The organism is Amycolatopsis speibonae, assembly GCF_042647925.1.
GTDB classification, from domain to species: domain Bacteria; phylum Actinomycetota; class Actinomycetes; order Mycobacteriales; family Pseudonocardiaceae; genus Amycolatopsis; species Amycolatopsis speibonae.
In genome coordinates this window covers 57,672-115,342 of record NZ_JBHRWK010000009.1, presented here as the reverse complement: position 1 = coordinate 115,342, position 57,671 = coordinate 57,672, and the positions used below count along the sequence as shown (strand labels likewise).

General features: G+C 68.9%; 45 protein-coding genes and 1 other annotated feature (2 of these 46 cut by a window edge). Of the genes, 23 read left to right on the top strand and 22 right to left on the bottom strand.

The features are described 5' to 3' along the window. The 3 genes in view from ACFOSH_RS04775 to ACFOSH_RS04765 are tightly spaced (at most 16 nt apart) and all read right to left on the bottom strand, a layout consistent with a single transcriptional unit that may run on beyond the window. Nucleotides 1-755, bottom strand: the 5' portion of a protein-coding gene (locus ACFOSH_RS04775; protein WP_378237420.1) for an iron ABC transporter permease. 1,285 nt of this gene lie to the left of the window's left edge; only the first 755 of its 2,040 coding nucleotides appear in the window; it begins with the start codon at nucleotides 753-755; its stop codon lies off the left edge, out of view. Next, the gene (locus ACFOSH_RS04770) at nucleotides 755-1,732 is read right to left on the bottom strand and encodes an ABC transporter substrate-binding protein (RefSeq protein ID WP_378237419.1); all 978 of its coding nucleotides are present in this window, start codon (nucleotides 1,730-1,732) and stop codon (nucleotides 755-757) included. Before ACFOSH_RS04770 ends, ACFOSH_RS04775 begins: the two co-directional genes overlap by 1 nt. Before the next feature lie 16 nt (nucleotides 1,733-1,748). Then, nucleotides 1,749-2,564, bottom strand: coding sequence for an ABC transporter ATP-binding protein (locus ACFOSH_RS04765; protein ID WP_378237418.1), 816 nt, complete (start codon nucleotides 2,562-2,564; stop codon nucleotides 1,749-1,751). Nucleotides 2,565-2,721: 157 nt separating this feature from the next. On the opposite strand from ACFOSH_RS04765, the gene ACFOSH_RS04760 reads away from it, so the two are divergent. Further along, nucleotides 2,722-3,888 (top strand): PucR family transcriptional regulator, encoded by a 1,167-nt coding sequence (locus ACFOSH_RS04760; protein ID WP_378237417.1) that lies wholly within the window; start codon nucleotides 2,722-2,724, stop codon nucleotides 3,886-3,888. Between the two features lie 3 nt (nucleotides 3,889-3,891). Here ACFOSH_RS04760 and ACFOSH_RS04755 read toward each other — a convergent pair whose 3' ends face one another. The 5 genes from ACFOSH_RS04755 to ACFOSH_RS04735 all read right to left on the bottom strand — a co-directional run bounded on the left by ACFOSH_RS04755 (nucleotide 3,892) and on the right by ACFOSH_RS04735 (nucleotide 9,196). Then, complete coding sequence (locus ACFOSH_RS04755) at nucleotides 3,892-4,761, bottom strand: metal ABC transporter permease (protein ID WP_378237416.1); 870 nt, start codon at nucleotides 4,759-4,761, stop codon at nucleotides 3,892-3,894. Then, nucleotides 4,758-5,501 (bottom strand): metal ABC transporter ATP-binding protein, encoded by a 744-nt coding sequence (locus ACFOSH_RS04750; protein ID WP_378237415.1) that lies wholly within the window; start codon nucleotides 5,499-5,501, stop codon nucleotides 4,758-4,760. Before ACFOSH_RS04750 ends, ACFOSH_RS04755 begins: the two co-directional genes overlap by 4 nt. Then, nucleotides 5,498-6,412: a metal ABC transporter substrate-binding protein gene (locus tag ACFOSH_RS04745; protein ID WP_378237414.1), complete on the bottom strand. Its 915-nt coding sequence runs from the start codon at nucleotides 6,410-6,412 to the stop codon at nucleotides 5,498-5,500. The genes ACFOSH_RS04750 and ACFOSH_RS04745 overlap by 4 nt, the downstream gene beginning before the upstream one ends. Before the next feature lie 223 nt (nucleotides 6,413-6,635). After that, nucleotides 6,636-8,735 carry a (Fe-S)-binding protein gene (locus ACFOSH_RS04740; RefSeq protein WP_378237412.1) on the bottom strand — a complete coding sequence of 700 codons (2,100 nt, stop codon included), beginning with the start codon at nucleotides 8,733-8,735 and terminating at the stop codon, nucleotides 6,636-6,638. A gap of 23 nt (nucleotides 8,736-8,758) precedes the next feature. After that, nucleotides 8,759-9,196 (bottom strand): hypothetical protein, encoded by a 438-nt coding sequence (locus ACFOSH_RS04735; protein WP_378237411.1) that lies wholly within the window; start codon nucleotides 9,194-9,196, stop codon nucleotides 8,759-8,761. A 407-nt stretch (nucleotides 9,197-9,603) separates the two neighbouring features. On the opposite strand from ACFOSH_RS04735, the gene ACFOSH_RS04730 reads away from it, so the two are divergent. The 5 genes from ACFOSH_RS04730 (at nucleotide 9,604) to ACFOSH_RS04710 (ending at nucleotide 20,032) form a co-directional block, all read left to right on the top strand. Continuing rightward, nucleotides 9,604-10,197, top strand: a complete 594-nt coding sequence (locus ACFOSH_RS04730) for a hypothetical protein (RefSeq protein WP_378237410.1) — start codon at nucleotides 9,604-9,606, stop codon at nucleotides 10,195-10,197. A gap of 80 nt (nucleotides 10,198-10,277) precedes the next feature. Then, on the top strand, nucleotides 10,278-12,224 hold the full coding sequence (locus ACFOSH_RS04725; protein ID WP_378237409.1) for a flotillin family protein: 1,947 nt from the start codon (nucleotides 10,278-10,280) through the stop codon (nucleotides 12,222-12,224). Next, nucleotides 12,221-17,104 (top strand): DNA repair ATPase, encoded by a 4,884-nt coding sequence (locus ACFOSH_RS04720; RefSeq protein WP_378237408.1) that lies wholly within the window; start codon nucleotides 12,221-12,223, stop codon nucleotides 17,102-17,104. Before ACFOSH_RS04725 ends, ACFOSH_RS04720 begins: the two co-directional genes overlap by 4 nt. Before the next feature lie 406 nt (nucleotides 17,105-17,510). Beyond that, nucleotides 17,511-18,719 carry an HNH endonuclease signature motif containing protein gene (locus ACFOSH_RS04715; protein WP_378237555.1) on the top strand — a complete coding sequence of 403 codons (1,209 nt, stop codon included), beginning with the start codon at nucleotides 17,511-17,513 and terminating at the stop codon, nucleotides 18,717-18,719. 84 nt (nucleotides 18,720-18,803) lie between these two features. Next, nucleotides 18,804-20,032, top strand: a protein-coding gene (locus ACFOSH_RS04710) for an IS3 family transposase (RefSeq protein WP_378237407.1) whose coding sequence is annotated in 2 segments (ribosomal slippage) — nucleotides 18,804-19,083 and nucleotides 19,083-20,032 — 1,230 coding nt in all. Because the reading frame shifts where the segments join, the coding sequence is not laid out codon by codon here. Then, nucleotides 19,082-19,210: a sequence feature (AL1L pseudoknot), on the top strand. It overlaps the preceding gene by 129 nt. Before the next feature lie 643 nt (nucleotides 20,033-20,675). Here ACFOSH_RS04710 and ACFOSH_RS04705 read toward each other — a convergent pair. Beyond that, nucleotides 20,676-21,596 carry a helix-turn-helix domain-containing protein gene (locus ACFOSH_RS04705; protein ID WP_378237406.1) on the bottom strand — a complete coding sequence of 307 codons (921 nt, stop codon included), beginning with the start codon at nucleotides 21,594-21,596 and terminating at the stop codon, nucleotides 20,676-20,678. A 182-nt stretch (nucleotides 21,597-21,778) separates the two neighbouring features. Here ACFOSH_RS04705 and ACFOSH_RS04700 point away from each other — a divergent pair, with 182 nt between their 5' ends. Continuing rightward, a complete protein-coding gene (locus tag ACFOSH_RS04700) occupies nucleotides 21,779-22,981 on the top strand; it encodes a cytochrome P450 (protein ID WP_378237405.1) in 1,203 nt (400 codons plus the stop codon). 129 nt (nucleotides 22,982-23,110) lie between these two features. On the opposite strand, the gene ACFOSH_RS04695 is transcribed toward ACFOSH_RS04700, so the two are convergent. Continuing rightward, the gene (locus ACFOSH_RS04695; RefSeq protein ID WP_378237404.1) at nucleotides 23,111-23,662 is read right to left on the bottom strand and encodes a snapalysin family zinc-dependent metalloprotease; all 552 of its coding nucleotides are present in this window, start codon (nucleotides 23,660-23,662) and stop codon (nucleotides 23,111-23,113) included. A gap of 192 nt (nucleotides 23,663-23,854) precedes the next feature. On the opposite strand from ACFOSH_RS04695, the gene ACFOSH_RS04690 reads away from it, so the two are divergent. The 6 genes from ACFOSH_RS04690 to ACFOSH_RS04665 all read left to right on the top strand — a co-directional run bounded on the left by ACFOSH_RS04690 (nucleotide 23,855) and on the right by ACFOSH_RS04665 (nucleotide 30,745). After that, nucleotides 23,855-26,479, top strand: coding sequence for a P-loop NTPase fold protein (locus ACFOSH_RS04690; RefSeq protein WP_378237403.1), 2,625 nt, complete (start codon nucleotides 23,855-23,857; stop codon nucleotides 26,477-26,479). A gap of 36 nt (nucleotides 26,480-26,515) precedes the next feature. After that, complete coding sequence (locus tag ACFOSH_RS04685; RefSeq protein WP_378237402.1) at nucleotides 26,516-28,273, top strand: vWA domain-containing protein; 1,758 nt, start codon at nucleotides 26,516-26,518, stop codon at nucleotides 28,271-28,273. A 1-nt stretch (nucleotide 28,274) separates the two neighbouring features. Further along, nucleotides 28,275-28,787 (top strand): hypothetical protein, encoded by a 513-nt coding sequence (locus tag ACFOSH_RS04680; RefSeq protein ID WP_378237401.1) that lies wholly within the window; start codon nucleotides 28,275-28,277, stop codon nucleotides 28,785-28,787. Nucleotides 28,788-28,837: 50 nt separating this feature from the next. Further along, on the top strand, nucleotides 28,838-29,203 hold the full coding sequence (locus ACFOSH_RS04675) for a hypothetical protein (RefSeq protein ID WP_029715552.1): 366 nt from the start codon (nucleotides 28,838-28,840) through the stop codon (nucleotides 29,201-29,203). A 29-nt stretch (nucleotides 29,204-29,232) separates the two neighbouring features. Further along, nucleotides 29,233-29,934, top strand: coding sequence for a Crp/Fnr family transcriptional regulator (locus ACFOSH_RS04670; RefSeq protein WP_378237400.1), 702 nt, complete (start codon nucleotides 29,233-29,235; stop codon nucleotides 29,932-29,934). 121 nt (nucleotides 29,935-30,055) lie between these two features. Beyond that, nucleotides 30,056-30,745 (top strand): hypothetical protein, encoded by a 690-nt coding sequence (locus ACFOSH_RS04665; protein ID WP_378237399.1) that lies wholly within the window; start codon nucleotides 30,056-30,058, stop codon nucleotides 30,743-30,745. A 154-nt stretch (nucleotides 30,746-30,899) separates the two neighbouring features. On the opposite strand, the gene ACFOSH_RS04660 is transcribed toward ACFOSH_RS04665, so the two are convergent. From ACFOSH_RS04660 to ACFOSH_RS04645, 4 genes are all read right to left on the bottom strand, one after another. Continuing rightward, nucleotides 30,900-32,351, bottom strand: a complete 1,452-nt coding sequence (locus tag ACFOSH_RS04660) for a DUF1996 domain-containing protein (RefSeq protein WP_378237398.1) — start codon at nucleotides 32,349-32,351, stop codon at nucleotides 30,900-30,902. Nucleotides 32,352-32,603: 252 nt separating this feature from the next. Then, on the bottom strand, nucleotides 32,604-34,121 hold the full coding sequence (locus ACFOSH_RS04655; RefSeq protein ID WP_378237397.1) for a tripartite tricarboxylate transporter permease: 1,518 nt from the start codon (nucleotides 34,119-34,121) through the stop codon (nucleotides 32,604-32,606). After that, nucleotides 34,121-34,618: a tripartite tricarboxylate transporter TctB family protein gene (locus ACFOSH_RS04650; protein ID WP_378237554.1), complete on the bottom strand. Its 498-nt coding sequence runs from the start codon at nucleotides 34,616-34,618 to the stop codon at nucleotides 34,121-34,123. The genes ACFOSH_RS04655 and ACFOSH_RS04650 overlap by 1 nt, the downstream gene beginning before the upstream one ends. 11 nt (nucleotides 34,619-34,629) lie before the next feature. Next, nucleotides 34,630-35,598, bottom strand: a complete 969-nt coding sequence (locus ACFOSH_RS04645; protein WP_378237553.1) for a Bug family tripartite tricarboxylate transporter substrate binding protein — start codon at nucleotides 35,596-35,598, stop codon at nucleotides 34,630-34,632. Between the two features lie 132 nt (nucleotides 35,599-35,730). Between ACFOSH_RS04645 and ACFOSH_RS04640 the strand changes: the two genes are divergently transcribed. Both ACFOSH_RS04640 and ACFOSH_RS04635 read left to right on the top strand, forming a co-directional pair. Continuing rightward, on the top strand, nucleotides 35,731-37,278 hold the full coding sequence (locus tag ACFOSH_RS04640) for a sensor histidine kinase (RefSeq protein WP_378237396.1): 1,548 nt from the start codon (nucleotides 35,731-35,733) through the stop codon (nucleotides 37,276-37,278). After that, nucleotides 37,275-37,937, top strand: a complete 663-nt coding sequence (locus ACFOSH_RS04635; protein ID WP_378237395.1) for a response regulator — start codon at nucleotides 37,275-37,277, stop codon at nucleotides 37,935-37,937. Before ACFOSH_RS04640 ends, ACFOSH_RS04635 begins: the two co-directional genes overlap by 4 nt. On the opposite strand, the gene ACFOSH_RS04630 is transcribed toward ACFOSH_RS04635, so the two are convergent. The 3 genes from ACFOSH_RS04630 to rfbH form a co-directional block, all read right to left on the bottom strand. After that, on the bottom strand, nucleotides 37,888-39,177 hold the full coding sequence (locus ACFOSH_RS04630; RefSeq protein ID WP_378237394.1) for a cation:proton antiporter: 1,290 nt from the start codon (nucleotides 39,175-39,177) through the stop codon (nucleotides 37,888-37,890). The genes ACFOSH_RS04635 and ACFOSH_RS04630 overlap by 50 nt on opposite strands. Nucleotides 39,178-39,399: 222 nt before the next feature. Next, a complete protein-coding gene (locus ACFOSH_RS04625; protein ID WP_378237393.1) occupies nucleotides 39,400-40,626 on the bottom strand; it encodes a ketosynthase chain-length factor in 1,227 nt (408 codons plus the stop codon). Nucleotides 40,627-40,660: 34 nt separating this feature from the next. Next, entirely contained in the window at nucleotides 40,661-41,962 is a 1,302-nt protein-coding gene (gene rfbH / locus ACFOSH_RS04620) for a lipopolysaccharide biosynthesis protein RfbH (protein WP_378237392.1), read from the bottom strand. Between the two features lie 151 nt (nucleotides 41,963-42,113). Here rfbH and ACFOSH_RS04615 point away from each other — a divergent pair, with 151 nt between their 5' ends. From ACFOSH_RS04615 to ACFOSH_RS04595, 5 genes are all read left to right on the top strand, one after another. Further along, nucleotides 42,114-43,190 (top strand): glucose-1-phosphate thymidylyltransferase, encoded by a 1,077-nt coding sequence (locus ACFOSH_RS04615; RefSeq protein WP_378237391.1) that lies wholly within the window; start codon nucleotides 42,114-42,116, stop codon nucleotides 43,188-43,190. Further along, on the top strand, nucleotides 43,187-44,557 hold the full coding sequence (locus ACFOSH_RS04610; RefSeq protein ID WP_378237390.1) for an NDP-hexose 2,3-dehydratase family protein: 1,371 nt from the start codon (nucleotides 43,187-43,189) through the stop codon (nucleotides 44,555-44,557). Before ACFOSH_RS04615 ends, ACFOSH_RS04610 begins: the two co-directional genes overlap by 4 nt. Before the next feature lie 11 nt (nucleotides 44,558-44,568). Then, on the top strand, nucleotides 44,569-44,967 hold the full coding sequence (locus ACFOSH_RS04605) for a PPOX class F420-dependent oxidoreductase (RefSeq protein WP_378237388.1): 399 nt from the start codon (nucleotides 44,569-44,571) through the stop codon (nucleotides 44,965-44,967). Further along, complete coding sequence (gene dapC, locus ACFOSH_RS04600) at nucleotides 44,964-46,049, top strand: succinyldiaminopimelate transaminase (protein WP_449224175.1); 1,086 nt, start codon at nucleotides 44,964-44,966, stop codon at nucleotides 46,047-46,049. The genes ACFOSH_RS04605 and dapC overlap by 4 nt, the downstream gene beginning before the upstream one ends. Before the next feature lie 64 nt (nucleotides 46,050-46,113). Further along, nucleotides 46,114-47,358, top strand: a complete 1,245-nt coding sequence (locus ACFOSH_RS04595) for an MFS transporter (RefSeq protein ID WP_378237387.1) — start codon at nucleotides 46,114-46,116, stop codon at nucleotides 47,356-47,358. A 53-nt stretch (nucleotides 47,359-47,411) separates the two neighbouring features. On the opposite strand, the gene ACFOSH_RS04590 is transcribed toward ACFOSH_RS04595, so the two are convergent. The 5 genes from ACFOSH_RS04590 to ACFOSH_RS04570 all read right to left on the bottom strand — a co-directional run bounded on the left by ACFOSH_RS04590 (nucleotide 47,412) and on the right by ACFOSH_RS04570 (nucleotide 53,435). After that, the gene (locus tag ACFOSH_RS04590) at nucleotides 47,412-48,065 is read right to left on the bottom strand and encodes a LuxR C-terminal-related transcriptional regulator (protein ID WP_378237385.1); all 654 of its coding nucleotides are present in this window, start codon (nucleotides 48,063-48,065) and stop codon (nucleotides 47,412-47,414) included. A gap of 583 nt (nucleotides 48,066-48,648) precedes the next feature. After that, nucleotides 48,649-49,293, bottom strand: a complete 645-nt coding sequence (locus ACFOSH_RS04585) for a LuxR C-terminal-related transcriptional regulator (protein WP_378237384.1) — start codon at nucleotides 49,291-49,293, stop codon at nucleotides 48,649-48,651. Between the two features lie 18 nt (nucleotides 49,294-49,311). Further along, nucleotides 49,312-51,150: an asparagine synthase (glutamine-hydrolyzing) gene (gene asnB / locus ACFOSH_RS04580; RefSeq protein WP_378237383.1), complete on the bottom strand. Its 1,839-nt coding sequence runs from the start codon at nucleotides 51,148-51,150 to the stop codon at nucleotides 49,312-49,314. Between the two features lie 28 nt (nucleotides 51,151-51,178). Beyond that, entirely contained in the window at nucleotides 51,179-51,439 is a 261-nt protein-coding gene (locus ACFOSH_RS04575) for an acyl carrier protein (RefSeq protein WP_378237382.1), read from the bottom strand. Between the two features lie 73 nt (nucleotides 51,440-51,512). After that, the gene (locus ACFOSH_RS04570) at nucleotides 51,513-53,435 is read right to left on the bottom strand and encodes a GTP-binding protein (RefSeq protein WP_378237381.1); all 1,923 of its coding nucleotides are present in this window, start codon (nucleotides 53,433-53,435) and stop codon (nucleotides 51,513-51,515) included. Between the two features lie 216 nt (nucleotides 53,436-53,651). Between ACFOSH_RS04570 and ACFOSH_RS04565 the strand changes: the two genes are divergently transcribed. The 3 genes from ACFOSH_RS04565 to ACFOSH_RS04555 form a co-directional block, all read left to right on the top strand. Further along, nucleotides 53,652-54,854 carry a nucleotide disphospho-sugar-binding domain-containing protein gene (locus tag ACFOSH_RS04565; RefSeq protein ID WP_378237379.1) on the top strand — a complete coding sequence of 401 codons (1,203 nt, stop codon included), beginning with the start codon at nucleotides 53,652-53,654 and terminating at the stop codon, nucleotides 54,852-54,854. Nucleotides 54,855-54,868: 14 nt separating this feature from the next. Beyond that, entirely contained in the window at nucleotides 54,869-56,488 is a 1,620-nt protein-coding gene (locus ACFOSH_RS04560) for an NAD(P)/FAD-dependent oxidoreductase (protein ID WP_378237377.1), read from the top strand. A gap of 85 nt (nucleotides 56,489-56,573) precedes the next feature. Beyond that, nucleotides 56,574-57,671, top strand: partial view of an FAD-dependent monooxygenase gene (locus ACFOSH_RS04555; RefSeq protein WP_378237376.1) — the 5' portion only. Its footprint extends 360 nt past the window's final position; only the first 1,098 of its 1,458 coding nucleotides appear in the window; it begins with the start codon at nucleotides 56,574-56,576; its stop codon lies off the right edge, out of view.

The window sequence follows — 57,671 nt, the reverse complement described above, 5'->3', positions numbered from 1 at the left end:
GCCGCGGTCAGCGCGACGGTCAGCACGATGGCGCCGACCCGCGTCCGGCGGACCCGGAGGCCGAGCACGGTCGCGTTGTCGTCGCCGAGGGCGAGGACGTCGAGTTTGCGGCCCATCGCGATGAGCGCCACGACGGCGATCACCACGATCGGCGTCATCTGGCCGGTTGCCCGCAGGTCGGACACCGTCAGCGAACCGCTGCCCCAGGCGAACAAACCGGACGTCTCCTGCTCGAACATGAGCAGCATCAGGATGGTCACCGACTGCAGCGCCAGCAGGACCGCCGAGCCGACGAGCACCAGCCTCGGACTCGCCGAGCCGCCGCCCGCCAGGCCCAGCACGATGACGGCCGCCGCGAGCCCGCCCACGAACGCCGCCCCGCCCACCGGGACGAGCGGCAGCGAAAGCCCGAACGCGGAGATGGCGACCACGGCGAAATGCGCGCCCGCGTTGACCGCGAGCGTGTCGGGCGAGGCGAGCGGATTCCGTGCCACGGACTGCATTCCCGCGCCCGCGACGCCGAGCGCGACCCCGAGCAGCAACGCGGCCAGCAGTCGCGGGACGCGCGAACCCTCCAGTACCGCGAGGGTTTGCGCGTCGCCGTGACCGAAGATCGCCTTCACCACGTCCAGGGGGCCGGACGTCGACGTGCCCTGGGTCAGGTGGATGCCGGCGAGGACGGCGATCAGTACCACCAGCCCCGCCGACACCACCGCCGTGCGCACCGCTTGAGGCGCACGTACTTCTTTCGTCATCAGGCGGTGGTGGCCTTCACGATCTGGTCGGCGGTCATGATGACCGACTTCGGCCCGCCGAAGGTCCACGTGCCGGATTCCAGCTTGTGGATCTTCTTCGACACCACGAACGGCAGCCGCTGGTAGACGGCGTTCCGCGCGAGCCCGGTGGTGAAGACGTCCTCTTCGGACGCGCTGTAGAACAGCACGGTCTTCGGGTCGGTGATCGCGGTCAGGCCTTCGACGTCGGTCTGGCCGAGACCCCACTGCGCGTCGACCTTGCCGGTCCAGACGTTCTTGAGGCCGACGGCCTCGGCGGTGTCGGACACCAGCGAGCCCTTGCCGAACGGGCGGACGCTGACGGTGCTGCCTTCGAGGTAGGCGTCGGCCATCAGGAACGGGGTGCCCGCGGCGCCCTTGCCCTCGACGGCCTTCTTGCCCTCGGCGAGTTTGGCGTCCATTTCGGACAGTTGCTTGTCCGCCTCGGTCTCCTTGCCGACCGTCTTGGCGATCAGCTTGAAGTCCTCGCGCAGGCGGTCGAAGTTGCGGCTCGCGTCGCTGGTCTTGGTGACCACGACCGGGACGTACTTCTCGATCTGCGGCACCAGGGGCGAGTCGCGCTCCTCGGCGATGATGACGACGTCGGGGTTCAGCCCGACGATCGCGTCGACGCTGGGCTCGTTGCGTTTGCCGACGTCCTTGACCTCCGCGGTCAGCGGGACGGCCTTGTCCCAGACGTTGTAGCCCGCGACGTCCGCGGCGCCGACAGGCATGACGCCGAGCGAAGCGACCATCTCGGCCTCGCCCCACTCGAGCGCGACGACCCGCTTCGCCGGGGCCTTGAGGGTGACGGCCTTGCCGCGCGCGTCGGTCACCGTGACCGGTCCGCTCGCGGCCGCGGCCTCACTCGGCGCGGCCGCGGTGTCCTCGGTGGTGCCGCAGGCGGACAGCAGCAACGCCGTCGCCGCGACGAGGGCGGCAGGGGTCAGCAAACGCATGGTTCTTCCTGGTTTCTCAGGCGGGCCTGGGCGAATGCCGCCCGAGTGGCCTGCAGTGGATCGCGCCCGTCACCGGGTCGTTCGCGACGTGGACGGTGACGCCGTAGGCCTGGGAGAGGTGCTCGGTGGTGAGCACCTGCCCGATGTCACCCGTGGCCACGATGGTTCCCTCGCACAGCAGCACGACCTCGTCGGCGATGATCGCCGCGTGGTCGAGGTCGTGCAGCACCACGCCGACCGCGACACCTTCATTGGCCAGATCGCGGACGACGTCGAGGATCTCGACCTGATAGCGCAGGTCGAGATGGTTGGTGGGCTCGTCCAGCAGCAGGACCGACGTCCGCTGGGCGAGACAGGACGCGAGCCAGACGCGCTGGAGCTCCCCGCCGGACAGTTCGTCGACGCCGCGTTCGGCCATCGGCGTCACGCCGGTCAGTTCCATCGCGCGGCGGATCGCGGCGGCGCCGTCGACGTCGACCCCGCGCCAGCCCGAGCGGTACGGGTACCGGCCGTAGGAGACGACGTCGCGCACGGAGACCCCGCTCGGCGTGGGCCGGTGCTGGGTCAGCAGCGTGACCTGGCGGGCGAATTCCTTGCCGGACAACGCGTTTCCGCCCCAGACGGTGCGTTCGCCGAGGTGGACGCTGCCCGCGCGAGGACGATGCAGCCGCGCCAGCGAACGCAGGAGCGTCGACTTGCCGGAGCCGTTCGGCCCGACCAGTGCGGTCACCGTGCCGGCACGCAGCGACAGGGACACGCCGTCCACCACGGCCCGCTCTTGGTGCGCGAGCACCAGGTCATGGCCGGTGAGCAGCGCGTCTTCCGTAGACATGAGGGGAGCCTAACCTAAGGATCGGATCATCCCCATGTCGCGAGAGACACAGAGCGCGGGGTGATTGTCCGGTTACCGCGGGCGGGTGGGCGGCCCTCGGTCCAGAAAACGTCCAGTCGCGCTGCTTAGTCTCGAACCGCGAGGATGCGGGGAGAAAATGGAAGGTCTTTACAAGCTGTTGTGGGATCGGGTGGATTTCAACGGGCGGCGGGCCGTCGACGTCTATCTCAGTGAGGTCCCCGATTTCCGTGCGGCGGCCAGGATGGCCGGGGTCCGCCCCTCGATGCTGGACTTCGCCGTCCTGCTCAGGCGCCGGGAGATCGAACTCGCCGCCGAGGGCGCGCCCTTCACCGGTGAGGACTTGGCGGTGTTGACCGCTTTCGGCGAGCAACGCGGTGGTCAGGGCGTTTCGCCGACTTCCGGGCGCCACGTGCTCGACCTGCACGACGTGCTCACCCTGCGGGAGATCCACGAGGCGGCGGGCCTGCGCGAGGTCGGGCACGTGACCGAGATGATCGGCTGGCTGCCCGCCAACGGCCTCGCCGGGCAGAACGCCTATCTCCGAGGATTCCTGGCCGGGCAGAAACGCGGCACGCCGTTCGTCAAACGGGCCCAGGAATTCGCCGCGACATTGCTCGACGACAAAGCGGTGATACCCGGACTCCCGGAAAGCCTCGAACTGGGTTTCACCGACCGGTACCTGATCACGGTCGTGCGGCTTTCCGGTTCTCCCTTGCCTTCGGAGGAGCGGCGCGAGGAGATCATCGGTGTGCTGCTGAAGCGCGATCGGGTGCCGATGATGTGGCGCGAGCCCGGCGAACTGGTGGTCCTGTTGCCCTGCGAAGACCCCGAAGAGGCACGAGAGCGCGGGCTGGGCCTCGCTCGCGAATGCGCGGCATCGACCGGACGGCTCTGCGCGGCGGGCGCGGCCTCCGGACGTGTCGGCGCGCTGCGGGACACCGCCACGCTGGCCCGGCGGATCAGCCGGGTCGCCCCCGTCGAGGCCAGGCCGAGCCGGCTGCCCGTGATGACCGACCTCTTCGTCGAACTCGGTGTCGCCCGGCTGCCACCTGTCGACGACTGGCTGCTCGGGATCGCGCGGCGACTGGAGTCCGGGCCCGATCTGGTGGCCACCCTCGACGCCTACTACCGGCACGACATGAACCGCCTGAACACCGCCGGGGCGCTGCACATCCACCCGCGGACGCTGGACTACCGGTTCCGCCGGGTCCGTGAACTCGTCGGGCTGGAACCCGGTTCCTTCCACGGCGTGCGGGTGCTCGGCGCGGTGATCGCCAGGGTCCTCGCCGGGCGCTGGGCCTGACCCCTAAACCGCCCGCGCGGCTTCCCGCCTGCGTTTGGCCAGCCGCTTCCCGACGATCCCGTGCCGCGGCCCGAACAGGTACACCAGCGTGAACCCGGCGCCCTGCACCAGCACGATCATCCCGCCGGACGCGGTGTCGAGGTGGTAGCTCAGGTACAGCCCGGTCACCGCCGCGAGCACCGAGAACGACGGCGCGATCACGAGCATGCGGCCGAACCGGTCGGTCAGCAGGTACGCCGTCGCGCCGGGGATGATCAGCATCGCGACCACCAGGATCACGCCGACCACCTGCAACGCCACCACCGCGGTCAGCGCGAGCAGCCCCAGCAGCGCGGCACCGAGCACCCGCGGGTTCAGCCCGATGGCGTGCGCGTGCGTGGGATCGAAGGCGTACAAGGTGAAATCGCGGCGTTTGAGCACCAGCACGGTGAGCGTGATCGCGCCGAGGACGCCGATCTGGATCAGATCCGAGGTGTCGACGCCGAGCAGGTTGCCGAAGATGATGTGGTTCAGGTCGGTCTGGCTCGGCGTCACCGAGATCAGCACGAGGCCGAGCGCGAACAGCGTGGTGAACACGATGCCGATCGCGGCGTCCTCCTTGACGCGGCTGGTGTCGCGGACGACGCCGATCAGCGCCACGGCGAGGAAACCGAAGACGACGGCGCCCAGCGCGAAGGGCGCGCCGAGGACGTACGCGAGCACGACGCCGGGCAGCACCGCGTGCGAGACCGCGTCGCCCATCAGCGACCAGCCGATCAGCACCAGCCAGCACGAGAGCACCGCGCAGACCGCGGACGCGATGACCGTGGAGGCCAGCGCCCGCACCATGAAGTCGTAGCTCAGCGGTTCGAGGAACAGGTCGTAGAGGCTCACGCGGGTTCCTCTTCCCGTTGCAGGACGTCGAGTCCGAAGGCCAGCGCGAGGTTCTCGGGCCGGAGTACCTCGCCGGGGGAGCCGTGCGCGAGCACCTTGCGCATCAGCAGGATCGCCTCGTCGGCGAGACCGGGCAGCGCGTGCAGGTCGTGGGTGGAGATCAGGACCGCGGCGCCGTCGGCCGCGAGTTCCTTGAGCAGCCGGGTGATCGTGGCTTCGGACCGCTTGTCGACGCCCGCGAACGGCTCGTCCAGCAGCAGGACACGGGCGCCCTGGGCGATGCCGCGCGCGACGAACGCGCGTTTGCGCTGCCCGCCGGACAGCTGGCCGATCTGCCGTCCGGCGAGTTCGGTGAGCTCCACCCGCTCCAGCGCGCTCTCGACGGCCTCGTGGTCGGCGCGGCGCGGCCTCCGGGTGAAGCCGAGGTGACCGTAGCGGCCTGTCATCACGACGTCCCGTACCGAAAGCGGGAACGACCAGTCGACGTCCTCGCTCTGCGGCACGTACCCGATCGCGCCGGTCTTGCGGGCCAGCGCGGGGGTGCCGCCGTCGACCGAGACCGTGCCGGTGTCCGGCCGGACCATGCCCATGACCGTCTTGAACAGCGTCGACTTGCCGGAGCCGTTCATCCCGACCAGACCGCAGACGTGGCCGTGTTCGAGCGTCAGGTCGACACCGTCGAGCGCGAGGACGTCGCCGTAGTGGACGGTGACGCCCTCGACGCGGATCGCGGCGGTCACGGCTTCGCTCCGGTGAGCGCGGCCACGATCGTCTTCGCGTCGTGGCGGATGAGGTCGAGGTACGTCGGCACCGGACCTTCGGGGCCGGACAGGGAATCGACGTAGAGGACGCCGCCGAACGCGGCACCGGTCGCGGAGACGACCTGGCGCATCGGGGCGTCGGAGACGGTCGACTCGCAGAACACCGCGGGGACCTTGTTCTCCTTGACGAAGCCGATCGCGCGGGTGATCTGCTGCGGGGTGGCCTGCTGTTCGGCGTTGACCGCCCAGATGTACCGCTCGGTGAGGCCGGAGTCGCGTGCGAGGTAGGAGAAGGCGCCTTCGCAGGTGACCAGCGCGCGCTCGTTCTTCGGCAGCCCGCTCAGCGCGCCGGTCATCTCGTCCTGCACCGCCTGCAGCTTCGCCTTGTAGGCGTCGCCGTTGGCCTTGAACACGGCGGCGTCACCGGCGGAGACCTCGCTGAACGCCTTGACCATGTTGTCCACGTAGATGCCGACGTTCTTCGGCGACATCCACGCGTGCGGGTTCGGCTTGCCCTGGTAGGAGTCCTCGCCGATGGCGATGGGCTGGACGCCTTCGCTGACCACCTTGTGCGGCGCGTCACTCTCCTTGACGAACCGGGCGAACCACGCCTCCAGGTTCAGCCCGTTGTCGAGGATCAGGTCGGCCTTCGCGGCCTTCTTGATGTCGTCCGGCGTGGGCTCGTAACCGTGGATCTCGGCGCCGGGTTTGGTGATCGACTCGACCTTGAGCTTGTCGCCCGCGACGTTCGCCGCGACGTCCGCCAAGACCGTGAACGTGGTCAGCACCACGGGCCGCTTGTCGTCCGCGCCGCCCGCCGGGCCGCCGCACGCGGTCAGGACGAGCGCCGACGCGGCCAGCCCGCAGACGGCCTTGAACAGATTCGCCATCCCGTGAGTCTAGAGTTCGGTGCGCCGAACTTCCAACTCCCGTGTGCCTTAAATCTCTGGGTGAACCCGCGTCCGCGATCGACGTCGGCAGGGCGCGGCATGGTCACACCGGTCAGGCCGAGCAGGAAGGGCGCCCTGCCACCGCGATAGCGGGGCCTGCGGCCGGGCGGGTTCACGCGTTGTGTCCGTCCCCGGCATGCATCTCAGCTCCGCCAACCGGTGCCTAAATCTCGGTAGCGGTCCGGTCTCGCTCCTTCACGGTCTCCAGCAGGAGCTGGGAGACGTCGCGCACGGTGACGCCTTCGCCACGCTGCTCGCTCTGCCGCTGGACAAGGCCGTCGTTCAGCATCACGCGGCAGAACGGGCAGCCGGTGACGATGGTTTCGGCGTCCGTGCCGAGCGCCTCGTCGACGCGTTCGAGGTTGATGCGCTTGCCGATCTGCTCCTCCATCCACATCCGCGCGCCACCGGCGCCGCAGCAGAGCGAGCGGTCGGCGTGCCGGGGCATCTCGCTGAGCGTGGCGCCGGTCGCGCCGACGAGTTCGCGCGGCGGCTCGTAGACCTTGTTGTGGCGGCCGAGGTAACACGGGTCGTGGTAGGTCACCGGGCCGGCGTCGACCGGCTTGACCGGCGTCAGCTTCTTGGCGCGGACCAGGCGGTTCAGCAGCTGCGTGTGGTGCAGGACCTCGTAGTGCCCGTCGAGTTGCGGGTACTCGCGGCCGAGCGTGTTCAGGCAGTGCGGACAGGTGGTGACGATCTTGCGCGTGCCCGGCTCGCGGCCCTCGAACACCGCGTTCAGCGTTTCGACGGTCTGCTGCGCGAGCATCTGGAAGAGGAACTCGTTGCCGGAGCGGCGGGCCGGGTCGCCCGTGCAGGACTCGTCGGTGCCGAGGATCGTGTACTTGACCCCGGCGAGGTGCAGGAGTTCCGCGGTGGCGCGGACGGTCTTGCGGGCGTTGTCGTCGAACGCGCCCGCGCAGCCGACCCAGTAGACGTACTCGACGTCTTCGGCCAGCTCGCCGTCGAAGATCGGGACCTCGAAGTCGAGGTCCTTCGTCCAGGCGAGCCGGTCGGAGTTGTTCTGGCCCCAGGGATTGCCCTTGGTTTCGAGGTTCTTGAACAGCACGCCGAGTTCGCTCGGGAAGGCCGACTCGATCATCACCTGGTAGCGGCGCATGTCCACGACGTGGTCGACGTGCTCGATGTCGACGGGACACTGCTCGACGCAGGCGCCGCAGGTGGTGCAGGACCAGAGGACGTCCGGGTCGATGACGCCGAAGGCCTCCTTGGTGCCGACCAGTGGACGCTCTTCGGGCGCCTCCTTGCCGTCGAGGATGTACGGGGCGCTCTCGAAGAGATGGTCGCGCAGGTCCATGATCATGAGCTTGGGGGACAAGGGTTTCCCGGTGTTCCACGCCGGGCACTGCGACTGGCAGCGGCCGCATTCGGTGCAGGTGGCGAAGTCGAGCATGCCCTTCCAGGTGAAGTCCTCGATCTTGCCGCGGCCGAAGGTGTCGTCCTCGCCCGGATCCTCGAAGTCGATCGGCTTGCCGCCGGACTCCATCGGCAGCAGCGGGCCGAGCGCGTCCGGGAGCCGTTTGGCGGTGACGTTGACCGGCGCCAGGAAGATGTGGAGGTGCTTGGAGTAGAGCACGATCGACAGGAACGCCAGCATGACGCCGATGTGCAGCAGCAGCCCGACGGTCTCCAGCGGTTCGGTGACGGAGAGCCCCAGCGGCTCCAGGAGTTCGCCCACGCCGAGCGAGACCCACGCGCCCGATTCGTACGGGAAGACGCCGACCGCCGCCGACGCGCCGCGGAAGAAGAACATCGTCCAGATCACGTTGAAGATCATGAACAGGATCAGCCAGGCGCCGCCGGTGTGCGAGCCGAAGAAGCGCGACGCGCGGTCTTTTCGTTCGGGCGCCTGCCGGATCCGGATGACCGCGAAGACGCCTAGCGAGGCGACGACGGCGACGGCGATGAAGTCCTGTAGGAAGCCCAGGACCGCCCAGTGCCCGATGAGCGGGATGTGGAAGTCGTGGTCGAACAGGGCGCCGTACGCCTCGAGGTAGACCGAGCCGAGGATCACGAAACCCCAGAACGTGAACAGATGCGCGAGCCCGGGGACGGACCACTTGAGCAGTTTGCGCTGCCCGAAGACCTCGGCCAGATGCGTCTTCGCGCGGACGGCCATGACGTCGGAGCGTTTCTCGTCCGGCTGGCCGGAGCGGATCAGTCTGGCGAGCCAGGCGGCGCGGCGAGCGGCGAAAGCGAGGCCGGCGACGGTGATGAGCAGGCCGAGGATGAGACGAACGAGCACGAGCCCTCCGGGGGAGAAGCGGCTCAGTGAGAGCCGGTGTAGTACCGGCACGCCTTGCAGGCGTACCGCATTTTGGCCACTCGCCACCGTTTTCGGTAGGCCTCGAGGTGCCCCGGCCGTGGCGGATGCACGCCGAGCCTGTGGTGACGGCGGATCCGCCGTCCCGTTTCGAAGAGTTCGGTCGCCAGGCCGAGATAGGCGCGCCTGAGCGCCATCCCGGCGTCCGTGCCGGTGTGGTCGCGGCAAAAGCGGTGCAGGAGGGCGAGATCCGGCAGGCCCGGACTGCTCACGCCGGGGAGATGTTCGACGACGCCGAGCCCGGGATGTCCCGCGGGAACGGCGAAGCGCGCAGGAAGTCCACAATGGACGCAGGTGAGCGTGCAGCTCAGACATCGGGTGACGTGGCGGATCCGCCGTTCGCGCTGATCCTCGTCGATCGTCTCGCGAACGTGCCAACCCAATGGAGCCTCCCAAGACCGTGGTGTGTCCTGTGTCACTCTCAATACTGGAGAGTAGGGCTCGCTCGTGTGGTGCGACAGGTCCAACTGGATGGCTTCCGCGCGGCCGGTCGGCGTAACGCTCCGCGCCCGCTTGCGCCTTCCGTGTCGCGCCCCTCCGCGACCCTGGTTGCCTGAAGTCCGTGAAGGCCTCCTTCCCTACCTTCAGGGTAGGCAAGGAGCCCTTCACGGACCTGCCGGTCTTCCAGCGGCCCCCACGACCCCGCCGCATTCAGAGGACGAAACGCGGCAGGTGGCCGGGCCCGCACGCTTCCGCACACCGTGACCCACTCGTAGCCGAAAACGGCCCGCCCGGCGTCACGCGCTGGTTATAGTCCTGACCCGGGGTAATGGGGGAGGGAACGACGGCGATGGGCGGGTTCGTCACCGCGGCTCTGGGGTTTCCGGCCGTGCTTTTCAGCTTCCTGCTGATCGTGGTGATCGGCTACTGGCTGCTGGCACTGTTCGGCGGTGTTGACGTCGATGACGCTGTTGGCTTCGACGGCGGCGATGGGCTCCTGGCGGGCTTCGGCGGCGTCCCACTGTCCATTTCGCTCTCTTTGCTGATCGCATTCACCTGGTTCGCCAGCCTGGCAGGAACGGTTCTTCTCGATGACTTGGAGCTTTCGACACCATCGAGGATCGGGTTCGGGGTCGGCGTGCTCGCCGTCGCGCTCGTCCTCGGCACACTCGGGACGAGGGTGATCGTGGTGCCACTGCGCCGGGTATTCGGTCCCGCGAAGGAGCCGAGCAGGCGGGACTTCGTCGGTCGCGCCGCCGTCATCCGCACTTCGTCGGTGACCCACGACTTCGGTCAGGCCGAAGTCGCCGCCGCCGACGGGTCGACGGCCATTGTGGACGTTCGGCAGGCGGGCCAAGGCAACCTGACGGCGGGCAGCCGCGTAGTTCTCTATGACTACGACTCCGAAGGCGAGTTCTTCTGGGTCGAGTCCTTGGACATCTGAAGCAGAAAAGGAACACTATGGGTGCCATCAGCGTGGGGGCCGGCGTTCTGATCGCCGTGATAGTTGTCATCCTCCTGGTCTTGCTCTTCACGATCACCAGGTTGTTCAAAAAGGTGCCGCAGGGGAAGGCGCTGATCATCTCGAAGGTCCGCCGCGTCGACGTGACGTTCACCGGCGCGATCGTCCTGCCGGTGCTGCACAAGGCCGAGATCATGGACACCTCGGTCAAGGCGATGGAGATCACCCGCACCGGCCGCGAAGGCCTGATCTGCCGGGACAACATCCGCGCCGACATCCGGATCTCGTTCTTCGTCCGGGTCAACAAGACCGTCGAGGACGTGATCAAGGTCGCGCAGGCGATCGGCACCGAACGCGCGAGCCACGAGGCGACGCTGCAGGAACTGTTCAACGCCAAGTTCTCCGAAGCGTTGAAGACCGTCGGCAAGCAGCTGGACTTCGTGGATCTCTACACCAAACGCCACGAATTCCGCGACCAGATCATCCGCGTCATCGGCACCGACCTCAACGGGTACAGCCTGGAGGACGCGGCCATCGACTACCTCGAGCAGACGCCGATGGCGCAGCTCGACTCCGCGAACATCCTCGACGCGCAGGGTATCCGCAAGATCACCGAGCTGACCGCGATCGAGCACGTGCGCACCAACGAGTTCCGCCGCGGTGAGGAAAAAGAGATCACCCGCCAGAACGTGGACGCCCGTGAGGCGATCCTCGAACTGGAGCGGCGGCAGGCGGACGCCGAGATCAAGCAGCGCCGCGAGGTCGAGACCATGCGGGCGCGCGAAGAGGCCGAGATCGCCAAGGTCCAGGCGGAGGAGCGGCTCAAGTCGCAGGCCGCCGACCTGCGCACGGACGAGCAGCTCGGTGTCCAGCACCAGAACCAGCAGCGTGAGATCGAGGTCGCGGGCAAGAACCGCGAGCGCGTCATCGCCATCGAGAGCGAGCGCATCGAGAAGGACAGGCTCCTGGAAGTCATCGGCCGCGAACGCGAGACCGAGCTGTCCCGGATCGCCAAGGACAAGGAAGTCGAGACCGAGAAGCGGTCCATCGCCGAGGTGATCCGCGAGCGCATCGCGGTCGAGAAGACCGTGGCGGAGCAGGAAGAGAACATCAAGAAGCTCCGCGTGGTCGAAGAGGCGGAGCGTCAGCGCTCGGCCATCATCATCCGGGCCGAGGCGGAGGCGCAGGAAAACCTCGTCAAGGACATCAAGGCCGCGGAGGCCGCCGAGGCCGCGTCGAAGCACAAGGCCCGCGAGGAACTGACGCTGGCCGAGGCCCGTCAGCAGACCGCCGAACTGGAGACCCGCGCGAAGATCCGTCTCGCGGAGGGCATCCAGGCCGAGGAGGCCGCCATCGGCCTGGCCGCGGCGCAGGTCAAGGAACGCGACGCCGACGCGCTGGAGAAGGTCGGCCGCGCCGAGGCGATCGTCGCCCGTGAGAAGGCGATCGTGCTCGCCGACGGGATGCGCGACAAGCTCAAGGGCGAGGCCGAAGGTCTCACCGAGAAGGCCGCCGCGATGGCCGCGCTCGACACCGCCAGCCGCGAGCACGAGGAGTACCGCCTGCGCCTGGAGGCGGAGAAGGAGATCCGGCTCGCCGCCCTCAACGTGCAGCGCGAGGTCGCCGAAGCGCAGGCCACGGTGCTCGGAATCGGACTGGAGAAGGCCGACATCGACATCGTCGGCGGCGAGACCATGTTCTTCGAGAAGGTCATCGGCTCGATCGGGCTCGGCAAGAGCGTGGACGGGTTCGTCGAGCACTCGGACGTCATCCAGACACTCGGGAAGTCGTGGCTCGACGGTTCGGGCAGCTTCACCGACGACCTGACCAAGCTGGTCGGCTCGGTGAGCACCGAGGACGTGAAGAACCTGACGCTGTCGGCCTTCCTGGCCAAGCAGCTGCAGGCGGGCGGCCCGGACAGCGGCAAGGTGCAGGAGCTGCTGGCCATGGCGCAGCGGCTCGGCCTGGCCGACAAGTCCGTCGCCGCCCTCGCCCCCGCGAAGCAGTGACGGCGACCGAACCGGCGGCAGGAACGGAGCAGCTGGACGCGGGCACCTATGAGGTGCTCCGCGCCCGGCTCGCCGCACAGGCCGCCGAACTGGCGAAACGCGCGGACGAGCTCAACACCGCGCGGCTCGGGGTCTTCGGCAGCGCGCAGCTGGCGCTGATCGGCACGGAACGGATCCGCACCGCGAACAACTGCGTGCCGCGGGACGTCGTGTCGGTCGGCGGGCGGATGTTGTTCGGCTACAACGTCTTCATCGGCCTCAAACCCGAGACGACGGCCGACGACGTCTTCTCGCTCCATGGCTTCAGTCATGACGACCAGGCCTTCCGCTTCGACGACGTGCCCGCCGAAGAGCTGCCGGGTCTGCTGCGCGACGAGCGGTTCGTCCGCGATTTCGCCGAGCTGTACCGGTACTACCGGCAGGCGAAACTGCTGCAGCTGCGGCGGGTCGAGGGCAAACTGCTCGCGGTGTTCCAGATCGGTCCCCGGACCGAGGACATCCGCGTGCTGCGCTGGGGGATCGCCCCCGACGGCAATCTGTCCTATGTGGACAGTCGGGGCGAACGCGACCACGTCTTCCCGCCGTCGCACGACTTCGAATGGATCGAGACCAGCCGCGAGCAGCACGTCCTCGGGCGGCATCCGCACATCTCGATCGAGGACGAGGTGTTCGTCGAGACCGTCGGCGGCAACCTGACGATCAAGGTCGAGAACAACACCGAGACCGGCGAGGGCGTCTACTCCGAACCGGTCGACGAGCCGCTGCAGAGCCTGGCCGACGCCGAGGTCTCCTACGCCAGGATCGGCCCGCTGATCCTGCTAAGGATGCTGCCGTACAAGGAGACCGTGCACCGGTACCTGGTGTTCAACACCCGTACCCGGGACGTGGTGCGCCTGGACGGGATCGGGCAGGCGTGCCAGCGGCTACCCGAGGACCACGGCATCATCTTCCCCGGCGGCTACTACCTCGACACGGGCATCAGCAAGACGTTCGACACCACGGTGGACGAGCTCGAATTCGAGCGCGTGATCCGCTCGCCCAACGGGGAGGACGTGCTCTACGTCTTCCACGCGCGGGCCGAGGGACGCTCGCTTCTCCTGCCGTACAACGTGATCCGCAAAGAGGTCTCGAACCCGATCCCGTGCCACGGGTACTCGCTGTTCGACGACGGCACGATGGTCCTGTTCCGCGCGTTGTCCGACGAGCCGAGCCGGGTGCACCCGATGCAGGTCTGGCGGACGCCGTTCCAGTCGGACACCTACGCCGCGTCGCAGCCGGCCGGGACGGGGCCGCTGGAGCGGATCGGCAACGCCGATCTGGTCCGCGGGATCTCCGACTGCCTTTCGATCGGCCGGATGGTCGGCGAGATGGCTCCGTCGGCGGCGGTGTTCGAGGCCCTGATCGCCGCGTGCGCCCGGGTCTTCGATCACTACCACTGGCTGGGCGAGGCCGCACTCGGTGATCTGCGGTCGCCGCTTTCGGACGTCCGGGTCACCGCGGAGCAGGTGCTCGACGAGTTCGAGACGGTCACCTCGCTCACCGCGCAGGCGGCCGACGCCGTCGAGGAAGCCGCGGCGGAAACCGCGTCGCTCGTGCGGAAGGTTCGCGGCGAGGCACTGAACGCGGCCGACGCGTGGGTGCGCAGGCTCGCCGAAATGCACCGCGCGCGAGGCCATCTCGTCACCGTGCGGGAACTGCGGTACGTCGACACTGCCCGCGTCGACAAGGTGATCGCCGACCTGGACACGGAATTCGGCGAGGCCGCGCAGCGAGCCGTCCGGTTCCTGCAGGGCGAGGAAGCCTTCACGAGCTACCACGCCGAGGTCGACAGGCTGATCGAGGCCGCGGGCGCGATCGCCACCGTCGCCGAGGCGGTCCCGGTCGCCGAGCAGCTGGACGAGCAGTCCGGCGGGCTCGAAGTCCTCACCGACGTCGTCGGCGGGCTGGAGATCGCGGACGCCGTGGTGCGGACCAAGATCCTGGAACGCGTCGGCGAGGTCATCGGCGGGGTCAACCGGGCTCGGGCCACCCTCGACGCTCGGCGCAAGGAACTGCTGGAGACCGAGGGCCGGGCGGAGTTCGCCGCCGAGTTCGCGCTGCTGGCGCAGGCCATCACCGGCGGGCTCGCGGTCGCGGACACCCCGGACCGCTGCGACGAGCAGCTCGGCAGGCTGCTGCTGCAGCTGGAAAACCTCGAATCGCGGTTCGGCGAGTTCGACGACTTCCTGGCGTCGCTCGGCGAGAAGCGTACCGACGTCTACGAGGCGTTCTCCTCGCGCAAGCAGGCGCTGCTCGACGAGCGGGCCCGCCGCGCGGACAGGCTGGTCGATTCGGCCGAACGCATCCTGACGAGTGTCACCCGCCGGGTCGGCACGCTCGGCTCGGTCGACGAGATCAACACCTACTTCGCCTCCGATCCGATGGTCGCGAAGCTGCGCAGTGTCGTCGCCGAACTGCGCGAACTCGGCGATCAGGTGCGTGCCGAAGAGCTCGAAGGCCGGGTCAAGGCCGCTCGCCAGGAGGCAGGCCGCGCGCTGCGCGACAGGCTCGACCTCTACGGCGAGGGCGGGGAGACGATCCGCTTGGGCCGCAACACCTTCGCGGTCAACACGCAGGACATCGACCTCACGCTGGTGCCGCACGACGGCGGGATGAAGTTCGCGATCACCGGCACCGACTACCGCTCGCCCGTGCGGGACGAGTCGTTCGAGGCGACGCGGCCGTACTGGGATCAGTTGCTGGTCTCGGAGTCGGCCGAGGTGTATCGCGCCGAGTACCTGGCCACGTCGATCCTGCTGGACAAGCCGGATCTGACGGAGGACGGCCTGCTGGAGGTCGTCCGGCGGGTCGCGGGGGACCGCTACGACGAGGGTTACGCGCGCGGCGTGCACGACCACGACGCCGCCGCGATCCTGTCCGCGCTGCTGCGCCTGCGGTCCGCCGCCGGGCTGCTGCGGTATCCGCCCGCCGCGCGGGCCGCGGCTCAGCTGTTCTGGGCTTTCGGCGCCGAAGAGGAACCGAAGGCCGCATGGACGACGCGCGCCGCGTCGCTCGCGCGGGTGCGGGAGGCGTTCGGGCACACCACGGCGATCGACTCGCTGGCGGGGGAGCTCGCCGAGGCGATGGCCGCGTTCGCCGCGTCGTCCGGGCTGGCGCTGGACCTCGAATCCGCCGGTGAGTACCTGTTCGAGGAACTGGCCGACGCGTCGCCGGGGTTCGTCACCAGCGGTGGCGCGCGGACGCTGCTCGACAAGTTCCGCCTCGACCGCCGGAGCTTCGCCGAAGACCTGCGGGCGCTCGAAGACCTCGCTGATCGCCACCAGCTCGCCGAAGCCTGGCTTTCGTCCTTTGTGGACTCGGCAGGTCTGCCGGGCGACGAACTGGCGGAGGCCGTCGCGATCGAACTGGCCGAGCTGCCCCGCTACGACTCGTCGGCGGAGCTTTCGGCCACTGTGGACGGTCTGCTCGGCTCGCATTCCCGGATCGTCAACCGATCCCTGACCCTGCGGCTCGACGAGACGCTGGCCAGGACGGGACGGTTCCGGCGTGACCGGGTGCCGGGTTTCCGGGCGTACCAGCGGCAGCGCAACGAACTGGTGGCCGCCGAACGGGACAGGCTGCGGCTGGGCGAGTACAAGCCGAAGGTGATGAGCGCCTTCGTGCGCAACAGGCTGCTCGACGAGGTCTACCTGCCGCTGATCGGCGACAACCTCGCCAAGCAACTCGGCGCGACAGGCGACGCCCGGCGCACCGACCAATCAGGTCTGCTGTTGTTGATTTCGCCGCCAGGATACGGCAAAACGACACTCATGGAGTACGTCGCGAGCCGCCTCGGGCTGGTGTTCGTCAAGGTGAACGGACCGGCACTCGGGCACGAGGTCACGTCGGTGGATCCGGCGGACGCGCCCAACGCGACCGCGCGGCAAGAGGTCGAGAAGATCTCGTTCGCGCTGGAGCAGGGTAACAACGTGCTGCTGTATCTGGACGACATCCAGCACACCTCGCCGGAATTGCTGCAGAAGTTCATCTCGCTGTGCGACGCGCAGCGGCGAATGGAAGGCGTGTGGGAAGGTCGCACGCGGACCTATGACCTGCGGGGCAAGCGGTTCGCTGTTTGTATGGCGGGCAACCCGTATACGGAGCAAGGAAAGCGGTTCCGGATCCCGGACATGCTCGCCAACCGCGCGGACGTGTGGAACCTCGGCGATGTGCTTTCGGGCAAGGAAGAACTGTTCGCGCTGAGCTACATCGAGAACTCGCTCACCGCGAACACCGTACTGGCACCGCTGGTCTCACGGGAACGGTCCGATGTGGACGTTCTCGTGCGGCTGGCCCGCGGCGACGGTTCGGTGCGGGCGGATCAGCTGAAGCACGCCTACTCGGCGACCGAACTGGAGCAGATCCTCGCTGTATTGAGGAAACTGAGCCAGGTGCAGCGGATCGTCCTGAAGAACAACCAGGCCTACATCGCTTCGGCGGCGCAGGCGGACGCGTCCCGGGTCGAACCGCCGTTCCAGCTGCAGGGTTCGTACCGGAACATGAACAAACTCGCCGGCCGGATCGTGCCCGCGATGAACGACGCCGAGCTGGAAGCCCTGATCGACGACCACTACGCCGGTGAGGCGCAGACGCTCACCTCGGGCGCGGAAGCGAACCTGCTCAAGCTGGCCGAGTTGCGGGGGCGGCTGAGCGCCTCGGAGGCGCAGCGGTGGGCGGACGTGAAGGCGGCTTACCTGCGTGCGCAGGCGCTGGGCGGGGACGACGAGGACCCGATGAGCCGGGCTGTCGGCGCCATGGGGCTGCTGGCGGACCGGGTCGGCGCGGTGGAAGCGGCTATCGAGCGGGCTTCGGAGCGGATGGTCGTTCGGGACGTGATGTAGGGCTTTCCCGGCAGCCGGATTTCGGCTGCCGGGAAAGGCTTTCGGGCGTTGCCGAGCCTTGTGGCGGGTTGGTCGCGCGTGATCCTTTGCGGAGTAGGGCTTGCCGGGTCTCGTTGCCGGAAGTCGGCGATGCCTTGCCTCGGAGCGGTTGTTCGGGCGTAATGCGAGTCGAAGAGAGACTTCCGGCCGTTGCCGAAAATTGGCAACGCTGTGCAGTAAGGCCGCATGGTTTCTCGGTCATCAGGCTGTTGGCTGGCTGGGATGGCCGTCGGGGGTTCGCTCGGGCTTCGTTTCCGGAAATCGGCGATGTCTTGGGGTGTCTGGGTGATCGGAAACTGTCGGTGGTCGACCGTATGTTCGATGGGTGGACACAGGTAAAGCCGCTGCGGTGGCGCAACTTGAGGATATTGTCGGCCCGGGTGTTTTGGGGTTGGTCAATGCTGGTGCCGGTTCTTGGTCTGACCAGGATTGTGTTGCTGTGGCGCAGGCGGTGTCGGTGGGGATCACGCGGTTGGAGGCGGTCCGGTTCCGGGCACTGGCGCAGCTGAACCGTCATCGTGACGGGGCGCGGAGCGTGACTCAGGAGGTCGCGTTCGCGTTGTCTCTTGGGGACAATCACGCGGGTGCGATGGTCGCCGCGGCGGAGGCGTTGACCACCCGGCTGCCCCGCACTCTGCATCTGATGGATCAGGGTGTGGTGAGTGGTTTCGGTGCGATGAAAGTGGCCGCGGCGACGGCGTGGCTGTCGGATGAGGACGCGCGGGCTGCTGACGCGTTGCTGGAGGACCGGTTACCGGGCAGGAACGCCGACCAGATCCGGAAAGCGGCGAGTCACGCGGCGATCACGGTCGATCGTGAGGGTGCCGAGGCTCGTGCCGAGCGTCATCGGGAGGGGCGTCGTGTCACCGTGCGGCAGGGGGAGACGGGGGTCGCGTCGATCGAGGTCGAGGACGGCCCGGTCGAGAAAGTCACCGCCGCCTATCGGCGGATCGATCGTGAGGCCCGGGCGCTCAGGGCCGGCGGTGAGACCCGCACCCTGGATCAGCTGCGTGCCGATGTCGCGCTCGATCTCCTGCTCGGCGGCACCGGTGGTGTGAGCGAGCGTGCGGAGGTGTTCCTGTACATGGACCTGGCTACGTATCTTGGTGTCAGCGATGATCCGGCGGAGTTGGCCGGGCATGGTTATCTGCCCGCCGGGGTGGCGCGGGAGATCGCGTCCGGGCCGGGCACGGTGTTGCGGCGGATCATCACCGATCCGCTGTCCGGGCAGGTCCTCGATCTGGGGCGGGAGCGGTATCGGCCCACCGCCGGTCTCGGTGAGTTCGTCCGGGTGCGGGATCGTGAGTGCCGAAGACCGGGCTGCCACCGTCCGGCGCAGGCCTGCGATCTCGATCATGCGGTGCCGTGGCAGCACGGCGGGCGCACCAGCGCCGACGGTCTCATCGACCTCTGCCGCCGCGACCACCGCCTCAAAGACGAACCCGGCTGGACCTACCGGCTCGACCACGACGGCACCCTCACCATCACCACCCCCACCGGACACACCCACCACAGCACCCCACCACCACTCCACGACCCCCGCCCGAGAGACAGCGAGGAGCCGCCGCCGTTCTGAGTGCTGTTGCCGGAAACCGGCGACGGTCGGATTGAACCGCCCCGGGTTTGATGGAGGCTCCATCGTGTGAGTGAGGATGGAGTTATGGGCCGGTCTTCGAGGCATCCGCGTGAGGTGCGTGAGCGTGCGGTTGCGTTGGTGTTTGAGCAGGTAGGGGCGTATTCGTCGCAGTGGGAGGCGATCACGTCGATCGCGGCGAAGGTGGGGGTGTCGGCCGAGTCGTTGCGCCGGTGGGTGCGGCAGGCCGAGACTGATGGGGGTGCGCGGCCGGGTGTTACGACCGCGGAGTCGGAGCGGGTGCGTGAGCTGGAGCGTGAGAATCGTGAGTTGCGTCGGGCGAATGAGATTCTGAAAGCGGCGTCGGTTTTCTTCGCGAGGGAGCTCGACCCTCGACCGCCGCGCTCGTAGCGTTCATCACGGAATATCGGGACCTGTTCGGAGTCGAGCCGATCTGTGCCGTGCTGACCGAGTTCGGGATCAAGATCGCTCCGTCCACCTATTATGCCGCGTTGTCCCGCCCTGCGTCGGCGAGGGAAGTTCGTGATGAGGAGTTGAAGGAGGAAATCGGCCGCGTGTACGACGTGAATTATCGGGTGTACGGTGCCCGGAAAGTATGGCGTCAGCTGAACAGGGAAGGCATTCGGGTGGGTCGGGGCCGGGTGGAACGGTTGATGCGCGTGATGGGCCTGGCCGGCGCGGTCCGCGGGAAGACAGTGCGCACCACCGTGTCCGACCCTGGCGGTGTCCGCGCCGCGGATCTGGTGAAACGCCAGTTCACGGCCGGTGCACCGAACCGGTTGTGGGTAGCGGACTTCACCTACGTCGCGACCTGGGCGGGTACGGTCTATGTCGCGTTCGCGATCGATGTGTTCTCCCGCAGGATTGTGGGCTGGCGCGCGAGCACCTCCAAGGAGACAGGCCTGGTGCTCGACGCGATCGAGCGGGGGCTGCGCCATCGGAATTACCGGTGGAGCGAGGGACAGGACAAGCTGATTCACCATTCCGACGCCGGAAGCCAGTATACGCCGTTCCGGTTTACGCAGCACCTTATCGATTCTGGTATCGACGCGTCAATCGGCACGGTCGGTGATGCCCTCGATAACGCGCTCGCGGAATCCACCATCGGACTTTACAAAACCGAGTTGATTAAGCCGAACGGGCCATGGCACAATAAGCAAGAAGTCGACGTCGCGACTGCCGCGTGGATCGAGTGGTACAACACCCAGCGACTCCACGGAGCATGTGGCGACCGGCCACCCGTCGAGTTCGAGACCCTGTACGAGGACGGCGACCTGATCAGCCTGGTCGCCTGACCCCAACAACGAGTCTCTACCGAACCCGGGGCGATTCACCACCGTTCTGAGTGCTGTTGCCGAAAACCGGCGACGGTCGGATGCCGCGCATCCCGTTGGCAGGCCTCGGCGAGCTCAGTCAGTGACGGGACGTGAGTGCTGAGGCCCCGGGGCGACCTACGGGCTACGGGCCTCGCACCCGACGGCGCCCTCACTGCCGCCGTTTTGAGCTTCGTTGCCGATAACCGGCGACGGGCGGACGCCTCGCATCCCGTTGGCAGGCCTCGGCGAGCTCAGTCAGTGACGGGACGTGAGTGCTGAGGCCCCGGGGCGACCTACGGGCTACGGGCCTCGCACCCGACGGCGCCCTCACTGCCGCCGTTTTGAGCTTCGTTGCCGAAAACTGGCGACGGTCGGATGCCGCGCACCCCGCTGGCAGTCCTCGGCAAGCTCGTCCAGAGACAGACCGCGAGTATCGAGGGTCCGGCTCGACCCAACGGCAACCTCATCGCCGAATAACGGCTACCGGTCGTGGGCGTGATCGGTTGCTTTCGACTGTCTGGGGCAGTCAGTGCAGAACGGCGACTAGCCGTTCGTATGGCCAGGGCCCGACTTCGGCTCCCCAAAGTCTGAGCCGGCCATCGCCGAAAAACGGCCACCGCGCTCAAGAGCCCAAAGCCGCCAACTGCGCCGCGGTCAGCCGTTCCACCAACGGAACCGCCCGATACCCGGAACCGCCGGAAACCACCCTCACCGGGCCGGCGATGTGCGGAGACTCCTCAGCCACCCGCAAAGCCCTCGCGACCCGTTCCGAAGGCCACTCCAGCGCGGACGCCAGCGCCGTGACGGAAAGCGCGCGTCCGGCATGCAATAGTGCGGCGAGAGCCGTCAGGGCGTCGGCGGCGTACACCTCGACGCGGTCGTCCAGCATGACTTCGTTGATCCGCGCGTGGAATCGGGAGAGGTCGTCCATGCGGGCACCGGCGGGTGTCGCGGTGCCGAGTACTTCGGCGCCCTGGCGGGATATCTTGACCCATTCCTGGTTCGCCCGGACGCTTTCGGCCCATACTCGCTGCGGCATTTCCTCGTCGATGACGTACTGTTCCCGCCGGCCGTCCCGGTCCCGCCGGAGCAACGCCTGGGTCTCCAGGTAGGCGACGGCGATCGAGATCGACGCCGGGCTGACCTGGAGGCGCCGGGCGAGTTCGGCCGCGGTGAGGACACCGTCGTCACTGACGGACAGGCACGAGAGCACCCGCGACATCATCCGGGGCAGCCCGGTCGCCACCATCATCTCGGCGAAGTCGGTCTCGAAGGCGCGCACGGCCTCCGGGTCCCGCCCGTACCCGTTCGCGACGGTGGGGGTGGCCCGTGGTTGTGGTCTGCGGCGCCGAGCCCGTTCCCCGGTCACCCGGTTCGCTTCTTCGGGGCGGTAGCCGGAGTGGCCGCTGTTGCGCGCGACTTCGCGGCTGATCGTCGACGTCGGGCGCCCGAGCCGTCGCGCGATTTCGGCGTATCCGAGACCGTCCCCGAGCCAGGCCGAGATCAAGCGGCGGTCTTCGAGCGTCAGTCTGCCGCCGGGCATCGGCGCCTCCTTTTGCGTTCAGCGTCATTTCATTGCAACGACGCGTTGCGTTCACGGGCAAAACCGTTGCAACGATTTCGGAACTCTACCAGCAAAGAACCATAAAATAGCCAGAAGTGACCTTTGGGTGATCAATGAACGCAACGTAGCCTTCAGTTATCACTAAACTGGGAGGAACAGTCATGACGTCTTCGGCACCCCATCTCGCGGAGCTACCCCTCGAACGGCCGAAGGGCTGCCCGTTCGACCCGCCCGCCGAGCTCGGCCCGCTGCGCGACGAACACCCGCTCGTCCGGATGACGTTTCCTGACGGGCACGAAGGCTGGCTCGCGACCGGTCATGCGATCGTCCGGGACATCACCGCGGATCAGCGGTTCAGCGCACGGCAGGAACTGTTGCACTCACCGTTGCCGGGACCGTCCGCGATGGTGGTGCCGCCGCCCGCGGTACCGGGGATGTTCATCAAGATGGACGACCCGGAACACGGCCGCTACCGCAAGCTGCTCACCGGCAAGTTCACCGTCCGCCGCATGCGGCTGCTCACCGAACGGGTCGAGCAGACGACCACCGAGCACCTCGACGCGATGGAACGACAGGGAACGACCGCCGATCTGGTGACGGCCTTCGCCCAGCCCATCCCGGCGCTGATGATCTGTGAACTGCTCGGCGTCCCTTATGCCGACCATGAGTTCTTCCGGCTCAGCGTCGCACCCCTGAACAGGCCGGACGCCTCGCTCGAAGAACAGAACACCGCCATCAACGCGCTGGGGGAGTACCTCTACAAGCTCGTCGTGGCCAAGCGGGCCGAGCCGACGGACGACATCCTCGGCGAGCTGGCCGCTACCGGGCTCACCGAAGAAGAACTCACCAGCATCGCGTTCCTCTTGCTGGGGGCCGGTTTGGACACCACGGCCAACATGCTGGCGCTGGGCACCTTCGCGCTGCTGCGGCATCCTGATCAGCTCGCGGCCCTGCGCGAAGACCCGGAGCGCATCGACGGCGCGATCGAGGAACTCCTGCGCTACCTGGCGATCGCGCACACCGGGGTGCGCACCGCGCTCGAAGACGTTGAAATCGGCGGGCGGCTCGTCAAGGCGGGGGAGGCTGTAGCGCTCTCGGTGCTGGCCGCCAACCGCGATCCGCTGAAGTACCCCGAGCCGGACCGGCTCGACGTCGGCCGGAAGACCGCCGGGCACCTGTCCTTCGGGCACGGGGTCCACCAGTGCCTCGGGCAGCAGCTCGCGCGGGTCCAGATGAAGGTCGCCTTCACCGGGCTGCTCGCCAGGTTCCCGGCGCTGCGCTTGGCCGTCCCGGCAGACGAGGTCCCGATGCGGTCGGATTCCGACATCTACGGGGTCTACGCGCTCCCGGTGGCCTGGGGCTGATCGCGATGAGGATCGAAGTCGACCGCGAACGCTGTGTGGGCGCGCGGGATGTGCGTGCCCGGCGGCGGCGATCACGGCGAAGGGCTGACGTGGCCAGGGGGTGCCGGGCGGGCACCCCCTGGCGCGTGATCAGCCGATCTCCGCGAGGACCTTGCCCGCGTCGGCGCTCCGCACGGCGGTGCCGGCGTAGTTCCGCTGGACCTGGGCCTTCTCCTGGGCGTTCGGGTTCACGCTGGCGCAGCTGACGCCACCGGTCGAACCGGACATCAGCGACGAGCACGGCCCGGGCTTCACGTCGGGCAGGCCGAGGCTGTGGCCCAGTTCGTGCGAGGCGATCCGGGTCTTGTTGTAGCCCTGCTGGACGGCCTGCCTGCCGTACCAGACGGTGACCGTGCCGCTCGGGCGGACCGGCCCGAGGGTGGCGCGCGGCCAGCCGTTGTCGGCGACGATCCGGATGTTGACCCGCTGCCCCGGCGTCGCCTTCACCAGGCGGACGTTGGTGACGTTGGTGTTCCAGACGTTGATGCCGGCGGCCACCGCGTCCTTGAACTCCGCGGCCTGGCTGTCGTCGTAGGTCAGGGTGGTCGCCAACATCTCGGCGGCACCGGCGGAGGGTGCCGAGAGCACCGAGATGGAGAGCGCGGCGCCGGTGAGCACCGCGGCGAAGGTACGTCGAAGCACGTTGAACTCCTCGCGTTAAGGCGTGCTGGAATTTCGGAGCAGTGTCGACACTTTTGTTCTGGCGGGAGGGATCTGTGCGTAATCCTCCGTTGCCTCCGCGTGATGTTAGGACCTGCCGAGGTCGTCGGGGTACCCGCCGATAGTCGCCTGTCGTTAACCATGATCTTGACTCGCCAGGAAGACTGTGCCGTTATGACGACGGCGCGTTTCACCGGCCACGAAGAACCGATCCTCGCGGTCGCGGTGAAGGGGAACAGGCTGGTCACCGGGGGTGCGGACCGGACGGTCCGGGTCTGGGACCTGGAGACCGGCAGCCAGCGGTTCGCGCTGAGCGGCCATGATCGGCCGGTGCTCGCGGTGGGTATCTCGGGGCAGCACGTGGTCGGTTGCGATGGGGCGACGGTGCGGCGCTGGCGGCTCGCCGGGCATGAGGCGCAGCCCCCAGAGGTCCAGACCACCAAGCGGACCGTCGTGGTCGCGGTGGCGCAGGACTTCGCCGTGTCCGGCGCGGGGAACACTGTCGAGGTCCGGCGGCTGGACGGGGTGACGGTGCGGGGACTGCGCACCGGCGGCCCGGAGATCGAATCGGTCGCGGTGACCCCGGACGGCCGGATCGTCGTCGCCGGCGACGACACCGGAGGAGTCCGGCTGTGGGACAGGGAAGTCGTTTCCCACTACCGGTTCGGCGGCGCGGGCGCGGTCCACGTGGTCGCGGTTTCGGCCGACGGCGAGCGGGTGCTGTCCGGTGAGGGCGAGACTGTCCGGTTGTGGGGGCGCAAGGGCGATCCGGCCCTCGTCTTCCCCGGGCACGCCGGGGTGGTGCGGACACTGGCCTTCAGTCCGGACGGCAAACTGGTGTTCTCGGGCGGTTCCGGCGGCGAGGTCTGTGTCCGCGACATCGACGACCCGGCCGGGTACACCCTCCTCAAGGGACATCGGGGGAACGTCCGCGCGATCGCCTGCACCGCGGGCAACGAGAAGATCGTCACGGTCGGAGACGACCGCACGATCCGGGTGTGGGACCGCTTCGGCAACCAGATCGACGGCACCGGTTTCGTCGAGCCCAAACCGGGGCGGGCGCGGCCGCGGATCACGCCCGACGTCGAAAGCCCGCTCGACCTGATCGGCTTCCAGGACGACGTGCGCACCCTCGCCGCGGTCATCGCCGACCGCGAGACCAGCCCGCCGCTGTGTGTCGCGCTGCTGGGCCCCTGGGGCTCCGGCAAGTCCAGTTTCGTGCGCCAGGTGACGGACCGGGTCGCCGAACTGGCCCGCCGGTCCCGCGGCGACGCCGCCAGCAGCGTGTTCGCCGGTGAGATCCGGCAGATCCGGTTCAACGCCTGGCAGTACCACGACGACCATCTGTGGGTCGGGCTGGTGGACCACCTGTTCCGGAACCTCGGCGCGCCCGAGGCGCACGCGGACGCCGGCGAAGTCCGTGCCGAACGCGAGGAACTGCGGACCCGGCTCGCGAGCCTCCGGGCTGTCAAAGGGGACTCCCCGCTCACCTGGCGCTGGCGGCTCCTGGTGTCCGGGGTGGACCAGGCGGAACGTCGTCGTCGGCGCCTCGCCGTCGCGGGCTACGCGGTGCTGTGGGTACTCGGCGTCGTCGCGGCGATCACCGGCTGGGCCTTGTGGCACAACGCGATCCTCGCCGCGGCGGGTGCCGTCGTCGCGCTCGGCGCCGTGCTGACCCCGGCGCTCACCACGGCCAAGGCGGCGCTCGCCCCGGTGAAGTCCACATTGGACAGATTGCGGCATGACGTCGACAAACGCGCCGAACGGTTCGAGACCGAGGTCCGCGAGACCGAGGAACGGCTCCGGCGGCTGGACGCGGCCACCCGGCTCGGTGACCTGATCGAAGAGGCGAAGACCGGCCGATACGGGGACTACCAAGGGGTTTTCGCCCGTGTCCGGGAAGATCTCGCGGGCCTGAGCGCCGATCTGGTGGACGCGCGGAAGGAATGGCAGCTGGCGGGCGGAAAGGGTGAGCCGCCACTGGAACGGATCGTGCTCTACATCGACGACCTCGACCGCTGCCCGCCGTCGAAGGTGATCGAGGTGCTCGCCGCGGTACACCTGCTGCTGGCCCTGCCCGCGTTCGTCGTGGTGGTGGCCGTCGATCCGAGGTGGCTGCGGCGATGCCTCGACCAGCACCACGAGGAGCTGTTCGGCGCCGGAGAGGAGAGGCGGACCGAGTACCTCGACAAGATCTTCCAGATCGTGTTCGCTCTGCGCCCCATGGGAGCCGCGGCGGACGAACTGATCGATGTCCTGATGCCGATCGAAGGACGGGAGCCGTCGGCGCGCGGGCACGAAGAATGGGCCGAGGACGGCTTCGAACGCGGGGAACGCGAGGAACCGGTGCGGGTCCTCGTCGAGGACACGGCCCCGCCGACGTTCTACAACATGCGGCCCGACCGGTTGCGGCTCACCGAGGTCGAACGCGATTTCGTCCACGTTCTCCGGAAAAGACTGAACACACCGCGCGAGATCCGGAAACTGGTCAACCTGTACCGGCTCGTGCGCATCGGCATTCCCGACGCGGAACTGGCGCGGTTCGTCGGCGGCCCGTATCGGGCGGTGCTCGTCCTGCTGGCGCTCTTGGTCGCCGATCCGGGCGCCGCGCGCTCGACCTTCGTCGCGCTTTCCGGCGGCGAATCGCCGCGGGAAGCCTTTCCACCTGAATGGCGGCTAGACGTCGAATCCTTCGATGATCTACAGGTCTATCGGAATTGGGTGGGTACCCTCGCCCGCTTCAGTTTCGAAACCTGTGATCTCGTGACCGAGGAAACGGAACCGGGAACCACGTTGTAGCTACACTTGCCCGCTATAACGGCAAGGGGGCGGCGTATGCGGAGATCAGGCTGGCTTTCGCTCGTCTTCGGCGCGCTCGTCGGGACGCTCGTGATCGTCCTGCTCGCGACCACGGTCACCGCGCCTTCGAACGCGGCCAGGGCCGACTGCGTCCGGCTGGTCACCAGTTCTTCCACGGAGAAGGGCGACCTGATCGCCGAACTGGCCGAGCGGTACAACAACACCGGCCGGACGTTCGACGGCGGCCGGTGCGCGAAGGTCGAAGCGTTCAAGAAGACCTCGGGGGCCACGCTCGACCTCATCGCCGACGGCTGGAACGACATCGACGATCACCAGCCCGAGCCCCAGGCCTGGCTGCCGAGTTCGTCGCTCTGGCTCGATCTGCTGCGCCAGCGCGGAAAGGGCGAGCGGATCAAGGTCGGGCCGAAGACCTCGCTCGCGACCAGCCCGATGGTGATGGCGATGCCGGAGCCGATGGCCGCGGCGATGGGCTGGCCGGAGAAGAACATCGGCTGGAGTGACGTGCTGGAGGTGAACCAGAACGGCGGCTGGGCTTCGAAAGGCGCGGCGAACGCCCCCTGGGGGAACTTCACGCTGGGCAAGGACAACCCGCGGCGGTCGACGTCCGGGCTCGCCGCGACCATCGCGACCTACTACGCGGCGACGGGCGGCGACTACGCCAAGATCGACACGACGGAGGCCGTCCGGTTCGTCCGCGGCATCGAGGCGTCGGTCGCCTACTACAGCGACGATTCGGTGTCCTTCTTGAAGACGCTGTACGAAGAGGACCGCAAGAAGCCCACGCCCTACATCAGCGCGATGGCGATGCAGGAACAGATGGTCTACCTCTACAACCGCGGCGTGCCGACCGGGGACCCCGCGCAGCTGAACGGGAACCCCGTCGCGCCGGTGCGCCCGCTGGTCGCGGTCCACCCCAAGGAAGGGACGATGCTGATCGACCATCCTTTCCTGACCACCGCGAGCGCTTCGCCGGAGCAACAGGCGGCGGCGAAGGACTTCTACGACTTCCTGCGGGAACCCGGCCAGCAGAACCGGTTCCGCGACCTCGGGTTCCGTGACCCCGACGGCAACGGGAACCCGGACCTGGCCAAGGTCGTGCGCACCCAGGGCGCCCGGGAAACCCCGAAGATCGAGACCCCCACCGGCGAGCAGATCCAGAAGATGCTGGACGGCTGGGAGTACACGCAACGGCGCGGCCGGATCCTGCTGGTGCTGGACCTGTCGGGATCGATGGGCGAGCCGTTCGACAAGAACCGCAAGGACAAACCGTACTCCGAGCGCCGGATCGACCTGCTGAAACCCGCGATCAAGAAACAACTCGAGTACCTGCATCCCGAAGACGAGGTCGGGCTGTGGACGTTCTCGAACAAGTACGAGGAGAAAGTGCCGATCGGCAAGGTGAAGGACGTCCGGGGCCCGATGATCGACCTGGTCGAGAACCTGACCCCCAAGGGGGACACGGCGCTCTACGACACCGTGGTGAAAGCCAACGACGAGATGCGGCGGACGTTCGACCCGAACGTCATCAACGCCATCGTCTTCCTGACCGACGGCGAGAACACCGGTGTCGGGACCACCAAGGAGCAGGCGCTCCAGGCCGTCGACGCCGAACGGCTGGACAACTCCGTCCGGATCTTCACCATGGCCTACGGCGCGCAGGCGGACAGTCGCGTTCTCGACGAGATCGCGCAGAAGTCCAAGGCCCGCAGCTATCAGGCCGTCGACCCGCAGGGCATCGACAAGATGTTCGTCAACGTCTTCAGTAACTTCTGACATGGCCGAGCACGACAACCGCCCGTTCCACGTCGTCGCCTGCGTCCTCGCGCTGATCGCCGGGCTGATCGGCCGCGCGGTGACCTATCCGCATCCGGCGGCCTGGCTCTTCGGCGCCGTCGCCGTCTTCGCCGTGCTGCTTCCCGCCGAAGTCGCGTTCTTCGTGTTGAACGGCAAGCGATCGAAGCCGGCGAGGGAGGTCCGCGCGCCGGAACCCGCGGCCGTCTATGACCACTTCAGCCTGCTCGGGCGGGCGCTGACGGCCATCGAAACGGTGCAGCCAGGCGAATCGGAGCTTTCGGGGGCCCTCCGGAAGGCGGTCGCGAGGCTCGAAAGCCGTCGGAGTGAGAACGGGTCCGAGGTCCTCGAACTGCGGGTGACGGTGAAGCAGACCACCGAAAAGCTGGAGCGACACGCGCGAGATGAGAACCCGGATCCGGTGATGCTCGTCGAGCGGATGAGGGTGTATCGGGAAACACTCGAAGAGGCCATCGCAGTGGTCGAACCACGCTGAGTGTTCAGTGCCGAACAGACTACGGCCGTGCGTCATGCTGATCTGACAGTATGCCGTTGATCGGGCGCCGGGTTGTCGAGGGCGTGGAACATGTGGTCGTACCGGTGGAGCACCGGTTCAGCCTGGAGGAAGCCGTGCTGGCGGTGATGGCCGCCAAGAGCACCGTGCGGCCCGCTCCAGGAATCAAGGTCGCTCCGCTGAAGGTGTCAGAGGTACGGTCAGCGCTGCTCTATGCGGCGAAGCACGCCGATAGGCGACACCAGATCGTGGACAGCTATTTCGTCGAGGCCGAAGACGGACCGTTGCACCGGCTGGCCGAGTGGATCAGGTTGGAGCTGGTCCGGCTGGGCATCTTCACCACCCATGACGGTTCCGCCGCCGGATCGGGTGGCCGATTCGGTTACTCTCCGCGATAGGTGTTCACGACTGCCTGGGAGGGTGTTTCGTGGGTTTGGGCCCGGAGGCCGCCGAAGAGAGAGAACGTCCGTTCCTGGAGCGGCTGGACGAACCCGTCCGCGCCCGGTTGCTGGAGATGGGTACCCCGCAGACCTACGACAGCAGACAGGCGCTGATGCGGGCGGGCGAGCCCGGCGACTTCGTCATGCTCTTGAGGCACGGTTATGTGAAGGTGACCAGCGCCGACCGGATGGGTGCGACGGTCATCCTCGACGTCGGCGTGCCCGGCGATCTGCACGGCGAGATAGCGGTGATCGCGGGCGGCATCCGGATGGCCGACGTCGTCGCCATCGAGGAAGTGCACGTCCGGCGCATCGCGGCGAGCGAGTTCAACCGGTTCCTGCTGGATCATCCGGCGGCGATGCGGGAGGTGCTCGTCAGCGTCGCCCGCCGGTTCGTGCTCGCCCAGCGCCAGCGGACGCAGTCCTGGAAACCGCAGGCGGTGGCGCGGGTCGCGACGAGACTGGACTACCTCGTCGACGTCTGTGGCATCCGGACACCCGCCGGCTGGCGGATCGGGATCCCGCTGAGCCAGGACGAACTCGCCCAGTTCATCCCGATGGGCCGGACCATGGTCGCGCAGGCTCTGGACAAGCTCCGGAAGGCGGGAGTCGTGGCCAGTTCGCGCCGTGCGATCACCGTCATCGACCGCGAGGCATTGCGCGTGATCACGGAAAAAGGTGTGACTTAGCTCACTGGCGTTGACCAGCGCGGGGTCAGGTTTTGTTCGGTTCCGAACAGAACTTCCGGTGAGGAGTGGGAACACTGCTTCCTGCCGCCAGTTTTCACCGATCAGGGGAGGGGTCGCAGAGATGCAGGTGCTGACCTCAGGCCACTACAACGCGCACACCCACGCCGTACTTTCCGTCGACATCGTCGGTTCGTCCAAGGCCAGTGACGACCTGCTGGACCCGATGAAGACCGAGATGGAGACGCTGGTTTCCCGCTCTTTCAACGCGGTGGGACTCGCTCCGGGGGATGCGCGTCACTTCCGGGAGACCGGGGACGGGCTGATGGTCGCCTATCCGGACCACGCCGTCGGCCAGCTCTGCGAGGTCGCGTTCCATCTGGACCATCTGCTCCGGACCCGCAACCGCTACGCCCGCGTCCCGATGCGGGCGCGGGTGGCGGTCCACATGGGACCGATGGCGGACAACCACCGGTACCACCGCACCTACATCACGCTGACCAGGCTGTTGTGCGCCTCGACGTTCAACGACGCCGTCGGCTACTGGTGCCGTTCGGACCCGACGGGCGACAAGTTCGGCGCCGGGATGATCGTCTCGCAATCCGTGTGGCGCAACGTGGTCGAGCCGTTCGGGGTCGCGCTGGTCCCGCCCGCGCGCTGCGCCCGGATCAGCGTCACGACCCCGGACTTCGCGGACAGCGCGTGGATCCACTTGCCCGGCCTGGACGCCGAAGCGGTCCTCGCCGAACTGAACCCCGCTGTCGCGGTGCCGCTCGTGTTCAACCGGGTGAGCCGGTTGTCGACGACGGCCTGACCCACAGACCGGGCGGTCCGGTTTCCAGGGAGGGAAAGCCGTATCGCTCGCCGGTTTCTGGCCCGGTACCCCTACGCCGGGCCAGGAACCGGACCCCCGGCGCGGGGGTGGGGGCGCGGGTCATCCCCACCGCGCCCCCACGCAGCGCTTCCGCCTACTGGCGGCAGCGCTTACCGCTGTTGACGCACTTCACCAGCTGGTTCATCAGCCGCTGCGACATGACGTTCGCGAAGTCGTCGTGATCGGAGCGCGGGTTGTGTTTCTCCTGCGCGAAAGCGTCGACCGCGTACTGTCCGGCCGCCTGGATGTCCGGCGGGATGTTGTACACCAGCGTGATCCGCAGCTGCGGCACGTTCCTGAAGCCGCGCGGGCATTTCCCGTCGCGGTCGGAGAACACGATATGCGTGCGGTGGTTCGCGCTGTCGGTGTTCTTCCCGTCCCAGCAGTTCGGGAACGCGTGGATCCGGGCGATCTTGCTGCCCTGCGGGCAGATCGGGTAGAGCTCGGTGAGCCGGTCCTCGAAGCCGGTGCAGGTCCAGCTGGGCCGGGCGTTGGCCGGGCCGTTGGTGCTCTGCTTGGCGTCGCCGTAGAGCACGCGCAGGAACTTCGGCATCGCGACGACGCGGCGGGCGCCGCCGCTGGTGAAGGTCAGGTCCGCCTTCTCGGGGCGCTGGATCTCGCCCTCGTTGTCGCCGATCTCGTTGTTGCCGTCGACGCCGGGCAGGTCGGCGGCCTTGCCGTCGGACTTCTTCTTCTCGGCGTCGCCGGCACCGGCGGCGTTGACGTTGCTGTTCTGGCCGCCGTTGTCGAGGCCGCCTTCGCCGTTCTGCTTCACCGCGCAGCCGGCGAGCTGGTCTTCGTTCTTCTCGACCTGCTTGCCCGCCTGCTTCATCGTGTCGCTGATCTTCTTGATCGACGGCTTTCGCTTGTTCTTCAGCTCGTCGAGCACCTGGCCCGCTTGTTTTCCTTGCGCCAGCTGGTTGTTCGCGTTGTCGGAATCCTTGTCGAGCTTGTCGAGGTTCTCGTCGACCGCGGGCGTGGCCTGGTCGGGAACGTCACTGAGCTCACTGAGTTCGCTGGCGACGTCGGGGCAGTCGACCTGGGCGCCCGCCTCGTCCTTGGCCGCGTCGACGCGGTCGGCGGCGAGTTTCTCGTCGTTCGCCGCCGCGTTCTCTTCCTCTTCCTCGGTGTCGATCCGGATGACCGGCCAGAAGTAGGCCGACTTGTCCCCGTTCTTGCAGGTGGTGCCCGCGCGCAGCAGGCTCTTGTTGTTCGAGTCGGCGTTGGTCGAGAGATTCCCGACGTAGTCGTGGAGGTGCTCGGCTCCATTGCGGACGCCGGGCTGCGCGATGAAGTTGTCGCCGTTGAAATGGCCGTTCTCGTTGCGGCCGCAGTCCACGGTGAACGTCCCTCGGGCGCCTCGTTTCGCGAGGTCGAGGTTGACGTTGTTGCCGCGGGGGACCTTCTTGATGTCGATGAAGAACGACTTGTCCGCGCCGTCCGCCCTTGCCGAGTCGGGGGTTCCGGTCGTGTTGACCACGACGATCCCGCCGACGGCGAGGGAGAGCGCGATGGCGCCGGTGGCGATCTTGGTGCGACGCGCCATGCGGTGGCGTCCGGCGGTTCTTTGGTTACGGGGCATGAACTTGTTCACCTCGTTCGGTGTCGTTGCGCGAGGCCCGGGGGATGCGACGCCGGCAGCGCCGGCGTCACTGACTCCGCGTTGGCTGAAACGGCCCCGAAACAAGGTCGGTTCAAAAAGCGATCTTGCCGTTATCTTTTCGTTATATTAATCTTTCCTCTGGACGCGGGAAGGCCCGGCCTCGGGGCAGTCGAGGCCGGGCCGGATTCCCACTGGTCAGGCGTCCACCTTGTCCTTGGGCTCCGCCTCGGTGGCGGTGGGACGGGCAGGCAGGAAGCGCTTGATCAACGGGAAGAACAGGATCACCAGGATGATCACGTAGACCACGATCGCGAACGGGGTGTTGAACAAGCCGCCCAGGCTGCCGTCACTCAGTTGCAGCGCGCGCCGCATCTGCTGTTCGGCGGCCGGGCCGAGGATGACGCCGATGATCGCGGGCAGCACCGGGAGCCCGTAGCGGCGCATCGCGAACCCGATCAGGCCGATCACGAACATCACCAGCAGGTCGAAGATGTCCGCGTTGACCGCGTACGCGCCGACACTGGCGAAGAACAGGATGCCCGCGTAGAGGTACGGCCGCGGGATCCGCAGCAGCTTCGCCCACAGGGGCGCCAGTGGCAGGTTCAGCACCAGCAGCAGCGTCAGGCCGACGAACAGCGAGGCGATCAGGCCCCACACCAGCGAAGACTCCCGTTCGAACAGCAGCGGTCCCGGCTGGATGCCGTACTGCTGGAACGCCGCCAGCATCACGGCCGCGACCGCGGTGGTCGGCAGGCCGAGCGTCAGCATCGAGACCAGCGTCCCCGCGGCCGACGCGGACGCCGTCGCTTCCGGGCCCGCGACGCCTTCGATGGCGCCCTTGCCGAACTCGTCCTTGTGCTTCGAGAGCCGCTTTTCCGTGACGTACGAGAGGAACGTCGGGATCTCCGCACCACCCGCGGGCACCGCGCCGAACGGGAACCCGATGAGCGGTCCGCGCAGCCACGGCTTCCAGGTCCGCTTCAGATCGGCGCGCGAGAGCCACGGCCTGCCGACCGGGATCGGCTTGAACGCGTTGCGCCGCAGATGCGCGGCGACCCACAGCGACTCACCGACCGCGAACAGCGCGACCGCCACGATCACCACGTCGATGCCGTCGGCCAAGTGCAGTGAGCCGAAGGTCAGCCGCTGCTGGCCGGTCATCTCGTCCAGGCCGACCAGGCCGATGGTGAGCCCGATCAGCAGCGACGCGACGCCGCGGATGCGGGAACTGCCGAGCACCGAGGTGACCGCGATGAACGCCAGCACCATGATCGCGAACAGGTCCGGCGCGCCGATGTCGACGGCGTGCTTCGCGATCACCGGGGCCAGGATGACCAGCGCGATCGTGCCGAGGATGCCGCCGACGAAATGCCCGATCGCGGCCGCCGCAAGCGCTTGCGCGCCGCGACCCTTGCGGGCCATCGGGTTGCCGTCGATGGCCGCGACCACGGCCGCGCTCTCGCCCGGGGTGTTCAGCAGGATCGACGTCGTCGAGCCGCCGAACATCCCGCCGTAGTAGATGCCGGCGAACATGATGAACGCGCCGGTGGGCTCCAGGCCGTAGGTCACCGGGAGCAGCAGGGCCACCGCCATGGCCGGGCCGATGCCCGGCAGCACGCCGATCGCGGTGCCGAGCAGGACCCCGATCGCCGCCATCGCGATATGCGTCGGGGTCAGCGCGGTGCCGAAGCCGTCGATGAGTTGCTGGAACATCAGAACACCTCCATCAACGGGCCACCGGGGAGCGGGACACCGAGCAGGTTGTTGAAGACCAGGAAGGTCACGACGGACATGCCCGCCGCGATCAGCGGGTCACGCACCAGGTTGCGGCTGCCGAGCGCGTACGCCGCGCCCCAGAACAGGATCGCGCCCGAGATCGGGAACCCGACCAGGCCGATCAGCGCCGCGTTGGCGAGGAACGCGCCGCACAGCAACAGGACCGTGCGCAGGTCGGCGGGCTCGGTGAGGTCGATGTCCTCGCCGCCCTCGGCCTCGCCCTTGCCGCCGCGCAGCACGTCGCGCGCCAGCAGCACGGCGACGAGCAGCAGCAGGGAGCCGACCAGGATCGGCACAGCCTTCGGCCCCACCGGCCCGCGCTGGGCGAAGTCGGTGGGGATGCTCAGCGCGTCGGTGAGCACCAGTACGCCGAGCGCCAGGAGCCCGACGCTCACCCCGAGTTCGGAGCGCTCCTTCAGCCACGTGGTCGTCATGCGAGACCCAGTCATGCCAGACCCAGCTCTTTCAGCACCGTTGCCACTCGCGTGTTCTCCTCTTTGAGAAACGAACCGAACTGCTCGCCGGGGGCGAACGCCCCGGTCCATCCGTTGCGCTGCAAGGCTTCCTGCCACTGCGGTGTCTTCTGCAGCCGCTCGAACAGGCTGACCAGCTTCGCGCGGTCGGCCTCGGTGATGCCGGGCGGCGCGACGATGCCGCGCCAGTTGGTGAACTTGACGTCCACCCCGGACTCCGAAAGCGTCGGTGCGTCGATCCCGGGGATGCGCTTCTCGCTGGTCACCGCCAGCACCCGGAGCGTGCCCGCCGCGATCTGGTCGCGGTATTCGCCGACGCCCGAGACACCGAACGCGACCTTGCCGCCGAGGACCGACGCGAGCAGTTCGCCGCCGCCGTCGAACTGGACGTAGTTGACCGTCTTGGGCGCGAGCCCGACGGCCTTCGCCATCAGCATCGGCGCCAAATGGTCGGGGCCGCCAGGGGACGAACCGCCGCCGACCTGGACCGCGCCCGGGTCCCTCTTCCACGCTTCGACCAGCTGGCCGATCGTCTGGTAGGGCGAGTCCTTGCCGACCACGACGATGTCCGACTCTTCGATCAGCTTCGCCACCGGCGTGGTGTCGAGCAGCGAAGACGGCGACTTGTTCGTGAACACGCTGCCGACGACGCCGAGTCCCATCGACATGACGAGCTTGCCGTTGCCGCGTTCGGCCACCGTGCGGCCGAGGCCGACCGTGCCACCGGCGCCGGGGAGGTTGAACACCTCCGCGTTGCCGAGGAGGTCGGCGTCTTCCATCGCCTTGGTCGCCGTGCGGGCCGTGATGTCGTAACCGCCGCCGGGCGCGTTGGGCACGAGCACCCGCAGCGACCGGATCTGCGAGCCCTCGTCGGCCTCGCTGCCCGGGGTGAGCAACGGTGGCACCAGCAAAACGGCGACGAGCGCCGCCGCGATGGCCAACCAGTTACTGGGCTTCACTGTGATCCCCGCCTCTCTGCCGCGTGGTTGGACATGTTGCACTCGTGTAAACAGAGATGTCCCGCTTGCGGGCCCAATGGTTGTTGTGGTCGTTTTGGTCACGCGGAGGTGGCGATGGGTGCTCGGGGTTCCTTGGCCCGCCAGCTCCTCGCGTGGCAACTGGTAGTCGTCACTTGCCTACTGTGCGCGGTGGGCGTGCTGGCCGTCACCCAGGCGGGGAACAACTTCCGCACCACCGAGGGACGCCGGGTGCTCTCGGTCGCGGAGACCGTCGCCGCGCAGGGCGTCGTCGGCGACCTCGAAAACGGCCCGTTCGAACTCAACGCGCCCGCGGAGACCGCGCGGAGCCTCTCCGGGGTCGATTTCGTCGTCATCGCCGACGCCCAGCGCTCTGTGCTCGCTTCGCCGTATCCGGATCAGCTCCGGACCACGCTCGACATCGGCGAGAGCACCGTCCTTTCCGGACGGTCGTGGGTCGGCGAACTCGACGGTTCGATCGTGGCGCATGTCCCGGTGCTCGACGAAAAGGGCGGCACGGTGGTCCGCATGGTCGCGGCCGGCTCGAAGTCGCCCGGCTTCTTCGCCGGTTTCCTCGACTCGCCGGACAACGCGCTGCGCGTCCTGGGTGTCGCGCTGGTGATCGGCGTGAGCGGTTCGCTGCTGCTGGCGCGGCGGGTGAAGAACCAGACGCTCGGCCTGGAGCCGCACGAGATCACCGCGCTGGTGGAGAACCGGGAAGCGCTCCTTCACGGCATCAAGGAGGGCGTCGTCGGGCTGGATCCGCAGCACCGGATCACCCTGGTGAACGATCACGCCCGCGAACTGCTGGCCCTGCCCGACGACGCCGTCGGCCGGTCGGTCGAAGACCTCGACCTCAACGAGCGGATCCGCGACCTGCTCACCGGCCGCGCGACCGGCGCCGACCAGATCGTGCTGCGGCAAGGGAAGGTGCTGACCCTGAACCGGATGCCGATCGACGTGCGGGGCGCCGTCGTCACCTTGCGCGACCGCACCGATCTGATGACCCTGCGGGACGAACTCGACGCCAGCAGGCACGCCACCGATACGTTGCGGGCGCAGGCGCACGAGTTCAGCAACCGGCTGCACACCATCTCCGGGCTGCTGGAACTCGGGGAATACGACGAGGTGCGCGGCTACGTCAGCCGGATCAGCTCGGCGCAGGGCGAGTGGCGCGCGGAGGTCGGTTCGCGGATCGGCGATCCGGCGGTGGCGGCGCTGCTGATCGCGAAGGCGTCGCTGGCCGCGGAACGCGGGGTCGGGCTGCGCATGGCGCCGGACAGCGAACTGGACCGGGTCGAGGATGCCCTCTCCACGGATTTGGTGACCGTGCTGGGAAATCTGGTCGACAACGCGCTGGACGCCTTGAGCTCGACCAAACAGCGTGGCGAGCAGGGCTGGATCGAGGTCGGTGTATGGCAGGAGGAGGACGAAGTGCGGGTGGAGGTCCGCGATTCCGGTCCGGGAGTCGCTCCGGAGATCGCGGAAGAGGTGTTCAAGCACGGCTTCACCACGAAGGCCGCGGCGCACGGGCAGCGTGGTCTCGGGCTCGCGCTGATCCGGCAGGCGTGCGTCCGGCGGGGCGGCTCCGTCGAGGTGCACAACTCCGGTGGCGCGGTGTTCACGGCGAGGTTGCCGCGATGATCCGGGTGCTCGTCGTCGACGACGATTTCATGGTCGCGAAAGTCCACAGTGGATACGTCACGCGCACGGAGGGGTTCGCCGTGGTCGGGGTCGCGCACACCGGCGCCGACGCGATCCGCCTGGCGCGGGAGCTGAAGCCGGATCTGGTGCTGCTGGACGTCTACCTCCCCGATCTCGACGGGCTTTCCGTGCTGCGGGAGCTGCGCGCCACCGAGGACGTCGACGTCATCCTGATCACCGCCGCGACCGACGTGGAAACCGTGCGGCAGGCGATGCGGGGCGGGGTCCTGCACTACCTGATCAAGCCGTTCGAGTACGCGTCGCTGCGTGATCAGCTCACCCATTTCGCGTCGCTGCACCGGCGGCTGGACAGGCTGGCCGAAGCCGGGCAGGCCGACGTCGACCAGGTCTTCGGCGCACGGCCGAGCGCGAAACCCGTGCTGCCCAAGGGACTCACCGCCGAGACCGCGCGGCTGGTGGAGACCGCGCTGCGCGGCGCGCCGGGCGGGATGTCCGCGAGCGAATGCGCCGAGGCGACCGGCGTCGCCCGGGTGAGCGCGCGCCGGTACCTCGAGCATTTCGTGGCGACGGGGAAGGCCGAGGTGACCCTCAAGTACGGCGGGACCGGCCGGCCCGAACGGCGGTACGTGTGGAGCTGACGGGGGGCAGCAGGTCCTCGTCAGCGGCGCGGAGACGGGCCAGCGGGCCGGTGATCGCGGTGGTGACGACGGCGATCAGCACGATGATCGTGTAGCCGAGCGGGGTGATCAGGCCGTGCTGCAGGCCGACGTTGGCGATGACCAGTTCGGTGATCCCGCGGCAGTTCATCAGCGCGCCGAGCCGCAGCGCCTGGCGCCCGCCCTTGCCGGCCAGGGTCGCCGCCCCGGCGGTGCCGGCGAACTTCGAGAGCATGGCGACGGCCAGCCCCGCCACCAGCAGCGGCCAGCCCGCCTGGCCACCGAAGGCGGCGAAGTTCGCTTTCTGGCCCACACTGGCGAAGAACAGCGGCAGCAGGACCACCACCGCGAAGTCGTTCAGCTTCGCCCCGGCCCGGACGACGACGTCCCGGCCGCGGGGGAGGAGCACCCCGAACAGGAACGCGCCGATGACCGGGTGCAGGCCGATGGCGTCGGTGACGGCGGCGAACGCCACGGCCCCGGTGACCAGGAACGCCGCGATCGCCCGTTCGCCGGTGCCGCGCCTCGCCGCTCGCCGCAGTACGGCCGCCAGCGCGGGCCGGACGAGGGTGAACGAGACGATCAGCAGCACGACCGCGATCAGGCCGCGGACGACGACCGTGCCCGCGTCGCCCGCCCCCGCGGCGGCGAGGACGACAGCCAGGATCGCCCAGGCGAGTCCGTCCCCGATCGACGCGACCGCGAGCGCGAGGGTGCCGGTCGGCGACCCCTCGACACGGTGATCGGTCAGGATCCGCGCGAGGACCGGCATCGCGGTGATCGAGATCGCGAGCCCGAAGAACACCAGGTACGCCGCGAACGGGACGCCCGGTGGCGCGAACCACTCGCCCACCGAGGCGGCGAAACCGAAGCCCGCCGCGAACGGCACGGCGATCGTGCCCGCCACGATCAGGCCGATGCCGCGCCGGTCGCCGTCGAGCAGATCGGTCCGGAGTTCGCTGCCGAGCAGCAGCATGAACACGACGAGCCCGAGCTGCCCGGCGAGGTCGATCGTGGTGAGCAGGGCGGGGGTGAACAGCGCGTGGTGCGCGCCGGGGGCGACCGCGCCCAGCAGCGACGGGCCGAGGAGCAGCGCCCCGGCCAGTTCCCCGACCACCGGCGGCTGGCGCAGCCTGCCGCACAGCGCGCCTGCCAGGTGACAGACACAGAGCACGAGGGCCACCACGAGGAGGAACCGGGTGAGCTGCTCGAAGGCGGGCATGGTTCCTCTTTCCGTGCGATGGGCTGGGAGGGCAGGGCGTCGGGCAAGTCGCGGTGAGCGAAGACGGAACTCGCGTGATCAGAGAGGTAACTCGCGTGATCAGGCGGCGAACATGGTGAACGGCGTCCGATCACGCGAGTTACCTCTCTGATCACGCGTGATCGCCGCCTGATCACGCGTGATCGCCTGTCTCGCCCGAACACGCCCTGGTCTTCGGACGGGTCAGGCGGTGACGATCAGCGCGCTGTTGAAGCCGCCGTGCCCGCGGGCGAGCACCAGGGCCGTCCGCAGCGAGGCCTCCCGAGGCTGGTCCAGCACCAGGTCCAGCTCCGCGGCGTACGACGACTGTCCGATGTGGATGGTCGGGGGGATCGCCGAGTCGCGCAGCGAAAGCAGCGCCGCCGCGACGTCGAGTGGCGCACCGCCTGCCGAAAGGCGTCCGGTCATCGTCTTCGGCGCGGTCACCGGGACACCGCGGGCGCCGAACACGGCGGCGAGGACGGCGGCCTCTTCGGCGTCCTGGGCGGGGACGCCGCTCGCGTCCGCGAACACGACGTCGACGTCCGCCGCGGTGAGCCGGGCGTCGTCGAGGGCCAGTTCGATCGCGCGCCGCAGGGCCGGCGGGCGGCCGGAACCGGGCCGCGGATCGAACGTCGAGGCGTGGCCCGCGATGGCGCCGTACCGGTGTTCGGCACCGCGCTCTGCCGCCTGCGCCGGATCCTCCAGCACCAGCAGTGCCCCGCCTTCGCCGGGGACGCTGCCCGAAGCGGCCGCGTCGAACGGCAGGAACGCCCGCGCCGGATCCGGTTCCGGGCTCATCGTCCCGCTGCGGGTCAGGCACAGCCACGACCACGGGCACAGCGAGCCGTCGACCCCGCCGGACAGCATCACCGGGGTGCCGGAGCGGACGGTGCGCCGCGCCTTCGCGAGCGCGTCCAGGCCACCCGCCTGCTCGGCGACCAGCGCGGAGCCGGGCCCGCGCATCCCGTGCCGGATGGAGATCTGCCCGGTGTTCACCGGATAGAACCAGGCGAACGACTGGTACGCGCTGACGTGGGAGCCGCCCTTGCTCCACAACGCTTCCAGTTCGCGCTGGCCGAATTCGAAGCCACCGGCCGAGGCGGCGGTGACCACGCCGCAGGCGAACTCCGGCATGCCCGCCGGACTCACCCCGGCGTCGGCCAGCGCCTCCTCGGCGGCCACCAGCGCGAGCCTGGTCATGTGATCGGTCTGTGGCAGGAGACGGCTCGGCAGGTGGTCCTTGGGCTCGAAGTTCACCTCGCCCGCCACATGCGCCCGATAGCCCGACGTGTCGAACCGGCTCACCGGGGCCAGGCCGCTGCGGCCGGCGAGGGTCGCCGCCCAGAACTCCTTCACCCCCCAGCCGTTCGGCGCCACCACGCCGATTCCGGTCACCACAACGGGGTCACGTTCGTCCTCACCCGGCACCGGGGGCGTCCTTTCTCTCGTCCTGCACGGAAGTTCAGTGGTTCTTGACGAAGTCCCAGAGGGACTCGGCGAGGTAGGCGACCATCTCCGGGGTGAGGACCGGGTGCACGCCCACCCAGAAGGTCCGCTCGGTGACGATGTCCGAAGTGGACAGATCGCCGACCACCCGGTGCGGCTTGTCTTCGTACGCCGGATGCCGGGTCAGGTTCCCGGCGAAGAACTGGCGCGTGCCGATCCGGCGGGAATCGAGGAACCGCACCAGTTCGAGCCTGCTGAAGGGCGCGTCAGGCTGCACGGTGATCGCGAAGCCGAACCAGCTCGGGTCGCTGTCCGGCGTCGGGCTCGGCAGGAGCAGGTTCGGGATGTCTTCGAGCGCGTCACGCAGCAGACGCCAGTTGTGCCGCCGCGCCTCGGCGAACGCGGGCAGCTTCGGGAGCTGGGTCAGCCCGAGCGCGGCCTGGAGATCGGTCGACTTCAGGTTGTACCCCACGTGCGAGTAGGTGTACTTGTGGTCGTAGCCGAGCGGCAGGGTGCCGAGCTGGTAGGTGAACCGCTTGTGGCAGGTGTCGTCCTCGCCGGGCAGGCACCAGCAATCCCGCCCCCAGTCCCGCATCGACTCCACCACGCGGCCCAGCACCAGGTTGTCGGTGGCGACACCGCCGCCTTCGCCGGTGGTGATGTGGTGCGCGGGGTAGAAGCTGACCGTGGCCAGGTCGCCGAAGGTACCGGTGGCCTTGCCGCGATAGGTCGAACCGAACGCGTCGCAGTTGTCCTCGATGAGGAAGAGGTCGTTGTCTTCGGCGATCTTGGCGATTTCCTCGGCGGCGAAAGGGTTTCCGAGCGCGTGCGCGAGCATGATCGCCTTGGTGCGCGGGCCGATGGCTTCGGCGATCCGCTCCGGGGTGGGGTTGTAGGTCCCCAGTTCGGTGTCGACGAACACCGGGACGAGCCCGTTCTGCAGGATCGGGTTCACCGTGGTGGGGAACCCGGCCGCGGCGGTGATCACCTCGTCGCCGGGCCGCAGCGCGCGGTCGCCCAGCCGCGGTGAGGTCAGCGTCGACAGCGCGAGCAGGTTCGCCGAGGAACCGGAGTTCGTCAGATAAGCCTTGCGCCGCCCCATGGATCGCGCGAACTGACGCTCGAATCGCGTGGCGATGGCGCCGGAGGTGATCCGCAGATCCAGCGCCGCGGCCACCAGCGCGACCCGGTCCTCCTCGTCCAGCACCGCACCCGCCGGGTTGATCGGGGTGACCCCCGGCACGAACGTCGCGGCTTGGCGTTGTTCGGTGTGGTAGCTGCGGACCTGATCGAGGATCTGACGGCCTAGCTCGCTCATGCCATGCCCTTTCTCGCTCCGGGTGCGGGCTTCCCGGCAGACGATGCGGCGCCGGGTTCGAGCGTGGATCCAGCCGCCGCGCTCCATCCGCGCTCGACGCGGCGGGCCGAGCATTCATCGCGTCCCGAGCCGAATTCTGAGGAGTGGCGCCATGAAAGCACTCGTGCTGGCCGGCGGAACCGGAAGCCGCCTGCACCCGCTGACCTTCTCCCTGCCCAAACAGCTGATCCCGGTGGCGGGGCGGCCGGTGCTCGAACTCTGCCTGGAGAACGTCCGCGAGCTGGGCGTGCGGGAGGTCGGCCTGATCGTCGGCGAGCACGCCGGCCAGATCGCCGACGTGCTCGGGGACGGGTCACGGTTCGGTCTGCGGATCACCTACCTCCACCAGGATCGCCCGGCGGGTCTCGCGCACTGCGTGCTGCTGGCGAGCGATTTCCTCGGTGACGAAGACTTCGTGATGTACCTGGGCGACAACGTGCTCGTCGGTGACGTCACGGCGGCCGCCGAACGGTTCCGCGCCGAGCGCCCCGCGGCCCGGCTGATGGTGGCGAAGGTGAGCCAGCCCAGCTGTTACGGCGTCGCCGAACTCGACGCCGACGACGCGGTGCTTTCGGTGGCGGAGAAGGCCGAGAAACCGCCGAGTGATCTGGCCATCATCGGGGTCTACTTCTTCACCGCCGCGATCATCGAGGCGGCGCGCGGGATCGAGCCCAGCGCGCGGGGAGAACTCGAGATCACCGACGCGATCGCGGCGCTGATCGACGCCGGGCTGCCGGTGGTGGCGAGCCGGTTCTCCGGGATGTGGAAGGACACCGGCACCGTCGAAGAACTGCTGGAGTGCAACCGTTCCCTGCTTTCGGAGCTGCCCAGCCGGGTCGACGGCGAGGTCGACGCCGAGAGCGTGCTGCGCGGGACGGTGGTCGTCGAGGCGGGCGCCAGCGTGGTGCGGTCGACGATCCAGGGGCCCGCCCTCATCGGGGCCGGAAGCCGGGTCACCGACAGCCGGATCGGCCCGTCGGTCTCGATCGGTCAGGACTGCGTCCTGACCGGCGCGGGCGTGACGGACTCGATCGTCATGGCCGGCGCGACCGTCCGCGGGCTCGCCGAGGTGACCGGCTCGCTGATCGGCCGGGAGTCCGAATTGGACAGTACTTCGGCACCGTCGACACATCGGCTGCTGCTCGGCGACCGGTCCCGGCTCGGCCTGACCGCGGGACCGGCTCGATGACCGCGATCCGGAGCGAGACGATCGCCGAGCGGTTCACGCGGTCGGCCGAAGCCACCGACAGCCCGGTCTCGCCGAACGCCGATTTCGCGGCCTGGTTCGCGGCCCGGTCGGCCGCGCACTCCTATACCGTCGAGCGGGTGCCGCTGACGGAACTGCCCGGCTGGGGGTTCGAGCCGGGGACCGGCGACCTGCGGCACACCAGCGGCCGGTTCTTCGGGTTCACCGGCGTGCGGGTGCGGACCGGCCGCGGCGACTGGGAGCAGCCGATCATCGACCAGCCGGAGATCGGCATCCTCGGCCTGGTGACCCGGGATTTCGCCGGGATACCGCATTTTCTCGTGCAGGCGAAGATGGAACCGGGGAACACCAACCTCGTCCAGCTTTCGACGACGGTGCAGGCGACGCGCGGCAACTACCTGCGCGCTCATCAGGGACTGCCCACCCCGCATCTGGAGCACTTCCTGCCACCGCGGCCCGGCCGGGCGCTCGTGGACCGGATCCAGGCCGAGCATTCGCAGTGGTTCCTCGGCACGCACAACCGGAACATGGTGGTCGAAACCGGACAGGACGTGCCGATCGGGCCCGACCACCGGTGGCTCACCCTCGGGCAACTCTGGGGCCTTCTCGGCCACGACAACCTGCTCAACTCCGAGACCCGCACGGTGCTTTCGTGCGTTCCCGTCGCCCCTCCGGCCGCGGACACCGGTGACCCGTACCGGGACGCCCTGCGGCGTTCGCTGGCCGGTCCCGGCCTCGACGACGACCTGCTGAGCTGGTTCAACGACGGCAAGGGGGCGCTGGAGCCGGTCGCCAGGCCGTGCGGGCTGGCCGAGGTCGGCGGCTGGCGGCTGTCGGACGGCCGTATCGGCCACGAGAGCGGCCGCCATTTCGAGATCGTGGGGGTCCGGGTCGAGGCGCCGACGCGTGAGGTGACCCGGTGGAGCCAGCCGCTGATCGAGCCGGTCACACCCGGGCTGTACGGCTTGCTGGTCCAGCGGTTCGACGGCGTGCTCCGGGTTTTGACGCACGCCCGCGCCGACGCCGGGTCCTCACGGTTCACCGAATTCGGGCCCACCGTCCAGTGCTGCGACACCGGTGACCGGCCGGTGCCCTTCCGCGCCGAGGTCGCCGCCGAACCGGGGCCGGGCATCGTCCGGCACGACTCGCTGCAGTCCGAGAAGGGCGGCCGGTTCCTGAACGCGGTCAACCGCTACCGCGTCGTCGAACTGCCCGCGGACCGGCCGGTGCCCGTCCCCGACGGCTACCGCTGGCTGAGCCTGCGCCAGGCACTCGACCTGATGGCCCAGCCCGATCAGGTCAACATCCAGGCCCGAACCCTGCTCACCGCGCTGCTGAGCACCTGGTGAAAGGAGAAACGATGTCGTTCACCCCGGCCGAATCGGCCTATCTCGCCGGACAGACCTTCGCCCGGTTGGCGACCGTCGGGCCGGACGGCCCGCACGTCGTTCCCGTCGGGTTCCACCACGACCCCGAGCTCGGCACCATCGACATCACCGGCCGGGACCTCGCGGCGAGCCGCAAGTTCCGTGACGTGCTGCGGGAACCGAGGGTCGCGCTGGTCGTCGACGACGTCCCGCCGGGTTCCCCGCCGTCGCCGCGGGGCCTGGAGATCCGCGGCACGGCGGAGGCACTGGGCGCCGGGGACGACGCGCTGATCCGCGTCCGGCCCCGCCGGGTCGCGGCCTGGGGGATCGACGCCCACTGGAGCGAAGGCGTCCGAAGCCGTGACCTCACCACGAAGGAGCACAGCGCGTGATCGGCGAACTGCCCGCTTTCCCCTGGTCGGCCTTGATGCCCTTGCGCGCGCTCGCGGCGGGTCATCCCGGCGGCATCGTCAATCTGGCGCTCGGCACCCCTGTCGACCCGTCACCCGACGTGGCGCGCGCCGCGCTGGCGGCGGCGGCCGACGCGCCGGGGCACCCGGCGACCGAAGGCACCCCCGAATTCCGGGAGGCGGCCACCCGCTACCTCAAGCGGCGGCTCGGCGCGGAGGTCGCCGAGACGGCCGTGCTGCCCGCCGTCGGCACCAAGGAACTGATCGCCTGGCTGCCGGCCGCGCTCGGCCTCGGCCCCGGCGACACGGTGGCCTACCCGCGGTTGTCCTTCCCCACCTACGACGTCAGCGCCCGGCTCGCCGGGGCGACGCCGCAGGCGGTGGACCTGACCGCGGGGCCGCCCGCGTTCACGCCGAAACTGCTCTGGCTGAACTCGCCGTCCAATCCGGACGGCCGGATCCTCACCGTGGCGGAACTTCGCGAATACGTCGAATGGGGCAGAAAGCACGGCGTACTCGTGGTCAACGACGAGTGCTACATCGAGCACGGGTGGACTGCGGAGCCGGTTTCGATCCTGCACCCCGACGTCAGCGGCCCCGGCCACGAGGGCGTGCTCGCGGTGCACTCGCTGTCCAAGCGGTCGAACATGGCCGGGTACCGGGCCGGTTTCGTGGCGGGTGACGAACGGCTGGTGCGCACGCTGCTCGAAGTGCGACGGCACGCGGGCCTGATCGTGCCCGCGCCGATCGCCGCCGCGATGACCGCCGCGCTGAACGACGACGACCACGTGGCCGGACAACGGCTCCGCTACCTCCGTCGCCGGACACTGCTGCTGGAAGCCCTGCTCGGCCGGGGTTTCCGGGTCGACGGCTCGGCGGGTTCACTGTTCCTCTGGGCGACCGAGGGCAGGCCGTGCTGGGACACCACGCGGGACCTGGCCGAGCTGGGCATCCTGGTGGCGCCGGGGGAGATCTACGGCCCGGCGGGGGAGAAGCACGTCCGGCTGGCGCTCACCGCCACCGACGAACGGATCGAGACGGCGGTGACCCGGTTGCGCCGGTGATCTCCCGCCCGCGGCGGCGATGTTACGATTTTGGCTTCGCTGAGCCGAAATCCGGAGGCATCGAATGCTGCGTGGGCTGCTGCCCGGGACGAGACCGCTGCGCACCTCCAGGGATTTCCGCCTGCTCTGGCTGTCCGGTTTCGTGACGTCGTTCGGGACCGTGCTCACCCTGCTGGCGATCCCGGTGCAGATCAAGGAGCTCACCGGCTCCCCGCTCGCGGTCGGCCTGATGGGCACGGTCGAGCTGGTGCCGATGATCGTCTTCGGGCTCTACGGCGGCGCCCTCGCCGACGCGATCGACCGCCGGCTGATGGTGCTGTTCACCGAAATCGCCCTCGGTCTGCTTTCGGTCGGCCTGCTGCTGAACGTCCTGCTGGACCGGCCGCTGCTCTGGCCGCTCTACGTCGCCGTCGGCGCCGCGGCGGCGGTGGGCGGACTGCAGGGCCCGGCGATGACCGCGATCGTGCCCCGGCTGGTGCCGCCCGAGCAGATGACCGAAGCGCTGGCGCTCAACTCGTTGCGCGCCAACACCTCGGCGATCGGCGGGACCGCGGTGGCCGGCGTGCTGATCTCCGTACTCGGCCTGCGGGCGGCCTATCTGATCGACATTGTCACCTTCGCGCTGTCCGCGCTGCTGATCTTCTGGGTCCGGCCGCAGCCGGTGGGCAAGCACGCGACGCCGCCCTCGCTGCGCGCGATGGCCGAAGGGGTCCGTTACGCGCTCAGCCGTCCCCTGCTGGTCGGCAGCTACCTCGTGGACCTGGTGGCCACGGCGCTCGCGCTGCCGTTCGCGTTGTTCGCCTTCCTGGCCGCCGACATCGGCGCGCCGTGGGTGCTGGGCCTGATGTTCTCCGCGACCGCGGTCGGCGGCCTCGTCGCGGCGGCGACCAGCGGCTGGTCGTCGCGGATCCGGCGGCACGGCATCGCGATGCTCGTCGCGGCGGCCGCCTGGGGCGTGGCGATGATCGGCGTCGGACTGAGCCCGTGGTGGTGGCTGACCCTGGTGATGCTCGCGTTCGGTGGCGCGACCAACTTCGTCGCGGATCTCTTCCGGGGCACGCTGTGGAACCACGTCGTCCCGGACCGGTTGCGCGGCCGCCTCGCCGGCATCGAGATGCTGGTGGGCTCCGCCGGGCCGCAACTGGGCGACCTGCGGGCGGGCCTGTTCGGCAGCCTGTTCGGGATCCGCCGCGCGGTCTGGACCGGCGGGCTGGCCTGTGTGGCGGGCATCGGCCTGGTCGCCACGGGCGCGCGTTCGCTCGTCCGGTACGAGTACCGGCCGGAGGAGTCGACGGCGCCGGTGAACTGACCACAGGCGGAGAGGCCCGAGGGGCGGGCGGCGATCCACCCCCCGGGCGCGGCTCAGGCGGGGACGGGCAGCATGCCCGCGGCCCGCGCCTTGTTCACCGCGTCGATCCGCGAGACCGCGCTCAGCTTCACGAAGATGTTGCGGAGGTGGCGTTTCACCGTGCCGATGGTAATGAGGAGCCGGCTCGCGATCTCGGCGTTGCTCAGCGCCTCGGCGACCAGCAGGATGATCTCCCGCTCCCGGCTCGAAAGTCCCAGCTCACGGGGGCGCACGATGGACGCGATCCCGACCCGTGAGGTCACGATGAACACCAGTTCGTGGTCTCCGCTCACGCCGCGGACCACGGAGACCAGATGCTCTCCCGAAACGTCTTTCGGGAGGTACGCGCTGACGCCGGAGCCGAGGAAGGCTTCCGCGGAGCCGGGCTGTTCGCCCTGGCTGAGCACCACCACGCGATAGCCGGGGCGCTGGCGGAACAGCCGCGCGAGACCCGCCGCCGGCGTCCGCTTCGGGGCCGCCTCCTCCATTCCGTACAGCACGACGTCGACAGGCTGGCGGTGCAGCACTTCGATCGCCTGGTCCACGCTGCCCACGGCGGCGCAGACGGCGAAGTTCTCCTCGGCGGCGAGGAAGGATTGCAGACCCATCCGGAAGACTGGGTTCGGCTCGACGACCAGGATCCTCGTGGCGTTGTTTGCGTACGGCAAAACATCTCCTTCCGGTCAGGAACGAACACGCGGAGTCACTGTCGTGCCTGTCGGAAGGAATTCTTTCGGTGACGAAGCATTTCGCCCCGTACACCTTTTGTTCTGGTTGTTCGAAACCGGATCAACCATTCTCGGAAAATGGTGTGATCGCAATTTGTAACCCCCAAGCAATACCTTCGTCCCCAGGAACAACTCCCCGTGTACGCGTTTCTATCGAGCGCCTCGGGGGGCTCGTAGCTGAGGTTAACGACTCGCCGAAGCCTTGGAATCGTCCATTGAGGTGACCCGTCGGGCCGCCGCGAGTAATCGTCCTCAAGTGGACAAAGAGGACGAGTATCGCTATATGGTCGCCGTATTCCGGGTAGTAAATGACTGAGTAATGTAGCCTTTACCCGGCAGTGCGGACGCTGGGATTCATCCTCTTGCCCGACGATTAATCACGAATGTGATCCGGAGTCGAACGAGTGCCGAGAGTGATAGTCGAATGGGGTTTCGGCCGCTTTTCGCCCTACTTCGGCGAACGGTCTATCGGCGTCGCAAAGTATAGCACGCGAATTATCCTTGTCGATCGCCTCGGATTCCGCTAAGAGGGCCCGTCATTGCTCCGGGGCGGGATCAGCACCGAGCGGCGGACGGCGTCCATCCGCGAGGCCGCGCCCAGTTTGGCGACGATGTTGTGCACATGCCGTTTGACGGTGCCGTCGCTCAGCTGCAGCGTCCTGGCGATCTGCCGGTTCGTCAGCGAGCGGGCCATGAGCCGGACGACCTCCTGCTCACGCGGGGAGAGCACGGTGCGTTCGCTGGTGAGCAGTGCGGGGAGCGCCGACTGGGGTGCCGAGACGAAGATCCATTCGTCGTTCTGCCCGATCTCGCGGATCACCGAGACCAGATGGTCGTCGGTGACCTCCCTCGGCAGCCTGCCGCGCACCCCCGGCCGCAGCAGCAGCTGTGGCGCGGCGGCCCGGGAGTGCCTGCCGACCAGCAGCAGCACCTGCTGGTCGGCGCGGGCTTCCAGGATGCGGTCCAGACCGGCCTCGAGATCCGAGCCCGGGTCGTCGTCACCCAGCAGCACGAGATCCGGCAGCTCCCGCATGATCAGCGGCGCGGCGGACGGCGCGTCGGCGGCCGAGCCGACCACCCGGAGCCCGGCGGCGCCGAGCACGGACCCCAGCCCGCCACGGAAGACGGGGTTGCTCTCGACGATCAGGACGCGCGGACCGGTTCTCATCGGGCCTCCCGTGCCGTATCAGAGATCGAGCCGGATCCGGTAGCGGTCCAGCCAGGAGTTGAGCCACAGTGCCATCTCCAGGCCGCCGCGGTCATAGGACCGGCTCTGCTCCCGCAGGGGCTTGGCCAGCAGCGCGCGCACCCGTTCGCGGTCGAGCAGCGGCCGCACGGGCGCGTCCGGATCGGCGTCCACCCGGGCCAGTTCCGCCCGGAGCGCCTTCTCGTAGCCGGTGTCCAGCGTCGCCGGGTACGGCGTCTTGGGCCGCTCCAGCACCGAACGCGGCAGGAGGTCGGCGACGGCGGCGCGCAACAGGCTCTTTTCCCTGCCGTCGAACGACTTCCACGCCCAAGGCACGCCGAAGACGTACTGCACGAGCCGATGGTCGCAGAACGGGACGCGGACTTCGAGACCCGCGGCCATGCTCATCCGGTCCTTGCGGTCCAGCAGGGTCTGCACGAACCGGGTCAGGTTGAGGTAGGAGAGTTCCCGCATCCGCCGTTGCGTCCCGCTCTCCCCGGCGAGCCGCGGGACTTCGGCGAGCGCGTCGCGATAGGCGCTTTCCCGGCGCGAGGGCAGGTCGAGTTTGGCGACCAGGCCGCGGTCCAGCAGCGACGTCCCCCCGAAGTACCGCGCCGAACCCGACGTGAGCCAGGGGAAGGTGTCGGCGCCGATCGCGCTCGGGTTGTGGAACCACCGGTAGCCGCCGAACAGCTCGTCGGCGGATTCCCCGGACAGCGCCACCGTCGCGTGCTCACGGATCGCGCAGGAGAGCAGGTACAGCGAGGGCCACATGTCGCCCCAGTACGCCGGCGGGAGGTCGACGGCCCCCAGCACGGCGGCCCGGACGGCGGGGTCGGTCAGCCCGGCGCTGTCGAGGAGCACCTCGTGGTGGTCGGAGCCGACGTGCGCGGCGACCTCCCGCGCGAACGGCGCGTCGGCGCCGCCCCGGACCGCGTCCGGGGTGAACACCGTGGCGGCGTCGGCGAAGTCGACCGAGAACGAGCGGATCCGCCCGGGGCTGTGCCGCGCGGCGAGCGCGGTGATCGCCGAGGAATCCAGCCCGCCGGACAGGAGGGTGCACAGCGGCACGTCGGACACCAGTTGCGCCCGGACGGCATCGGAGAGCAGTTCGCGCACGGTGGAGATCGTGGTGTCGAGGTCGTCCGTGTGCTCCTCGGCCCGCAGCGCCCAGTAGCGCCGCTGGACCGTGCCGGAGGTGCTCACCCGGAGCGTATGGCCCGGCCGGAGTTCCGCCAGCGCCGAAAACACGGCGTGGCCGGGGGTCTTGACCATGTCCAGCGCCTCGGACAGCCCGTCGGCGTCGACGGTCCGCCGCACCGCCGGATGGGCGAGGACGGCCTTGGGCTCCGAACCGAACAGCACCCCGTCGGCGGTCCGGTGGTAGTACAGCGGTTTGACGCCCATCCGGTCGCGGACCAGCAGCAACTCGCGACTCCGGTGGTCCCACACCGCGAAGGCGAACATCCCGTCGAGCCGGTCCGCCAGGTCCTCGCCCCAGCGCAGATAGGCCTGGAGGACGACCTCGGTGTCGCCGCTGGTGCGGAACCGGTGGCCGTGGCCCGCCAGTTCCGTGCGGAGCGCGGCGAAGTTGTACACCTCGCCGCAGAAGGTGATCGTCGCCAGCGGCCGTCCGTCGCCGTACGCCGTCATCGGCTGCTTGCTTCCCACCGGGTCGAGCACCGCGAGCCGCCGGTGGCCGAGCGCCACCGGACCGTCGACGAACAGGCCCTCGTCGTCCGGCCCGCGGCAGGCCATGGTGGCGGTCATGGCCGCCAGCACGTCCCGGTGGCCCGCGAGATCCCGGTCGAAACTCGCCCAGCCGGCGATTCCGCACATGTCGTTCCTTTCGGTGGCGCGAACGGGGTCAGCTGGCCTCTCGGAGGCGTTCGTTGATCTCCGTGAGCAGCACCCGCGGCGTCTTCGCGCTGGCGACGATGTCGTCGCCGACGGTGATGCCGTAGTCGCGTTCGATGCGGTTCACCGTGTTGAACATGGCGAGCGAGTCGTAGCCGAGCGCCTCGAAATCGACGTCCAGGATGTCCCCGGTGTAGTCGACGGTCTCGTCTTCGCCCGCGCTCTCGCTCAGCAGGACGAGCAGTTTGTCGAGGCTCAGGATGGTGCCCATGGGTTCTCCTCGGGAAGGGGTTGTCCGGCCAGGCCAGACAACCCCTTTCCGTTTGAGGGCCCTTGGAGCAGTTTCAGAGCGCGGCAGGGGCGGGCAGCCGGTCCGGCGGCGGGCCCTGCACCGGTTGGTAGCCGGTGACCTCCGTCGAGAGCAGGCCTTCGCCGTGCGACAACCCCGGCAGCTGCTGGTCGAACCGGTGCACCTCACCGGTCGGCAGGGTGCCGCCCAGTTCGGCCCTCGTGCCGCGGATGCTGGACTCGGTCACCAGCCCGCCGAACTCGACCAGCCGGGAGAGCGTCGCGCTCACCGCGTCGGCGGGCAGTTCGATCTCGAACCGGCTGACCGGCTCCAGCACTGCTGTCCCGGCCCGTCGCAGCGCTTCGCCGAGCGCGAGCGGGGTGACCCGGCGGAAGTCGCCCGCGGCGCTGATCGGGCTGAAGTACCCGGTGCGGGTCACCGTCACCGCGCAGTCGACGACCTCCCAGCCGTGCAGACCGCGCAGCAGCGCCGTTTCGACCGTTTCCCCGATCGCCTTGTGGAACGCCAAAGGCAATGAGCCGAGCTCGACGTCCAGCCCGAAGGTCAGCCCCGAGCCCGGAGCGCCCGGCCCGACCCGCAGCCCGAGCGTGGCGAAGAACGGGTTGCGCCCGTCGCCGATCTCCCACACCGATTCGCCGACGCCGGTCGGCCGCTCGACGCAGACCGTCTGCGTCCCGGTGAACTCGACGGCCAGGCCGCGTTGTCCGGCGAGGGTCTCCCGGATGACCTCCTTCTGCACCTCGCCGTAGAGCCGCACCGTGATCCGCCGCGTCTCGTCGTCCTGCGCGACGGTGATCAGCGGGTCCAGCTCGGCGAGTTCCCGCAGGCCGGCGAACAGCGCGGGGGTGTCCGACGGATCGACCGGCCGCACCACGGTCTCCAGACTGGGCGGCGGGAAGTGCGCGGACTCCGTCCTGCCGTCGGCGGCGCCGATCCGGTCGCCGATCCGGATCTCCTTGAGCCCGCTGACCTTCGCGATCCGCCCGGCCCCGGCGGAGGACTCGACGGTGTCCACCCCGCGGTCGAAGACGCGGACCGCCGTGACCTTCCCGTCGAATTCGAGCAATCCGCCGGGACCCGGCCGATGGAACCGGACATTTTCCCGCGCGCACAATTCACCGGAGAAGACCCGGACATAAGCGATCTTTTCCCCCGCGTTGCCGCGTTCGATCTTGAACACGTTCGCCCGCAGTTCGCCGTCGGGGATGGCTTTCCCTGCCCCGCCGAGGAATTCGCGGATTCCCGCCGTCACTTCGGCGACGCCGTCCCCGGTGCGGGCCGAACCGAAGAACACCGGGGAAACCAGGCCGCGGCGGGCCTGCCGGACCAGTTCCGCCCGATAGTCCTTCGCTGTCAACGCGTCCTCGTCTTCGAGGTACGCGGTGAGGAAGGTGTCGCTGTGCTCGGCGAGCACTTCGGCGAGACCCGGTGACGGCGTGAGCTGTCTCGGCGCGCTCCGCGCCTCGACGGTTCCCAAACCGTCCACTTCGGACATCGCGACACAAGTCAGGCTGAGGCGGTCGGTCAGGTCGGCGAGCAGGCTCTCGTACCGGGCGCCGCCCCGGTCGATCTTGTTCACGAAGACCAGGACGGGAATCCGCAGGCGGGCCACGGCGCGCATCAGCACCCTGGTCTGCGCCTGCACCCCTTCCACCGCGGAGACGACGAGGACGACGCCGTCCAGGACGCGTAAGGCGCGCTCGACCTCGGCGATGAAATCCGGGTGGCCGGGGGTGTCGATCAGGTTGACGTGGACGTCGTCCAGCTCGAACGACACGACGGCCGAACGGATGGTGATGCCGCGGCGGCGTTCCATCTCCATCGAATCGGTCTGCGTGTCACCGCTGTCGACCCGGCCGATCCTGTCGATGACGCCCGCTTGATGGAGCAACCGCTCCGTGAGGCTGGTCTTACCGGCGTCGACGTGGGCGAGGATCCCGATGTTGACGTGCTGCATGGATGAATGGCTCCAGTGCTGTCGAAAGGTCCATACGACTGGGGGACTCGACAGCGCACCTCACACCATTCTCCTTTCGACGGAACATCGTTCGATTCGCGATCTTACCAGCAGAACGGCCCGCGCCGGAGCCCTTCACTCGCCGTGCGCTCGAAGTCCTGTCGAAGCCGGCTTCCTAGCGTCCGAAGCCGAACCCGACTCCGGAAGGTAGACGCGATGCGAATTCTCTTTGTTGCCGCGGCAGGGGCGCACGTCCCGTGGATCGTCCCGCTGAGCTGGGCCTGCCAGCTGGCGGGACACGAGGTGCGGGTCGCCGTCCGCCCGCTCGGTGTCCAGGCGCTGTCGAACGCCGGGCTGGCGGTGGTGCCGCTCGGTGACGAGAAGGCCATCCAGGAGGCCCAGAACCGGCACGCGGGCCTGGCGTACAAGGGCAGCCCGCGCACCCTCAAGGGCAACTGGGTCACCCAGCCGGACCTGCTCGACCCCGAACTGCGGGTCGACATGGCCAGCCGGATCCTCGCCGCGGCCGAAGGCCAGGCGGCCGACGCCGTCGAGTTCGCGCGGTCCTGGAAACCGGATCTGGTGGTGCACGATTCGGCGGCGACCGTCGGCCTGGTGGCCGCGGCGGCGGCCGGGGTCCCGGCGATCGGGCACACCTTCGGCTTCGCGTTCGGGTTCGACTACCGCGCGCCCGAGCTGACGGCGGTCTACGAACGGCTGTTCACCCCGCACGGTCTCCAGCCGGTCTTCGACGAGGCGTACATCGACCCGTGCCTGCCCAGCCTCCGCGACCCGCACCGGATCCCGTGGGCGCCGATGCGCCTGGTGTCCTACAACGGGCCGCTGGTCGAGCCGGACTGGCTCGTCCGCCGGGACGACCGGCCGCGCGTCGTGGTCACCCCCGGCCTCACCACCACGTTGCTCGACAAGCTGATCGGCCGGATCGTCGACGGCGTCGGCGGTCTCGGCGCGGAGGTGATCGTCGCGGTCGACCGCGCCTCGCGAGCGGGTATCGCCGCCCGCGACAACGTGCGGATCGTGGAGAACTTCCCGTTCAGCCTGCTGCTGCCGACCGCCGACGCGGTCGTCCACCACAGCGGCGTCGGCACCGGGATGAACACCGCGTCGAACGGCGTCCCGCAGGTCGTCATGCCGCAGAGCGCCGTCCAGGACTTCTGGGCCGAGAAGATCGTCGGCACCGGCGCGGGGATCTCCGTCCCCGACCCGGACACCGCCCCCGCCGACGCGATCGCCGACGCGGTCGGCGCGGTGCTCACCAAACCCGAGTACCGCGACAGCGCGCAGGCCCTGAAGCGGGAGAACGAGGCGCAGCCGGCCCCCGGGCAGCTGGTCGGGCTGCTCGAAGAGTTCGCGCGCGGGGCCGACGCCTGCAACAGCCCGCTGGTCACCACGGCGTGAGCGAAGGGAACGAGATGACCGAGTCCACCGAACGCCACGATGTCATCGTCATCGGCACTGGCCTGTCGGGCACGATGCTGTCGTCGATCCTGGCGCGCAAGGGTTTCTCGGTGCTGATGCTGGACGGCACCCAGCACCCGCGGTTCGCCGTCGGCGAGTCGACGATCGGGCAGACGCTGAGCGTGCTGAAGCTGATCGCCGCCCGCTACGACGTGCCGGAGATCGCCGACCTGGCGAGTTTCAAGACCGTCCAGTCCCGGATCAGCAGCTCGCACGGGGTGAAGAGCAACTTCGGGTTCGCCCTGCACCGGGACGGCGAGGAGCCGGATCCGCGCGAGACCAACATGTTCCGCATCCCCTCGATGATGGGGCAGGCGGCGCACTTCTTCCGCCAGGACACCGACGCGTACATGCTGCACACCGCGATCCGCTACGGCTGCCAGGCCCGGCAGAACTACCGCGTGGACCGCATCGACCTCGGCGAGGACGAGGTCGTCGTGCGCGGGGTGGACGGCACCAGCCATCGCGGCCGCTACCTGGTCGACGCCAGCGGGTTCCGCTCGCCGCTCGCCACCCAGCTGAACCTGCGGGAGCGGCCCAGCAGGCTCAAGCACCACGCCCGTTCGCTCTTCACGCACATGATCGGCGTCCAGCCCGCCGACGACCACCTCGGGTTCGGCCCGGCGGACCAGCCGCCGGTCCCGTTCAACGAGGGCACCATGCACCACATGTTCGAGCGGGGCTGGATGTGGGTCATCCCGTTCGACAACCACCCCGGCGCGACGAATCCCTTGTGCAGCGTGGGAATTCAGCTCGACCCGCGGCGCTACCCCGCCCGCCCCGACCTGACCGCGGAGGAGGAGTTCTGGTCGCATGTCGACCGGTTCCCCGCTGTCGAACGGCAGCTGGCCGGGGCGCGGACGGTGCGCGAATGGGTGCGCACCGACCGGATGCAGTACTCGTCGACGAAGACGGTGGGGCACCGCTGGTGCCTGATGTCGCACGCCGCGGGGTTCATCGACCCGCTCTTCTCCCGCGGTCTTTCGAACACCAGCGAGGTCATCAACGCGCTGGCATGGCGGCTGATCGAAGCCCTGACCGAGGACGACTTCTCGGCTGACAGGTTCGAGTACGTCGAGAAGCTCGAACAGGGCCTTCTCGACTACAACGACCGTCTCGTCAACGGGGCCTTCGTCGCTTTCGAGCACTACGACCTGTGGAACTCGCTGTTCCGGGTCTGGGCGGCGGGCAGTGTGCTCGGCGGCAAGCACGTGCTGAACGCGTTGCGCGAGGCGCGGACCGCCGGCACCGACGCGCCGTTGCGCGCGTTGGACGACACGAAGTACCCCGGGCTGTGGTGCCCGACGGACTTCTACTCCGAGCTGTACGAGGACGTCGTCGGCGCGTGTGAACGGGTGGACGCCGGTTCCCTCGCCGCGGACGAGGCGGCGGAGATGCTCGCCGCGAAGGTCCGCGCCGCGGACTGGATGCTGCCGCCGCTCGGTTTCGACCGGCCCGAGATCCGGTTCATCGACCCGACCGACGAGCGGATGGCGTCGATCGGGGACTGGGCGGCCGCGCATCCGCGGCCGGAGATCCGCGAGCTGCTCGCGTCCGCCGTCCCGACGCACTGACCCCTCCACCCCCGGCCGGTCGCCGGTCCTGCCAGGGACCGGCGGCCGGCCTTTCGCTTTCCCTTGGACACGAAGGAGAATCCGCATGACAGACACCCAGGTGGTGGTCGCGGGCTGCGGCCCCGTCGGCGCCTTCCTCGCCGCCGAACTCCGGCTGGCGGGCGCCTCGGTGGTGGTACTCGAACGGCTCGCCGAACCGGATCCGCATTCGCGCGCGTTCCGGCTGCAGACCCGGACGCTGGAACTGCTCGACCACCGCGGTCTCCTCGGCCGCTTCGAGGCCACGGCGATCAAGATCCCGAAAACGCATTTCGCCGCCATCCGCCCGCCACTGCTCGACCTCGACAAGCTCGACAGCGAGCACCCGTTCACCCTCGGCATCCCGCAGGCCCGGACCGAGGCCCACCTCGAAGCCCACGCCCGCGGCCTCGGCGTCGAGATCCGGCGCGGGCACGAGATCACCGGCGTCGACCAGGACGACGAAGGCGTTCGGATCGCCGTGCGCGGCCCGGACGGCGAGTACGAACTCACCGCCGGCTACCTGGTCGGCTGCGACGGCGGGCGCAGCACCGTCCGGAAACTCGCCGGCATCGGCTTCCCCGGCCGCGCGGGCCAGGTCTCGGCGTTGCTCGGCGATGTCACGCTCGACGCGCCGGACGAGTTCCCGTCCGGCATCCCCGGCACGCTGCGCACCCCGCACGGGCTGGTGATGGCCGTCGGCATGCCCGGCGAGGGCATCCGGGTGTTCACCTGTGAGTTCGGCCGCGAGGTGCCCGGCAGGGACGTGCCGGTGACGCTGGAGGAACTGCGTGCCGCGGTGCGCCGGGTGAGCGGCCGCGACATCGGCATGAGCGAGCCGACGTGGCTGGCGCGGTTCACCGACGCCTCCCGGCTGGCGGACTCCTACCGGAAGGGACGGGTGTTCCTCGCGGGCGACGCGGCGCACGTCCACTTCCCGATCGGCGCGCAGGGGCTCAACCTCGGCCTGCAGGACGCCATGAACCTCGGCTGGAAGCTGGGGGCGCGGCTGGGCGGCCGGGCGGGGGAGGAGCTGCTGGACACCTACGACCGGGAACGGCGTCCCGCGGCCGAGCGCGTCATCCTGGAGACCAGGGCGCAGCTGGCGCTGATGGACCCGGCCGAGACCATCGACCCGGTGCGGGAACTGTTCCGCGAACTGCTC

Bases quoted from the DNA above. Each gene is read 5' to 3' on its own strand.
- ACFOSH_RS04770 (WP_378237419.1), bottom strand. From the start codon at position 1,732: ATGCGTTTGCTGACCCCTGCCGCCCTCGTCGCGGCGACGGCGTTGCTG.
- ACFOSH_RS04765 (WP_378237418.1), bottom strand. From the start codon at position 2,564: ATGTCTACGGAAGACGCGCTGCTCACCGGCCATGACCTGGTGCTCGCG.
- ACFOSH_RS04760 (WP_378237417.1), top strand. From the start codon at position 2,722: ATGGAAGGTCTTTACAAGCTGTTGTGGGATCGGGTGGATTTCAACGGG.
- ACFOSH_RS04745 (WP_378237414.1), bottom strand. From the start codon at position 6,412: ATGGCGAATCTGTTCAAGGCCGTCTGCGGGCTGGCCGCGTCGGCGCTC.
- ACFOSH_RS04730 (WP_378237410.1), top strand. From the start codon at position 9,604: ATGGGCGGGTTCGTCACCGCGGCTCTGGGGTTTCCGGCCGTGCTTTTC.
- ACFOSH_RS04705 (WP_378237406.1), bottom strand. From the start codon at position 21,596: ATGCCCGGCGGCAGACTGACGCTCGAAGACCGCCGCTTGATCTCGGCC.
- ACFOSH_RS04700 (WP_378237405.1), top strand. From the start codon at position 21,779: ATGACGTCTTCGGCACCCCATCTCGCGGAGCTACCCCTCGAACGGCCG.
- ACFOSH_RS04690 (WP_378237403.1), top strand. From the start codon at position 23,855: ATGACGACGGCGCGTTTCACCGGCCACGAAGAACCGATCCTCGCGGTC.
- ACFOSH_RS04685 (WP_378237402.1), top strand. From the start codon at position 26,516: ATGCGGAGATCAGGCTGGCTTTCGCTCGTCTTCGGCGCGCTCGTCGGG.
- ACFOSH_RS04680 (WP_378237401.1), top strand. From the start codon at position 28,275: ATGGCCGAGCACGACAACCGCCCGTTCCACGTCGTCGCCTGCGTCCTC.
- ACFOSH_RS04675 (WP_029715552.1), top strand. From the start codon at position 28,838: ATGCCGTTGATCGGGCGCCGGGTTGTCGAGGGCGTGGAACATGTGGTC.
- ACFOSH_RS04665 (WP_378237399.1), top strand. From the start codon at position 30,056: ATGCAGGTGCTGACCTCAGGCCACTACAACGCGCACACCCACGCCGTA.
- ACFOSH_RS04660 (WP_378237398.1), bottom strand. From the start codon at position 32,351: ATGGCGCGTCGCACCAAGATCGCCACCGGCGCCATCGCGCTCTCCCTC.
- ACFOSH_RS04655 (WP_378237397.1), bottom strand. From the start codon at position 34,121: ATGTTCCAGCAACTCATCGACGGCTTCGGCACCGCGCTGACCCCGACG.
- ACFOSH_RS04650 (WP_378237554.1), bottom strand. From the start codon at position 34,618: ATGACGACCACGTGGCTGAAGGAGCGCTCCGAACTCGGGGTGAGCGTC.
- ACFOSH_RS04640 (WP_378237396.1), top strand. From the start codon at position 35,731: ATGGGTGCTCGGGGTTCCTTGGCCCGCCAGCTCCTCGCGTGGCAACTG.
- ACFOSH_RS04635 (WP_378237395.1), top strand. From the start codon at position 37,275: ATGATCCGGGTGCTCGTCGTCGACGACGATTTCATGGTCGCGAAAGTC.
- ACFOSH_RS04630 (WP_378237394.1), bottom strand. From the start codon at position 39,177: ATGCCCGCCTTCGAGCAGCTCACCCGGTTCCTCCTCGTGGTGGCCCTC.
- rfbH (WP_378237392.1), bottom strand. From the start codon at position 41,962: ATGAGCGAGCTAGGCCGTCAGATCCTCGATCAGGTCCGCAGCTACCAC.
- ACFOSH_RS04615 (WP_378237391.1), top strand. From the start codon at position 42,114: ATGAAAGCACTCGTGCTGGCCGGCGGAACCGGAAGCCGCCTGCACCCG.
- ACFOSH_RS04610 (WP_378237390.1), top strand. From the start codon at position 43,187: ATGACCGCGATCCGGAGCGAGACGATCGCCGAGCGGTTCACGCGGTCG.
- ACFOSH_RS04605 (WP_378237388.1), top strand. From the start codon at position 44,569: ATGTCGTTCACCCCGGCCGAATCGGCCTATCTCGCCGGACAGACCTTC.
- ACFOSH_RS04595 (WP_378237387.1), top strand. From the start codon at position 46,114: ATGCTGCGTGGGCTGCTGCCCGGGACGAGACCGCTGCGCACCTCCAGG.
- ACFOSH_RS04585 (WP_378237384.1), bottom strand. From the start codon at position 49,293: ATGAGAACCGGTCCGCGCGTCCTGATCGTCGAGAGCAACCCCGTCTTC.
- asnB (WP_378237383.1), bottom strand. From the start codon at position 51,150: ATGTGCGGAATCGCCGGCTGGGCGAGTTTCGACCGGGATCTCGCGGGC.
- ACFOSH_RS04575 (WP_378237382.1), bottom strand. From the start codon at position 51,439: ATGGGCACCATCCTGAGCCTCGACAAACTGCTCGTCCTGCTGAGCGAG.
- ACFOSH_RS04570 (WP_378237381.1), bottom strand. From the start codon at position 53,435: ATGCAGCACGTCAACATCGGGATCCTCGCCCACGTCGACGCCGGTAAG.
- ACFOSH_RS04565 (WP_378237379.1), top strand. From the start codon at position 53,652: ATGCGAATTCTCTTTGTTGCCGCGGCAGGGGCGCACGTCCCGTGGATC.
- ACFOSH_RS04560 (WP_378237377.1), top strand. From the start codon at position 54,869: ATGACCGAGTCCACCGAACGCCACGATGTCATCGTCATCGGCACTGGC.